The organism is Flaviflexus salsibiostraticola, assembly GCF_003952265.1.
In the GTDB taxonomy this organism is placed as follows: Bacteria; Actinomycetota; Actinomycetes; order Actinomycetales; family Actinomycetaceae; genus Flaviflexus; species Flaviflexus salsibiostraticola.
Map to the genome: position 1 here is coordinate 630324 of NZ_CP034438.1, position 57671 is coordinate 687994.

The window sequence follows — 57671 nt, forward strand, 5'->3', positions numbered from 1 at the left end:
GGCGATCACACCTTGGACGGGCGAGCAGGCCACAGCTTTCCTCGCAGCCTGCGCGGGGCACCGCTGGGAGATCGGCTACCACCTGCTGCTCACCTACGGCATGCGCCGCGGCGAGGTACTCGGGCTGCGCTGGAGCGACATCGACTTCGAAGGCGACATCATCCACGTCCGGCAGCAACTGCAGCGCATCCACGGCCTGCTGCAAACCGGGCCGGTCAAGACCAGCGCCGGCAAGCGCGACCTGCCGCTCCTGCCGAGCATTCGCGAGATGCTTCTGCAACTCCGCGAGATGCAGGCGCCCGGAGCCGACGATCTCGTCCTACTCAGCTCGACGGGCACACCAGTCGATCCGAAGAACTTCGTGCGCACCTTCCACGAGATCCGCGACCGGGCAGGCCTGCCACGTATCACCGTGCACCATACGCGCCATACGGCCGCGACGCTCCTGAAGAACCTCGGCGTCCCTGTACGCGACGTCCAGCTCATCCTCGGGCACTCGAACATCACGACAACGCAGGAGATCTACCAGCACGGTGACGTCACCGGCCAACGCGAAGCGCTCGAACGAGTCGCCGCAGCTCTCACGGCACCGCGCCAGACGAGTGCAGCATCGGGCAGCCTGGAGCACGCCGCATCAGGGAATTGTTGTCAGGAATGGTTGTCAAATGGCTGTCATGCCATCGAATGCGAAGAAGGGCAAGCAAAGAAAAACCGCCGATCAACGGGGGTCGATACGGCGGAATTTCTTGGAGGGCCAGGAGGGGCTCGAACCCTCGACACCCTGCTTAAGAGCCTGACTTGTCACCTTTTGGTGGACGCCCCGACCCCTGTTATTCGGAGCATCAGCGAGCAGGCAAAAGCACGAATTATTGGCTCTGTTGCTGTCAGAAACAGTTGTCAAACCGTCCTGCCGAACGTTCGCCAAAACGAGCGCATGACTCTCCAAGCACAACATCATCTCGCCCTCCGTCGCTCGTGCAACGCCGCACTCATGACCAAGCTCAGTCGGGCATCGTTCCCGCTATCGCTGTTGCCCACAACGCCTCTGCTGGGCGATCAGAAAGGGGGCAGGTAATGGATACAGCCATGCAGACGAAGAGTCGTGATGACTTCTCCATTTTACCATTTCGTGCCCTTGTGAACAGAAATTCATGCCATTCCACTGCAGAGCGCCTCGTCGCTCATCAAACACGCCTGACGCTTCCCGCCACACCGCTCATGCCCGAGAAGAAGGAGCCCCGTCCATGACGCTCTACGACGAGACCCCACCCATCCCGCACCCCGACCAACTCCACTTCGAGACCATCGACGTCAGCACCGGGCAGCCCGTCGATGACGTGCCAGTAGGCAAGCGGGCAGTGATCTACCTGCGCGTCTCCACACCGAGCCAGGTCAACACCGACTACGACCCGGAAGGTATCTCCCTCCCAGCGCAGCGCAAGGCCTGTTACCGCAAGGCCGACCAGCTCGGCATCACCATCATCGACGAGTACATCGAACCCGGCCGCTCCGCTCGGGAGATGACCAAGCGACTGGCCTTCCAGCAGATGCTCGAACGCATCCGCACCGAGCGGGACGTCGACTACGTCATCATCTACAAACTCTCCCGCATGGCGAGGAACCGCTTTGACGACGCCATCGTCGGTGCGGAACTGAAGAAGCGCGGCGTCACCCTCATCTCCGCCACCGAGTCGATCGACGAGACTCCGGTCGGGCAGCTCATGCACGGCATCCTCGCCGCGTTCAATGAGTTCCGCTCCGCCGAGGAGGGCGCCGACATCGCCTACAAGATGGGCGAGAAGGCCAAGAAGGGCGGCACGCTCGGCAAAGCACCCATCGGCTACATCAACACCATCGATCGCATCGACGGCCGCGAGATCCGCGCCGTCGCCATCGACGAGGAGCGTGCGCCCCTCGTCCGGCTGGCGTTCGAAATGTACGCCGCAGGCGAGGCAACCCTGGAAGACATCCAGAACGAACTCACCGACCGAGGCCTGCGCACCCGACCCACCCAGCGCCGCCCCGCAGGCCCCGTCTCCGTCTCGAAGATCCACCAGATGCTCCAGGACCCGTACTACGTCGGGATTGTCACGTACAAGGGCGAGGAGTACCCCGGACGGCACGAACCGCTCATCGATCGGGAGCTGTTCGACCAGGTGCAAGACCTTCTGGCCTCACGCGGCAGGGCAGGCGAGCGCCGCCGTGTCGTGCACCACTACCTCAAGGGCACCCTGTGGTGCGGCGCCTGCTGGCGACGCGACAAGTCCATCCGCCGCATGATCGTGCGCCGCACCATCTCCCGCAGCGGCGAGGAGTACCTGTACTTCTTCTGCCGCGGCACCCAGGACGGCTTCTGCGACGCCAAGTACTCCAACGTCCATCGCATCGAACGCGCCGTCGAGGAGCACTACCGCACCGTCCAGTTCAGCCCCGACTTCCTCCAGGCCATGCGCCAGACCCTCGACGACGCCCTCGCCGAGCAGGAAGCCTCACAGCGCGCACTGAAGGAGCAGCTCAAAGGGCAACTCGAGCGCCTGGACGCCCAGGAGAGCAACCTCCTGGAGCTGGCCGTCGACGACACCATCCCGAAGGAGAAGATCCGCGCCAAGCTGCGCGAGATCGGCACTGAGCGCGAACGCCTCACCGCCCAGCTCCAGGCCACCGTCGACACCCTCAAGGACGCCGTCGAGTTCATCGAGACCAACCTGCGCCTGCTCGAGGATCCCTACGAGCTGTACATGAACGCCAGCGACGAAGTCCGCCGTCGCCTCAACCAGGCCATCTTCAAGCACATCTTCATCGACCACGACGAGATCATCGATCACGACCTCGAAGACCCGTTCGGTGATCTGTTCACCGTCCAGACGATCTACCACGCCAGCACCATCGGAGCACCGCCTGGCCGCCTGCACGACCTCGCCCAGGCATCCTGGGCCAAGCACTACCAGACCACGAAGAAGAAGGGAGCCGCCCGCATGGGCGACTCCCTTACTTCGTTGACCCTGGAAGCTCCTCCAAACCCGGCCCATAGGGTCGGTGTTTGCAGTAAGCCTCACCTGGTCGGGCTGACAGGATTTGAACCTGCGACCCCTTGACCCCCAGTCAAGTGCGCTACCAAACTGCGCCACAGCCCGTTCGCTTTCGCGACTTCTCAAGATTAGCCCACGCCGACGCGGAATCTCCAATCCGACCGGCCCTCAGAAGGGTGGTCGTCGCCACTCATTCGCGGATTCGGATCGAGAGGCAGGTGACGCAGCCTTCCGTCTTCTCGAACTCCGTCATCGGGGTGGTGATGACATCGAAGCCATCGGCCTTGAGCATCGCCTCTGTCTGAGGGGCGGATGCGGACATGAGGACCGTGTCGCCACCGAGCAGGACGACCTGCGAGCCTTCGAATTCGGGGGTCCTGCGATATCCCGGGAAGTAGGACTCCGGCGGGGCGTAGGCGGGATGGGCGAGGAACGTGCCATCGGGCAGCGCCGTGATGGCGGACTTGAGGTGAAGGGCGTGCTGAACGGGGACGGGGATGATCGTCGGCTCGTATGCGGCGAGAGCCTTCCCGAGCCACTCGACCCCCTCCATATCCGACCGCGTCGACAGGCCGACCCAGACCGTGTCATCGAACTTGAGGATGTCGCCGCCCTCGAGGTAGGCCCAGTCGGCCAACCTCTTCATCTCAAAACCCAATCCCTCGAGCGTCTCGGCCACGGCCGCATGCTCAGGCTGGCGCGAGGGGTAGCGGAGCTTCGTCATGACGGCCGTGTTCCCGTAGACGAAGGCCGTGTCCTCAATGTAGACAGAGTCGGCGTAGTTCGGGGCAGGCTCGACCTCGATGACCTCGGTGTAGTCACGGAGGATCTCGCAGTAGTCCTCCCACTGAGCGAGAGCAAGAGCCGGGTCGGTCTCCTCGCGCTTGAGGTGCGTGAGCAGGCCGTTCTGGTGATTGGGAGAGGGTCGGCGCACAAGCGCCTTGAGCAGCCTCATCGTCTAGCTCCTCTTCCGTCGTTCTCGGACTCGGACTGAGATCTCGATTGGGGTTCCCGCGAAGTCGAAGGACTCGCGGAGCCGGTTCTCGATGAAGCGGCGGTAACCGTGGTCGAGGAACCCGGTCGTGAAGATGACGAACCTCGGCGGGCAGCTCGACGCCTGCGTGGCGAAGAGGATGCGGGGCTGCTTGCCGCCGCGCACGGGGTGCGGATGGGCGGCCGACAGCTCGCCGAGGAAGCTGTTGAGCTTCGCGGTGCTGATCCGGCGATGCCAGTTCTCGTACGCTGCGTTCATCGCCTTCGACAGCCGATTCGTGTGCCAGCCGGTCAGCGCCGACAGGTTGACGCGCTGCGCCCAGCTCAGCTGGACGAGCTCACGCTCGAGCTCCCGGTTGAACTCCTCCTGACGATCGACGTCGACAAGGTCCCACTTGTTCGCGATGATGACGAGGGCCCGCCCGGCATCGACGACCTGCTGGATGACGCGGACATCCTGCTCCGTCAGCGGCTCCGAGGCGTCGAGCAGAACGAGGCCGATGTCGGCCTTCTCGATCGCGCTCTGGGTGCGCAGGGAGGCGTAATAGTCCGCCCCGGTCGTCTGGTGGACGCGGCGGCGGATGCCGGCGGTGTCGATGAAGGTCCACGCCTCACCGTCGAGCTCGATCCGCTCATCGACCGGGTCACGCGTCGTCCCGGCGATCTCGTTGACGACGACGCGCTCCTCCCCCGCCAGTCGGTTGAGGAGCGAGGACTTGCCGACGTTCGGGCGGCCGACGAGGGCGACGCGGCGGGTGCCGCGGTCGATGCGGCGTCCGCCGACCTGGGACACCTCGGGAAGGACCTCCATGACGCGGTCGAGCAGATCGCCGGACGCACGGCCGTGAAGGGCGGAGACGGGATAGGGCTCACCGAGTCCGAGGGCCCACAGGTAGGCCGCATCAGCCTCCTGCATCTGCGAATCCACCTTGTTGGCGGCGAGGATGACCGGCTTACCAGAGGCTCTCAGGAGCTTGACGACCTCCTCATCGGTCGCCGTCGCGCCGACCGTGGCATCGACGACGAAGAGCACGGCATCCGCCTGCTCGATGGCGGCCTCAGCCTGCTGGGCGACCGACAGGTCGAGTCCCTCGACCTTGACCTCCCATCCACCCGTATCGACGACGATGAAGTCCCGACCGTTCCACGACGCCTCGTAGCGCACCCGGTCCCGGGTGACGCCCGGGGTGTCCTGGACGACGGCGACGCGCTTGCCGAGGATGCGGTTGATGAGCGTCGACTTGCCGACGTTGGGTCGGCCGATGATCGCGAGGACCGGCGGCAGCGGCCGTTCGGTGCGGGTGGGACCCTCCTCTCGCCATTCGAGCTCGGCGAGATCCTCCTCCGTGAGGTCGTACTGGTCGAGTGCGCTGCGAAGCGCCTCTGTCTGGTCATCGGTCATGTGACCCTCCCGGCGAGGTTCTCAATAGTCTCGACGACGTCGGAGATCGACATGGTCGAGGAGTCAATGGTGAAGACCCCATCAGCGGCCTCCAGGAACTGTGTGACGGCAGAATCCTGCCTGTCCCGTTCGGATACGATACCGCGCGTCTTCTCGATCGTCACGGCGTCGACGGTGCCGACGAGCTCTTTCGCGCGGCGGGCGAGACGCGCCTCCTCGGAGGCGGTCAGCAGGACCCGGAGGTCGGCGTCCGGCTTGACGACGGTCGTGATGTCCCGGCCCTCAGCGACGATGCCGCGGCCGTGCGAATACGAGTCGGGCTCGCCCTCGGCGGCGATGATGTCGCGCTGGAGGGCGATGAGGATGTCGCGCACGGGAAAGTAGGAGGAGACCCTCGAGACGACGCGGGAGAGCTCGGGGGTGCGGATGGCATCGGTGATGTCGTGGCCGGCGCAGAGGATGACCTGGTCGTCGGGGTCGACGGGGACCGTCAGCGGCATCTCCCGCACGGCCGCGATGACGGCATCCTCATCGGCCGGGTCGATGCGCTGGTCGAGCACCCACCAGGTCGCGGCGCGATACATCGCGCCGGTGTCGAGGTAGGCGAGGCCGTTGCGGCGGGCCACCTCCTTCGACACGGTGGACTTGCCCGAGCCGGACGGCCCGTCGATGGCGATCGTCGTCGACATCAGCTCTCCTCCATCTCAACCGAGGCGATTGTCCAGCCCCGCTCCTCGAGCCCGTCGGCGAGCGGCTTCGCCCGGGACGGGTTGACGCTGATCGCCGCGCGGCCGACGGGCTGCGCAGCCGAATGCTCGAGCGTGAGATCTTCGATGTTGACGCCGATCTCACCGGCCTCGGTGAAGAGCCGGCCGAGCTCGCCCGGCTTGTCGGGCACGAGCACGTAGACGGTCGCGTAGCGGACCGGCGCGCCGCCGTGCTTGCCGGGAATGCGGGAGACGCCGATATTGCCGTCGCTGATGACCTTCGCGACGCTCGCGACACCGGTGTAGGCGTTCTGCTCCGCCATGGTCTCGACCCCGTCGATGAGGGAGTCGAGGCGGGAGCGGACCTCTCGAAGGATGTCGGCGACGGAGCTCGGGTTGCCGGCGATGATCGTCGACCAGAGCTTCGGATCGGAGCCTGCGATGCGGGTGACGTCGCGCAGTCCCTGTCCCGCCAGGTCGAGGCTCGACGGCGGCGCATCGACGAGGGTCGCGGCGACGAGGGAGGACATGAGCTGCGGCACGTGGGAGACGCGGGCGACCGCGCTGTCGTGGGCGGCCGCGCTCATCTCGATCGGGAATCCGCCGACCTCCATGGCGATCCGCTTGACCGTCTCGACGGCGTCCGGGCGCGAGGTCTCGTGCGGGACGACAACCCAGGGCCGGCCGATGAAAAGGTCCCCATCGGCGGCGATCGCGCCGGAGCGTTCCCGTCCTGCCATGGGATGGGAGCCGACGTAGCGCTCCCTGCCGGAACCGACCTCGGCGAGAACAATGGCCTTGACGGAGGCGACGTCGGTGACGAGGGCATCCGGGAAGTCCGTGAGCGCGCGGTTGACGGTATCGGCCGCGACGTCGGGCGGTGTCGCGACGATGACGAGATCGGGGGCCGCCGACTCGTCGGTGACCTCCGTGCCCGCGCCGAGGTCCTGCGCGAGTGCGGCAGTCATCGGCGACGCATCCTCAAGCTGGATCTCGTGCCGAGGGGACAGTGCGAGACCGAGTGAGGTGCCCAGCAGCCCCGTGCCGATGATCCGAATGATCACAGGTCGACCGATTTCATGAGGGCACCGAGCTCGCTGCCCCCGACGATACGCGTGCGGCCCGGCTTGAGCCTGCCGAGGGTGATGGTGCCGAAGGAGGTCCGGACGAGCCGGACGACGGGAAGGCCCGCCGCCTCAAACATGCGGCGCACGACGCGGTTCGCGCCGGAATGCAGGGTGATCTCGACGATCGAGTTCGGCAGGCCCATCTCGATGATCTTGACCGCATCGGCCTTGACGAGGCCCTCCTCGAGGTTGACGCCGTTCTCGAGGGTGCGCTGAAGGGTGCGGTTGACCTGGCCCTCCACCGTGGCGACGTACGTCTTGGGCACCTCGTAGGACGGGTGGGTGAGACGGTGCGTGAGCTCGCCATCGTTCGAGAGAAGGATGAGGCCCTCGGTCTCCTGGTCAAGCCTGCCGACGTGGTAGAGGCGCTCGGTGCGGTCCTCGACGTACTGGGCCAGCGACGGCCTGCGCATGTCGTCCTCCATCGTCGAGACGACGCCGGCCGGCTTGTGCAGCGCAATCGTCACCTTCGACTCGTCGAACGTCACGCGCTCACCATCGACCCGGATCACCTGGCCGGGCATCACCCGGGTGCCGAGCCTCGTCACGGTCTTCCCGTCGACAGAGACGCGGCCCCGTTCAATCATCTCTTCGCAGGCGCGACGTGAACCCACGCCGGCATGCGCCATCGCCTTCTGCAGCCGCTCGCCCTGTTCGCTCATCGTCGATCCTTCTCCATCTCATCCAGCTCATCGAGCTCTGGCAGGTGCGGGGCCGTCGGCGGCAGTTCCGCAAGCGACGTCATCCCCATTTTCTCAAGAAAATATCCAGTAGTACCATACAGGACGGCGCCACTGCCCTCCTGACCGGTGGGCTCGATGAGGCCCCGGGTTGTGAGGGTCCGCACGACGCCGTCGACGTTGACGCCGCGGATCTCGGCGATCTGGGAGCGGGTGACGGGCTGGCGGTAGGCGATGACGGCGAGAGTCTCGAGCGCGGGGCCCGAGAGGCGTGATGACTGTCCCCACGTGACAAATGCCGCAACGGCGTCCGCAAGCCGGGGCGAGGAGTAGATCCGCCACCCCTCCCCCGCCTCACGCAGCTCGAAACCGCGCCGTGTGCCCGTCTCGCCGCGATAGTCGGCCGCGAGCGCCCGCAGCTGACGATCAATCAGTGACTCGGGCACGCCGAGCACCTGGGACAGGTGCCGCGTGGAGACCGGCTCGGTCACGACCATGAGGATCGCCTCGAGGACCTCCCGCAGCTCTCCACTGGAGACCTCCCCCGCCTCGAGGGGCGTGTCCTCGGAGGCGCCCGGGCGCCTCGCGTCGAGCTCGGCCTGGTCGAGGTTCACGCTGTCCATAGGACCTCCAGTTCTGACAGTGCCGCGTCCTGGCGGATGTCGACAGACCTCTGTCTCAGCAGCTCGAGCACGGCGAGGAATCGGGCGACAACGGCGGCCGCGCTCGGAGCATCGTCGCAGAGCTCTCTGAAGGTGACGGCCCCCCGGCCGGCGAGCCGGACCCTGAGGACCTCGACCTGGGAGTCGACGGAGACGAGCGGGGCATGGAGATGGTCGAGGCGGATCTCGGGGGTCGACGTGTCGCGCTCGAGGGCGCGGCGCGCCAGGACCGCGAGCCCCTCCGGAGTGATCCGAAGGTCGATCTCGGGCATGAGGGCCGCGAACTCCTGCTCGAGCGGCACGTCGCGGGGCACCGCGAGGGAATTCTCCGCGAGCGTGCGGGTGATGAGGACCGCGAGGTCTTTGTAGGCCTTGTACTGGAGGAGTTTCGCGAAGAGAAGATCGCGGGCCTCGAGCAGCTCAAGATCCTCGTCGTCGTCCTGCTCGCTCGGCAGGAGCCGGGCGGCCTTGAGTGCGAGGAGTGTCGAGGCGATGAGGAGGAACTCGCTCGCCTGCGAGAGGTCCATCTCCGCCCGCGCCCGGGCGTGGGCGAGGAACTCGTCGGTCACCTCGGCGAGTGCGACGTCGGTGATGTCGAGACGCCGCTTGGCGATGAGGGAGAGAAGAACGTCGAAGGGGCCGGAGAAGATGTCGAGGCTGACGTCGAATCCGAGGGTCCCCTCGGTCTCGAAGAGAGTCTCCTGTCTACGCACTGTGGCCGCGGGCGATGACTTCACGGGCGAGCCGGCGGTAGGCGTGCGCGCCGGGGTGGGAGGGGGCGTACGACGTGATCGGCTCCGCCGCGATCGTCGCATCCGGGAACTTGACCGTGCGGGCGATCTTTGTGTTGAACACCTTGTCGCCGAAGCCCTCTTCGACCGAGGCGATGACCTCGCGAGAGTGGAGGGTCCGCATGTCGACCATCGTGAGCAGCACACCGTCGAGGCGCAGCTTCGGGTTAAGGCGCTCGGTGACGCGTTCGATCTGTTCGACGAGGAGCGCGACGCCCCTCATGGCGAAGTATTCGGCCTCGAGGGGGATGAGGACGCCGTGGGCGGCCGTGAGCGCGTTGACGGTCAGCAGGCCGAGTGAGGGCTGGCAGTCGATGATGATGACGTCGTAGTCGTCCATGACGGGGCGCAGCACCCGGGCGAGCGTCTGCTCCCTGCCGACCTCCGTGACGAGCTGGATCTCCGCGGCCGACAGATCAATGTTCGCGGGTACGAGGTCGAGGCCGTCGACCGAGGTCTCGTGGATGATCTCGTCGATGTTCGGCTTGGCGGCGAGCAGTTCCGTGTAGATCGTGCGGTCGAGGCCGCGTGCGTTGATGCCGAGGCCGGCGGAGGCCGCCCCCTGCGGGTCGAAGTCGACGAGGAGGACCCGACGGCCATACTCAGCGAGCGCAGCCGCGAGATTGATGGACGTCGTCGTCTTGCCGACGCCGCCCTTCTGGTTGCACATGGCGATGATGCGGGCCGGCCCGTGCCCGTCCAAATCCGGCGGGTACGGGAAGTCGTCGCCGGTCGGGTCGCTGATGAGCGGAGGCTGCTTGGGGTTCTCGGTCACCCCTCAACAATAGCGAATCAATCCCTGCTCCGTGCGCGAGGGTGTGAGATCGCGTATGTCTCGCGCAGAGTCTCGATGGTGACGGCCGTGTAGATCTGTGTGGTCGTCACGGAGGCGTGTCCGAGCAGCTCCTGGACGACACGGATGTCGGCGCCGCCCGACAGCAGATGCGTCGCGTAGGAGTGGCGGAGCGTGTGCGGGGAGATGTGCTCCTCGATGCCGGCACGGGCGGCGGCGTCCTGGATGACGGCCCACGCCGACTGGCGCGACAGGGGCCGGCCGAGAAGATTGAGGAAGAGACGGGGGGTGCCCCGGCCCTTCTGGCCGAGCGCGGGGCGCGCCCGCACGAGGTAGGCGCTCACCGCCTCGACCGCGTAGGAACCGAGGGGCACGATCCGCTCCTTATTGCCCTTGCCGAACAGACGGACCGAGCCGCCCTCTGTGTCGACGTCGTCGACGTCGAGGCTGAGCGCCTCGGTGATGCGGGCGCCGGTGCCATAGAGGAGCTCGATGAGAGCGGCGTCCCGCGGACCGACCGGCGGGTCCTGTGCGCCTGCCGCCTCGATGAGTGCCGTCACCTGCTCGATCGTGATCGGCTTGGGCAGGCGCCTGTCCTGCTTTGGGAGGGTGAGGTCGCGGGCGGGACTGCTCTGCGTCCAACCCTCCGACGTGCAGAAGCGATGGAAGGAGCGGACGGCCGTCAGCGTCCGGGCGATCGAGGAGCGGGAGAGCCCCTCATCCGCCAAGAATTCGGAGAAACCCGCAGCATCGGCGGCGTCGATGTCGTCGAGGGCATCGATGCCGAGGGTCGACAGGTAGGTGAGGTAGCGCTCGAGATCGCGCGAGTAGGCGCTCACCGTGTTGCGGGAGAGCGAGCGCTCGACGGCGATCCAATCGAGGTAGCCCGAGATCGCCCGCTGGACCCTCACACGAGGAAGGGGTCGATCGCGATCGCGAGGAAGACGATCGCCAGGTAGTAGATCGAGCCGTGGAACACCTTCATCGCCTTCGGCCGGCCCAGCTCGGGCTGCCTCGTGTGGCGGTAGAGATCAATGCACGACCAGAGGAACCAGGCTCCCGAGGCGATCGCAGCGATCGAGTACAGCAGTCCCATTGAGGCGATGGGGATGAGCGCGAGCGTGGTGAGGACTGTGAGTCCGCCGTAGAGGACGATGCGGCGGCTGACTGTCACATCGTCGGCGACGGCGCCGAGCATGGGCACGCCCGCCCTGCGGTAGTCCTTCGCGAACTTCATCGACAGCGGCCAGTAGTGCGGCGGGGTCCAGAAGAAGATGATGAGGAAGAGAATGGCGGCCGGCCAGTCGAGTGTGCCCGTCTGTGCGGCCCACGCGATGAGGACCGGCATACAGCCCGCCGCGCCGCCCCAGATGATGTTCTGGTCCGTGCGGCGCTTGAGGATCATCGTATAGAGGACGACGTAGAGGAGGATCGCGACGGCGGCGAGCGCCCCGGCGAGCCAGTTCGTGAAGATCACGAAGCCGACGATCGAGAGGATGCCGATGGCGGTCGCGAAGATCGTGGCGCTGCGCGGCGAGATCTCGCCGGTGACGAGCGGACGCTGCTTCGTGCGGTTCATGACCGCGTCGATGTCCCGATCGAGCACCATGTTGTAGGCGTTGGCCGACCCGGCGGCGAGGTAGCCGAAGAGGACGCAGGAGACGAGGACCTGCCAACTCGGCCATCCGCCCGCTGCGAGGATGACGGTGGGGATCGTCGTCGTCAGCAGAAGCTCGATGATCCTCGGCTTCGTCAGGGCGACATACGCGGCGATCGTCGAGCGCCTCCCGCGATGGGGATGGAGGGGCTGCGGAGTCGTCTCCTCCGATGCCGTTGCTGTCTCCAGGCTGGACGTCGACCGCTGACTCACTCAGACCACCTTTTCGCGAACACTGGTGGCCCACTCTATCGCATGGGCGCCGCTTTCGGCCATATCAAGGAATGCGAGACCACGCCGGGACCTTCGACCCGTCTGCGGATCGTGAGGCCTGCCCCATTCGCCGAAATTTTCGAGATAGAAAGAAGGGCCCAGGCCGGGGCAGTCTAGACTGGAGTCAATCGCCCAACACGATCGCATCACTAGGAGTCATAGTGGATTCTCATACCTTTACCTGGACCGACCTCGATCAGCGAGCAGTCGATACTACGCGAGCCCTTGCTGCCGATGCGGTCCAGAAGGCCGGCAACGGCCACCCGGGCACCGCCATCTCCCTGGCCCCCGCCGCCTACGTCCTGTTCAACAAGGTCATGCGCCACGATCCCGCCGAGCCCCGCTGGGTCGGCCGCGACCGCTTCATCATGTCGGCCGGTCACTCCTCCCTCACGCATTACAACCAGCTCTTCCTGACCGGCTACGGGCTCGAGGTTGAGGACATCGCGGCCCTGCGCTCCTGGGACTCGAAGACCCCCGGCCACCCCGAATACGGCCACACGGACGGCATCGAGATCACGACCGGCCCGCTCGGCCAGGGCCTCGCGTCCTCCGTCGGCTTCGCCTACGCCACCCGCCGCGAGCACGGCCTCTTCGACCCGGAGACCGCTCTCGGCGAGTCGCCGTTCGACCACTTCGTCTACGTCATCGCCGGCGACGGCGACCTGCAGGAGGGCGTCACCTCTGAGGCCTCGTCGCTCGCGGGCACCCAGCGCCTGGGCAACCTCATCGTCATCTGGGACGACAACCGCATCTCGATCGAGGACGACACAAACATCGCCTTCAACGAGGACGTCCTCGCCCGCTACGCCGCGTACGGCTGGCACACCCAGCACGTCGACTGGACCAACGGCGGCGACTACAAGGAGGACCCCGAGGCCCTCTACAACGCAATCCTCGAGGCTCAGAAGGTCACCGACAAGCCGTCGATGATCCGCCTCTCGACGATCATCGCCTGGCCCTCCCCGACCGCGCAGGGCACCGGCGCAGCACACGGCTCCGCACTCGGCGCCGACGAGATCAAGGGCCTCAAGGAGGCCATCGGCTTCGACGTCGACAAGGACTTCCAGGTCGATGATGAGGTTCTCGCCTACACGCGTGAGAACGCCAAGACGCGTGCCGCCGAGGCCCGCCAGTCCTGGCAGCAGCGCTTCGACGCGTGGCGCGAGACCGCCGGCGAGCGCGGCGAGCTGTTCGACCGTCTCGTCAAGGGCGAGCTGCCCGCGGGCTGGGAGGACTCCCTGCCGGTGTTCGGCTCGGACAAGGCTCTCGCCACCCGCGCAGCATCGGGCGCCGTGCTCAACGCACTGGCCCCCGTCCTTCCCGAGCTGTGGGGCGGCTCCGCCGACCTCGCCGGCTCGAACAACACGACGATGAAGGGCGAGGCCTCGTTCCTGCCCGAGGACCGTCAGTCCGAGATGTTCCCCGGCAACATCTTCGGCCGCACCCTCCACTTCGGCATCCGTGAGCACGCGATGGGAGCGATCCTCAACGGCATCGCCCTCCAGGGCATGACCCGCCCCTACGGCGGTACGTTCCTCGTCTTCTCCGACTACATGCGCCCCTCGGTCCGTCTCGCGGCCCTCATGGGAGCCCCGTCGACCTTCGTCTGGTCGCACGACTCCATCGGCGTCGGCGAGGACGGCCCCACGCACCAGCCGATCGAGCACCTGTGGGCGCTCCGTGCGATCCCGGGTCTCGACGTCGTCCGCCCCGCGGACGCCAACGAGACGGCCTACGCGTGGCGCGGCATCATCGAGCGCAACGATCGTCCGGCCGGCCTCATCCTGTCCCGCCAGGGTCTGCCCGTCTACGACCGTGAGAAGTTCGGTTCAGCAGAGGGTGTCCTCAAGGGCGCCTACGTCCTGTCCGAGTCGCCGACGGGTTCCGTCGACGTCGTCCTCATCGCCACCGGCTCCGAGGTCCAGCTCGCCGTCAAGGCACAGGAGACCCTCGCGGCCGATGGTGTCGGTGCGCGCGTCGTCTCGATGCCCTCGCTCGAGTGGTTCAACGAGCAGGACGCGGAGTACCGCAACTCGGTCATCCCGACCGACGTCAAGGCTCGCGTCTCGGTCGAGGCGGGCTCCACCTTCGGCTGGGCCGGCATCGTCGGCGACCACGGCCGCAGCGTCGGCATCGACCACTACGGTGCGTCGGCCGATGGCGCGCTCCTGTTCGAGAAGTTCAACATCACGGCCGAGGCCGTTGTCGAGGCCGCGCGCGAGTCGCTGGCCTCTCTCTGAGGAGGAACGATGACCAACCTGAAGAAGCTCTCCGACGAGGGCGTCTCGATCTGGCTCGATGACCTGTCGAGGTCACGGCTGACGACCGGGAACCTCCAGTCGCTCATCGAAGAGAAGAGCGTCGTCGGCGTGACGACGAACCCGTCCATCTTCCAGGCCGCGATCTCCGCCGGCGACGGCTACGAGGAGCAGCTCGCCTCATTCGCGGGCGGCTCGGCGGAGAAGGCTGTCGAAGCGATGACGACGGACGACGTCCGCGCCGCCTGCGATCTGTTCGCCGAGATCTACTCGGCGACGGGCGGCGAGGACGGCCGGGTATCGATCGAGGTCGACCCGCGTCTCGCGCGGGAGACGGACGCGACGGTCGAACAGGCGAAGAGCCTGTGGGAGATCGTCGATCGTCCGAACGCCCTCATCAAGATCCCGGCGACACCGGAGGGCCTGCCGGCGATCACGCAGACGATCGCCGCCGGCATCTCCGTCAACGTCACGCTCATCTTCTCGCTCGATCGCTACCGTGCGGTCGCCGAGGCCTACATCGATGGACTTGAGCAGGCCGCTGAAGCGGGCATCGACCTCAGCACCATCCACTCGGTCGCCTCCGTCTTCATCTCGCGCATCGACGCGGAGGTCGACAAGAGGCTCGAGGAGGTCGGCGGCGATGCCCTCGACCTGCGCGGCAAGGTGGCACTCGCCAACGCTCGCCTCATGTTCGAGGCGTACGAGGAGATCTTCTCCTCGCCCCGCTTCACGCACCTCGCGGAGCAGGGCGCGAACAGGCAGCGTCCCCTGTGGGCGTCGACGGGAACGAAGAACCCCGACTACTCCCCCACCCTCTACGTCGACGAGCTCGTGACCCGCGGCGTCGTCAACACCATGCCGGAGGCGACGCTCAACGCCGCCTTCGACGGTTCCGTCCTCCGGGGCGATACGGTCCGCGGCGGTTATGACGAGGCCCGAACGGTCCTCGCTGACCTCGCCCGGGCCGGCATCAGCCTGGCCGATGTGACCGATAAGCTCGAAGAGGAGGGCGTCGCCAAGTTCGAAGAGTCCTGGAACTCGCTTCTCGAGACCGTTAAGGACAAACTGGACTCGTGACCAATCCACTTCGGCACGCCGAAGATCGCCGACTGCCGAAGATCGCGGGGCCCTCGGGCCTCGTGCTCTTCGGCATCACCGGTGATCTCTCGCAGCGCAAAGTCCTGCCCGCACTCTATGACCTCGCCTCACACGGGCTCCTGCCTCCCTCGTTCGCGATCACCGCGGTGGCGAGGAAGCTGCGGGAGCCGTTGGCCGACATCGTCGAACGGGCGGTGCGCGACAACGCGCAGACGCCATTCAACGAGCGGGTCTTCGCCCAGTTCATCTCCGGCCTTGAGGCCGTTGAAGGGCAGTACGACGACCCGGACACGTTCAAGCGCCTCGCAGAGCGCCTGAGGTACCTCGACAGCCATCACGGCACGGGCGGCAACCACGCCTTCTACCTGGCGGTGCCCCCGGACCTCTTCGAGACGGTGCTGACCCAGCTCGGCAGCGCGGGACTGGCAGACACGGCGGAGGGGTGGCGACGGGTCGTCATCGAGAAGCCGTTCGGGCACAACCTCGAGTCGTCGAGGGAGCTCAACGATCTTGTGACGAAGGTCTTCGATCCGAAGGATGTCTTCCGGATCGACCATTACCTCGGCAAGGAGACTGTCCAGAACCTCATGAGCCTGCGGTTCTCGAACGAGCTGTACGAGCCGCTGTGGAACTCCGACCACATCGACCACGTCCAGATCACGATGGCCGAGAACATCGGCATCGGCAGCCGCGCCGGCTACTACGACGGTGTCGGGTCCGCGAAGGACGTCATCCAGAACCACCTCCTTCAGCTCCTTGCGCTGACGGCGATGGAGGAGCCGGTCACCTTCAGCCCGGACGACCTGCGCCAGGAGAAGGAGAAGGTCCTCGCGGCCCTCGACTTCTTCGGTCCGATCGAGGAATCGGCCGTGCGGGCGCAGTACGCGGAGGGCTGGCAGGGCGGCAGGTTCGTCAAGGCCTACCTCGACGAGGACAACATCGACCCCGATTCGAAGACGGATACGTACGCCGCGCTGCGACTCGCCGTCCGGACGCGCCGCTGGAACGGGGTCCCGTTCTATGTCCGCACCGGCAAGCGCCTCGCACGCCGCGTCACCGAGATCGCGATCGTGTTCAAGAAGCCCAGCTTCCTCCCCTTTGAGCCGAGGGTCACCTCTGGCCAGGAGAACAACACGCTCGTCATCAGGATCCAGCCGGATGAAGGGGTGACCTTCAGGTTCGGGGTCAAGATCCCGGGCCAGACATTCAAGGTCCGCGACGTGACGATGGACTTCTCATACGGTCACGCCTTCACCGAATACACGCCTGAGGCCTACGAGCGCCTCATCCTCGACGTCCTGCTCGGCGAGCCTCCGCTGTTCCCTCAGCAGAAAGAGGTTGAGGAGTCGTGGAAGATCCTCGACAGGGCCTTCGCCCACTGGGACACGCTCGACACAATCGACACCTACGCGCCCGGGTCGTGGGGCCCGGCATCGTCCGATGCGATGCTGGCCCGCGACGGCCGCACCTGGAGGAGGGCCTAGATGATCCTGCATCTGTCATCGACCACGTCTGCCGATGTCGCAGCCGAGCTCGATTCCCTTCGGGATAAGTCCGGGTCCGTTGCGCTCGGCAAGGTCCTCACCCTCATCGTCGTCGCCCGCAACAACGAGTCGATCGAGGCCGCGCTCGATGCGGCGGATGGCGCCTCGCTCTCCCACCCCTGCCGCATCATCGCCTACCTGCCCGACCGCCAGCCGGACGCACACGAGGCGACCCTGTCGGCTGAGCTCCGGGTAGGCGGCGAGGCAGGCGTCTCCGAGGTCATCATCCTCCGCCCCGAGGGCGGGGCCGGTATCGAGCCGGCCTCCCTGCTCCTTCCCCTCCTCCTGCCCGACACCCCGGTCGTCGTGTGGTGGAGCGAGGATGCGCCGGCGAACCCGGCGAAGGACCCGATCGGGCAGCTGGCCCAGCGGCGGATCTCGAACTCGATCGCCAACACGAACCCCGTTCCGGTGCTCAAGGAGCTGGCGAAGAACTACACGCCCGGCGACACGGACATGAGCTGGGCGGGGTGCACGCTGTGGCGCGGCTACCTGGCAGCCATGCTCGACGAGCCGCCCTACGAGCCGGTCGAGGCCGTCGCCGTCCAGGGCTCACTCGAGCACGCGTCAACCTACCTCATCTCCGCATGGCTTGCCCTGCGCCTCGACGTGCCGGTCTCCATCAGCAACTCCGAGGGCTATGGGCTTGAGAAGGTGACGATGAAGAGAGCCTCCGGCGATCTCATCCTGCACCGCAGGGTCGGCGAGACGACGGCCCTCCTCCAGCGGCCCGGCCGCCAGGATCAGCGGGTCAATCTTGAGACTCGCACCCAGGAGCATCGCCTCATCGAGGAGCTCCAGCGTCTCGACCCCGACGTCGCCTACGGCCACGTCCTCGAGGCAGTCGGCAGCGGCGTCATCGACGGCTGCTGACCAGACGTTCGGCGGCGGATGGGAGTGTTCCTGTCCGCCGCCGATCTGTATCTGACCGCTCAGTCGACAGAGGCGCTCAGGCGCATGGAGGTTCAGGGGACCCAGGAGTCCCCGTGGGCCACGTCGACGGACTCGAGGTGTCGGCGCCCTGTCTCTGCGGCGGACCGGGTGGTGGACCGCTCCTCCCCCGCTCCGATGCGCCGCCGGGCTGCTATGGGCACGGGGCGAGGCGGCATGAAAAAGCTCCTCCCGGGCGGGGCCCGGGAGGAGCTGAAGGCTTGCGCCGTCTACGCGAACTTGACGATGAGTCCGTAGAGGATGACGCAGACACCCCATGTCACTGCAATGCCGACGGTGATGCGGTTGAGGTTCCGCTCAGCAACGCCCGACGACCGCATGGCTGTCGACATGCCGCCGCCGAACATATCGGAGACGCCGCCGCCCTTGCCCTTGTGGAGCAGGATGGAGAGTACAAGCAGGAGTGATGAGATCACCAGCAGAATGGTGACGATCAATTTGATGATGTCCACGATGTCCTTTCGGTCCGTCGTCCAGTCTAGAGGAGCGGGTCGGTCTCGACCTAACCCTTGAAGCGGACAATCTTCGCGAACTCGTCAGCCTTGAGAGCCGCGCCACCGACGAGCGCGCCGTCGACGTCCTTCTCTGCCATGATGTCCGCGATGTTGTCCGACTTGACCGACCCGCCGTAGAGGATGCGGACGGCGTCCGCAGTCTCCTGGTCGTACAGCTCGGCGATCTTCTCACGGATCGCTCCGCAGACCTCCTGAGCGTCGGCGGGCGTGGCGACCTCGCCGGTGCCGATGGCCCAGACGGGCTCATAGGCGATGACGAGATTCTCGACGTTCTCAGCCTTGATGTCCTTGAGCGCACCCTCGACCTGGGCGAGCGTGTACGCGACCTGGTCACCGGCCTTACGGATATCGAGACCCTCACCGACGCAGACGATGGGCGTGAGGCCCGCCGCGATCGCCTTGACGGTCTTCGCGTTGACGAGCTCATCGGACTCGTCGTGGTACTCGCGACGCTCCGAGTGGCCGAGCACGACGTACGTGCAGCCGAGCGCGGTCAGCATCGACGCCGAGATCTCGCCCGTGTAGGCGCCGCCATCGTGGGCGGACATGTCCTGAGCGCCGTAGCCGATCTCGAGCTTGTCGGCGTCGACGACGGTCTGGACGGTGCGCAGGTCCGTGAACGGCGGGCAGACGACAACCTCGACGTCTGCGTAGTCGTGCTTCATATCTTTCAGTGTCCAGGCGAGCTTCTGAACGAGCTGATTCGCCTCAAGGTGATTGAGGTTCATCTTCCAGTTGCCTGCCATGAGCGGCGTGCGTGCCATGATCAACCCTCCAGGATCGAGATGCCCGGCAGGATCTTGCCCTCGAGGAACTCGAGGGAAGCGCCACCGCCGGTGGAAATGTGGGAGAAGGTCGCCTCATCGAATCCGAGAGTGCGAACTGCGGCTGCGGAGTCTCCGCCGCCGACGATGGTGTAGCCCGACGCGTCGGACATGGCCTGGGCGACGGCTTTCGTGCCGCCCGAGAAGGCCTCGAACTCGAAGACGCCCATGGGGCCGTTCCAGACGATCGTCTTCGCATCGGCGATCTTCGAGGCATAGAGCTCGGCCGACTTCGGGCCGATGTCGAGGCCCATCTGATCATCCGGGATGGAGTCCGCGTCGACGGCGGTCGCGGGTGCGTCCGCCTTGAACTCGGGAGCGACGACAACGTCGACGGGCAGGACGATCTCGACACCGCGCTCTTCGGCGGTCTTGAGGTAGCCCTTGACGGTCTCGACCTGATCCTCCTCGAGGAGGGAGGAGCCGACACCGTGGCCCTGCGCCTCGAGGAACGTGAACGCCATGCCGCCGCCGATGAGGAGGCGGTCGGCCTTCTCGAGGAGGTTCTTGATGACACCGAGCTTGTCGGACACCTTCGAGCCACCGAGGATGACGACGTAGGGGCGCTCGGGGTTGTCGGTTGCCTTCGAGAGGCTGTCGATCTCCTTGAAGACGAGCTCGCCGGCTGCCGAGGGCAGCTTCTGGGCGATGTCGTAGACGGAGGCCTGCTTGCGGTGGACGACGCCGAAGCCGTCCGAGACAAACAGGTCGGCGAGGCTGGCGTATTCGTCCGCGAGGGCGGCGCGCTCAGCATCGTCCTTCGAGGTCTCGCGAGCATCGAAGCGCACGTTCTCGACGAGGGCGATCTGGCCGTCCTTCAGTTCGGAGGCGACCTTCTTCGCGCTCTCGCCGACGGTGTCCTCAGCAAGGACGACGTCGTGGCCGACGAGCTCACCGAGACGCTTGGCGACGGGGGCGAGGGAGTACTTCGGATCCGGCTCGCCCTTCGGGCGGCCGAGGTGGGCCATGACGAGGACCTTCGCGCCGGCCTCGGCGAGCCGGGTCAGGGTCGGCAGTGCAGCGCGGATGCGGCCATCATCAGTGATGGTGTCCCCGTCGAGCGGCACGTTGAAATCGGAGCGGACAAGGACAACCTTGCCGCGGACATCCCCAAGGGAGTCAAGAGTCTTCATGTTCTTCCTTCCAAGAAAGACGCCCGCGCCCCGAGTGTGGGTGCGCGGGCGTCAGTTCTTCACTACCTGATGATCAGAGCTTCTCGCCGATGAGGACGGTGAGGTCGACGACGCGGTTGGCGTAGCCCCACTCGTTGTCGTACCAGGAGACAACCTTGACCTGATCGCCGATGACCTTGGTGAGGCCCGAGTCGAAGATCGAGGAGGCCGGGTCGCCGGCGATGTCCTGCGAGACGATCGGATCCTCGGTGTAGACGAGGATGCCCTTGAGGTCCTCATCCTGCGAGCGACGCTTGACCGCAGCGTTGACGGCCTCGACAGAGACCTCCTTCTCTGCGGTGAAGGTGAGGTCGGTGGCGGAGCCGGTCGGGACCGGGACGCGGAGGGCGTAGCCGTCGAACTTGCCCTTGAGCTCGGGGAGCACGAGAGCGACAGCCTGGGCTGCACCCGTCGAGGTCGGGATGATGTTCATCGCTGCTGCGCGGGCGCGGCGGAGGTCCTTGTGGGGGCCATCCTGCAGGTTCTGGTCAGCGGTGTAGGCGTGGACCGTGGTCATGAGGCCGCGGACGATGCCGAACTCTTCGTGGAGAACCTTCGCGAGCGGCGCGAGGCAGTTCGTCGTGCACGACGCGTTCGAGACGATGTTGTGGTTCTGGGGGTCGTAATCCTTCTCGTTGACACCCATGACGAACGTGGCATCCACGTTCTTGCCGGGGGCCGAGAGGATGACCTTCTTGGCGCCTGCCTCGATGTGGGCCTTGGCGGCGTTGCCGTCGGTGAAGCGACCGGTCGACTCGATGACGATGTCGACGTTCAGCTCGCCCCACGGAAGCTTGGCGGGGTCGCGCTCCTCGAGAGCCTTGAAGGTCATGGTGCCGACGGTGATGGTGTCACCGGAGGCGGAGACGTCCTGCTTGAGAACGCCGAGGATCGAGTCGTACTTGAGCAGGTGTGCAAGCGTGTCGTTGTCGGTCAGGTCATTGACGGCCACGATCTCGATATCAGCACCCGTCTCGAGCACTGCGCGTGTGAAGTTGCGGCCGATGCGGCCAAATCCATTGATACCAACGCGAATAGTCACTCTATTCCTCCTCATGCGCCACTGCTCAGCGCACATATTTTGATATAGGTGTGGGGAAGCAAACCGCTTCGTCCTTCACGGTCGACGTAGGTCGGCCGATCCAGGTTTCAGTATACAAGCCTTGGGGTGTTTCCATACGGGACAGAGGGAATTGGTGAACTATTTCTCCCCCGGCGAAGGTCGCCTGCGGCGCCGTTCGTTCACCGCATCCAAAGTCGACGGAATGCCCAGTTCTGCCGCCCTCTTATCGGCCATCGTATTGAGCCTGCGGAGCCGTCCCGCGACGGCATCCTTCGTCGCAACGGGGCTCATCCTCTCCCCGAGAAGATTCAGGGAATCCTCAGGATATTGAATGCGGAACTCGCCCGCCTCCCTCAGGTTGTCCGGAAGATCGTCGCCGAGGATCTCGAAGGCGCGCCTGACACGGATGACGGCGACAACGGCGGCGTCGGCGCTGCGGCGCATGTTCGCGTCGTCGAAGTTCGCCAGTCTGTTGGCCGTGCCGGTCACCTCTCGCTCAGTGCGCAGCTCCTCCCAGCGGATGACGGCGTCATTCGCCCCCATGCGGGTGAGCATGGCGGCGATCGCATCCCCTTCGCGAATATCGACCCGATGCGCGCCCCTCGATTCGCGGGCGCGGTAGGGGATACCGAGTCGACGGGCGAGCCCGCCGAGTGCGTAGGCGGACTCGAGGCCCGGGCAGATCACCTCGAGGGCGGCGTTCCGGCCCGGCTCGAGGAGCGCGCCGCGGGCGAGGAAGGCGCCGCGCCACGCCGCGGCGGCGTCGGCCTTTGACCCGCCGATGATCGAGGGCGGCAGGCCGCGCACCGGGCGCCCGTAGGTGTCGATGAGACCGATGCGGCGGGAGATCCGCTCGCCGTCCCGACCGATCCGGACCACGTAATGATGTGCCCCGCGAGCCCCGCTGGAGACGGTGTGGAGCTCCGGATCGACGCGGAAGGTGCGGTTGACGAGGTCACGGAGACGACGGGCGGTCCCGGCATGGCCGAGCTCGGCCTGGAGCGTGACTCGGCCAGAGTTGATGTGGATCCCGCCGGCGAAGCGAAAAACGGTCGCGATCTCGGCGACGGCTGCAGACGCCATGCTGGCTTCGACTCCAACCAGCTCATCTTTCACACTTGCGGTGAGGGCAGACATTCCTCTGGTCAATCCTTTGCTTGAGGGATAGGTGCCCAGGAGGGCTCAGCCATCTTACCGCTTCTGCTGACTGCGCGACTGGCCAACGTCGTGCATCGTCCCCTCGAACGCGTCGCGCAGTGCCGCCGCGAATCGCAGGGGGTCATGGACAGCCGGATTATCCGCCGTATGGATCTGGCGCAGAATCAGGCCGGCATCAATGGCCGAGACGGCCTCGTCGAGCGATCCGAGATCGTCGATCGCGGTCGGATCCGCGATGACGACGTTCGGCGCGAGCCCCTCCGAGTGTGCGAGAAAACTCCGAATGTGGTCCGCATGCTCCATGTCCGACGTCTCCGTGTCAGAGGTGAGATTGAGCGCGAGAAGGATCTTCGCAGGGCTCGCCGCCAGGGCCTGTCGGATATCGGGGAGCATGAGGTGCGGGATGACGGATGTGTACCAGGAACCGGGGCCGAACACCGCCCAATCCGCGTTCGCGATCGCGTCGAGGACGGCAGGATGCGCTGTCGCGTCCTGCGGTATGAGTCGCAGGCTCTCAAGCCTGCCGGGCGCGACCGCGACCTTCGACTGTCCGCGGACGATCTTCTTGTGCCCCGACTCGTCGAACTCCGCCTCGATGTCCATCGGCTGGTCACTCATCGGGAGCACTCGGCCGTGAACGCCGAGCAGACGACCGACGAAGTCAAGCCCCTCCGCATTGTCACCAAGGAGGCTCCACACGGACGCGATGAGGAGATTGCCGGTCGCATGATTGTTGAGGGGGCCGTCGGTGGCGTAGCGGTGCTGGAGGACGTCGCGCCACATCTGGCCCCACTCCCCGTCGTCGCACAGCGCCGACAGCGCCATCCGCAGGTCGCCGGGCGGGAGGATGCCGAGCTCGGACCGGAGGCGGCCCGAAGAGCCGCCATCATCGGCGACCGTGACGACGGCGGTGAGATTGCCGGTCACGTGACGGAGGGCGGACAGGGTGGCATAGAGGCCGTGGCCACCACCGAAGGCGACAACGTGGGGCCCGCGGGAGCCGGTCGGCAGCATCGTCACTCCCGTCCGAGATCGCGGTGGACGGTGACGGCGCGCGAGCCGCGCCTGCGCAGACCCTCGGCGATCCGCTCGGAGAGCGCGACGCTGCGGTGCTTCCCGCCCGTACATCCGACCGCAATCGTCACTGTCGGCTTGAGCTCGCGCTCATACCCCTCGAGAACGGAGGCGATGAGGTCGACGTACCTATCGACGAATTCGGTGACCCCATCCTGGGCCAGGACGTATTCCTGGACGGGGGCATCGTGCCCTGTCAGATTGCGCAGCTCGCCGATCCAGTAGGGATTGGAGATGAAGCGGACATCGACGACATGGTCGGCATCGAGCGGAAGCCCGTACTTGAAGCCGAAGGACATGACCGTCACCCGGGTGGCGAGCTCGCCCTCGGCGGCGACGAGGGTGCGCACCTGGCGCGCGAGGTCGTGGACCGACATGTCGGACGTGTCGATGATCGTGTCCGCGCGCCCGCGCAGCGCGGTGAGCATTTTTCGCTCCTCATGGACGGCATCGAGCAGCCTGCCCTCCTCCTGCAGCGGGTGGGGCCGGCGGACCGATTCGTAGCGCTGGACAAGGACGTCATCATCGGCGTCGAGGAAGATGATGCGGTGGTCCACACCTGAGGTCTTGAGATCATCGAGCACGGTCAGCAGCTCGGCAAAGAACTCCCGACCGCGCACGTCCGCGACGACGGCGACCCGGCGGGCCCCGCCGACGGGCGACATGAGGCCGGTGAGCGCCTTGAGGAGGCGGGGAGGCAGATTATCGACAACGTACCAGTCGAGATCCTCGAGCACGGCGGCCGTGCGGCTCTTGCCGGCTCCTGACATTCCCGTGATGACGACGAGCTCAGGGGCCTGCGGCTCGGGGGCCACGGCCTGCGCCTCCGCTCCGGGAACCCATGCGGGGAACGAATCCGTCTGGTCGATGTCTCTCATGTGCCTATCGTGCCAGGTTTGGTCGCGCTTCGGCACGCTCACGGCGCCTGATCTGCCCCGTCCTCGCCGCTCGGGTGGAAGTGGTCGTGGATCCTGGCGGCGAAGGCAGGGCCGATGCCGGGGGCTGTCGCCAGCTCCTCGACAGTTGCCGACCGGATCTTCGCCACCGTGCCGAAGCGCTCGAGCAGCGCAGTCTGCTTGGCCGGACCCAGCCCCGGGACGGCGTCGAGCTGGGAGCGCGTCATCGCCTTCGACCGGCGTTTGCGGTGGTGGGAGATCGCGAATCGGTGCGATTCGTCGCGCAGGTGCTGGAGCAGATGGAGGGAGGCGGAGCTGCGGGGGAAGATGACCGGGAAGTCATCCCCGGGCACCCAGACCTCCTCAAGCCGCTTCGCGAGCCCGACCACGGCGACATCGACGCCGAGCTCGTCGACAACACTCTGCGCCGCGTTGACCTGCGGGAGTCCACCGTCGACGACGATGAGGTGCGGGCGGTACGCGAATCTCTTGACCCGGCCCGTGTCTGGATCGATCGCGCCGGATGTCGCGTCCTCATCGACATCGCGCGATCCCTCGACGACCCGGGCAAGGCGCCTGCGCAGCACCTCGTCCATCGCCGCCGTGTCGTCGCGGGCGCCGTCGCCGTTCTCGCCGCGGATGATGAAGTGGCGGTAGTCAGACTTGCGGGGCATGCCGTCCTCGAAGACGACCATCGAGGCGACCTGATGGGTGCCCTGCGTGTGGGAGACATCGAAGCATTCGATGCGGAGGGGGGCCGTCTCCATGCCGAGAACGTCTCGGAGATCCTCGAGCGCTTTCGCGCGCTGCGTGAGGTCACCGGAGCGCTTAATCTTGGCGCGGGCAAGCGCCTGCCGCGCGTTTTCGTGGACGGTCTCGGCGAGCCTGCGCTTGTCGCCGCGCTGGGCCACGTGGAGGTTGATGCGGGCCCCGCGCCGCTCCTCCAGCCACGACTGGAGAGCATCCCCATCATCGGGCATGACCGGAACGATGATCTCGCGCGGGATCGCCGTCGTCGGCGTATGTGTGCGGTCATCGACGGACCGGGCCTGGCCCTCGGGGAGGTCCCGAGAGCCCCGCAGGAGCCTGTTCTCTCCCTGCTCGCCGTAGACCTGCAGGAGCAGGGCGGTCATGAGCCCCGCATCATCGAGATTCTCCACCCGCTCCGTCACCCACCCGCGCTGGCCGCGGATACGCCCGCCCCGCACATGGAAGACCTGGACCGACGCCTCAAGCTCATCGGCCACGAGGCCGAAGACATCGACGTCCGTCCGATCGGGGAGGACGACCGCGTTCTGTTCGACGACGCGCTTGAGGGCCTCGACGTCGTCCCGCAGCCGTGCCGCGCGCTCGAAGTCGAGCCCGGAGGCCGCCTCCCTCATCTCCTTCTCACGGGCACGGATGTGCCGGCCGGTGTCGCCGTCGAGGAAGCCGCACAGCTCGAGCGCGAGATCTCGGTGGTCCTCGGCGCTGATCCGCCCCACGCAGGGGGCTGAACACTTATCGATGTAGCCGAGCAGGCACGGCCTGCCGGACCGCTCCGCCTGCCGGAACACGCCCGGCGAGCAGGTCCGCACGGGGAAGGTGTGGAGGAGCGAATCGAGCGTGTGGCGGATCGCCCAGACCTGCGTGTACGGGCCGAAGTAGCGGTTGCCGCGCCGGTGGGCGTTCCTCGTGATCATCGCCCGCGGGTGCTTCTCCGACATCGTGACAGCCAGATACGGGTACGACTTGTCGTCGCGGTACATGACGTTGAACCGCGGGTCGAACTCCTTGATCCACTGGTACTCGAGCGTGAGTGCCTCGACCTCGGTATTGAGCACGACCCATTCGACCCGCCCCGCCGAGGTCACCATCTGGGCGGTGCGCGGGTGCAGCAGGGCAACGTCCTGGAAGTAGGAGACGAGGCGCTGGCGCAGGTTCTTCGCCTTGCCGACGTAGATGACCCGGTCATCCTCGTCGATGAAGCGATAGACACCCGGATCGGTTGGGATGTCAGATGTCTTGGGACGGTATGTGGAGGGGTCTGCCATCGTCTACCTCAGGAGCGGGGCGAGGAACTGGCCAGTGTAGGACTGGGACACCTTCGCGACGTCCTCGGGAGTTCCTGCGGCAATGACCTCTCCTCCCCCCGCCCCGCCCTCCGGGCCCATGTCGATGACCCAGTCCGCCGACTTAATGACATCGAGGTTGTGCTCGATGACGATGACCGTGTTCCCCTTGTCGACCAGTCCATTGAGGACCTTGAGGAGCTTGGAGACGTCCTCGAAGTGGAGGCCGGTCGTCGGCTCGTCGAGCACGTACACGGATCGGCCATTCGAGCGTCGCTGGAGCTCGGAGGCCAGCTTCACGCGCTGGGCCTCGCCGCCCGACAGGGTCGTCGCCGACTGGCCGAGGCGAACATAGCCGAGGCCGACCGACTCGAGGGTCGACAGGTGGCGGGTGATGCCGGTGACGGGACCGAAGAACTCGTGGGCCTCCGAGATCGTCATCTCAAGAACATCCGAGACCGACTTGCCCTTGTACTTCACCTCGAGGGTGTCCCGGTTGTACCGCTTGCCGTCGCATACCTCGCAGGGGACGTAGACGTCGGGCAGGAAGCTCATCTCGATCTTGATCGTGCCATCGCCCTTGCACGACTCGCACCGGCCGCCCTTGACATTGAAGGAGAAGCGGCCCGGGCCGTAGCCGCGGATCTTCGACTCCGGCACCTCGGCGAACAGCTTCCGCACCCGGTCCCACACCCCCGTGTAGGTGGCGGGGTTCGAGCGGGGCGTCCGGCCGATCGGCGACTGGTCGACGTGGATGACCTTGTCGAGATCCTCAAGACCGGTGACGGAGGTATGCCGCCCGGGTACGATGCGGGCACGATTGAGCTGGTTGGCCAGCGAGTTGTAGAGGATCGAGTTGACGAGGGTGGACTTGCCGGACCCCGAGACGCCGGTGACCGCGACGAAGCAGGCCCGCGGGAACTCGACCGTCACGTCCTTGAGGTTGTTCTCCCGCCCTCCGGTCACGACGATCCTCTTCTCCGGATCGATGGGGCGCCTCGTCTTCGGAAGCGGGATGCTGCGCCTGCCGGCGAGGTAGGCGCCCGTCACCGACTTCTCCTCGGCGAGCAGACCCTCGTAGTCGCCCGCGTAGACGATCTCGCCCCCGTGCTCACCGGCGCCCGGGCCGATGTCGACGATGTAGTCCGCGGCCCTGATCGTGTCCTCGTCGTGCTCGACGACGATGAGCGTGTTTCCAAGATCGCGCAGCTTCGTCAGTGTCTCGATGAGGCGCGCGTTATCCCTCTGGTGGAGTCCGATCGACGGCTCGTCGAGGACATAGAGGACGCCGACGAGGGCGGCGCCGATCTGGGTTGCGAGCCGGATTCGCTGCGCCTCACCGCCCGAGAGGCCCGCGGCCCCGCGCGCCAGGGTGAGGTAGGTGAGGCCGACGTCGATGAGGAAACCGAGCCGGAACTGCGTCTCCTTGAGCACCGCATCCGCCACCGCCCGCTGCTTGGCGTCGAGCTCGAGCCGGCCGAGGAACTCGGAGACCTCGAGGATCGACATGTTGGCGAGCTCCGAGATGGACAGACCGCCGACGGTGACGGCGAGGACCTCCGGCTTGAGCCGAGCACCCCGGCAGACCGGGCACGGGATCTCCCGCATGTAGGCCTCGTAGCGGCCCTTCGACCACTCCGACTCCGTCTCCTCACGCTTCCTCTTGACGAAGTCGAGAACACCCTCGAACCCTGTCGAATAGGTGCGCTCGCGGCCCCAGCGATTGCGGTACTTGACCTCGACCTTGTAATCGCGGCCGTAGAGGAGGATGTCGCGCACCTCCTGCGAGAGCTCGCCCCACGGGGAGTCGATCGAGAACCCGACCTCCTTGCCGAGTGCGGTCAGCTGCCGCGTGAAATAGGCCTTGTTGCCCGCCCAGGGCAGGATCGCGCCATCGCGGAGGGAGAGTGACTCATCCGGGACGACGAGCTCGGGGTCGACCTCGAGCTTGGCCCCGATGCCGGAGCATTCGGGGCAGGCGCCGTAGGGCGCGTTGAACGAGAACGTGCGGGGCTCGATCTCCTCGAGGGCCAGGACATGATCGTTCGGGCAGGCGCGCTTCTCGGAGTACCGCCGGTACCGTTCCCTCTCCCCCTCTTCGACGTCCATCCGCTCGACGACCACGAGGCCATCGGTCAGGCGCAGGGCCGTCTCGACCGAGTCGGAGAGGCGCCGTGTCGAATCCTTCCGGACGAGCCGGTCGACGACGATGTCGATGTCATGACGGAGCTTCTTGTCGAGCGTCGGCGGGCTGTCGAGCCGGATGAGCTCGCCGTCGACCTTCGCGCGGGAGAAACCCTGCTGCTGGAGGTCGGCGAAGAGCTGGCTGTACTCCCCCTTGCGGCCGCGGACGATGGGCGCAAGGATCTGGAAGCGGGTGCCCTCGGGCAGCTCCATGATGCGGTTGACGATCTGCTCGGCCGACTGGGAGCTCACCTCCTCCCCGCATTCCGGACAGTGCTGGATCCCGGCTCGGGCATAGAGCAGTCGCAGATAGTCGTAGACCTCGGTGATGGTGCCGACCGTAGAGCGAGGGTTGCGACTCGTCGACTTCTGGTCGATCGACACAGCGGGCGATAGGCCACCGATGTAGTCGACGGCAGGCTTGTCCATCTGCCCGAGGAACTGCCGGGCATAGGACGACAGCGACTCGACGTACCGGCGCTGACCCTCGGCGAAGATCGTGTCGAAGGCAAGCGAGGACTTGCCCGATCCGGAGAGTCCCGTGAAGACGATGAGACGATCTCGCGGCAGATCCAGGTCAACGTTGCGGAGGTTGTGCTCTCGTGCGCCTTGGACGACAATTTGTTCGGTCACGCCGAACAGTGTACCCGCCGAACAGGACGATCGAACAAGTGTACTGATCGAGGTTCGCTCCCGGCTTCAATCGTCCTTTGACCCGGCGGAGCGCTACCCTGGTGGCATGAGTACGACATATCACACAGGCCCGGATCAGCCGCCCGTCACCATCGCCCTCGGGGATGTGACGATCACGAAGATGTCGGTCGGGTCCATGGACAACAACGTCTACCTCATCGAGAACCGCCGGGGCGACGCTGTCATCGTCGATGCCGCCGCCGAACCGGATCGGATCGTCGAGCTCGCGGCGGGCAGGACCGTCCGCGCCATCATCACGACCCACGAGCACGCGGACCACATCGAGGCCCTCGAGACGGTCTCTCACGTGTTCCCGACCGCGAAGATCGCGGCGACTGCCGCAACCGCCGATGCCCTCCCCGTCGAGGTCGACGTGACCATCGAGAACGGCGCCATCCACGCCTTCGGCGATCTCGAACTCGAGTTCATCACCCTCCGCGGACACACACCCGAGGGCTGCGCGGTCGTCGTCGGCACTCACATCCTCACCGGCGATTCCCTCTTCCCCGGCGGAATCGGCAAGACGCCCTCCGATCAGGCATTCTTCCTCCTCTTCAACGACGTCCGGGACCGCATCTTCGAACGGTTCGATGACTCGACGGCCATCCACCCCGGCCATGGAGATTCCACCACTGTGGGCGAGCAGCGCCCGCACCTCAGCGAATGGGAAGGACGGCGCTGGTGATCTTCGCAGCCCTCTACACATACGATCCGGCCCGGACCGACATCTCCGATCGTCGGCCTTCGCACCGCGCCTACCTCAAATCGCTCAACGAGGGTGGGTCGCTCCTTGCAAGCGGCCCCCGCGGGGGCGGCGCCCTCCTCATCCTCTCCGCAGACGATGAGGCGGCGGCGCGCGCCCTCATCGACGCGGACCCGTTCGTCACCTCCGGCATCGTCACCGACATCGACCTTGAGGAGTGGACCGTCGTCTACGGCCCGTGGTCGTGAAGAAGCTCGATCCGTTCCTCGTCGCGATCATCGCGGCGCTCGTCGTCGGCCTCATCTGGCCTGCCCCGGACGGCCTGCGCTCCGGAATCTCGACGGCGGGAGACGTCCTCGTCGCCCTCCTCTTCCTCCTCTACGGGCTTCGCCTGCGCACGACCGAGGTCCTGTCGGGCCTGACGAACTGGAAGGTCCAGGGCCTCATCTTCGCCTCGACCTACATCGTCTTCCCGCTCGTCGGGCTCGCCATCCACCCGCTGCTCGTGCCGGTGGTCGGCGACGGATTCGCGACCGGTTTCCTCTATCTCGCCTTCCTTCCCTCGACGATCCAGTCATCGGTGACCTTCACATCGATCGCCGGGGGTGATACCGGTGCGGCTGTCTGCGCGGCGACCTTCTCGAACGTCATCGGTATGTTCCTCACGCCCCTCTATGTCCTCGTGTTCATGAACATCGCAGGAGCCTCAGCCGGGTCGCTGACGAATGTTCTCACCCAGCTGCTCCTGCCCTTCATCATCGGTCAGCTGCTGCAGCCGAAGCTCGGCGACCGAATCCGACGACACCCGCGGTCGCTGCGGGTCTACGACCAGGGCACGGTCGTCGTCATCGTCCTCGCCGCCGTCCTCGACTCGACGGCCGCGAACACGTGGGATGGGGTGTCGGCCTGGCAGATCATCGGACTCATCGCTATCTCCTCCGCCCTGCTCGCCTTCATCCTCTCGTTCACGTGGTACGTGTCCGGCTGGGCGAAGATCACGCGCGCCGGCCGCATCGCGGTCCTCATGTGCGGCTCGAAGAAGTCCCTCGCGACCGGTCTGCCCATGGCGCAGGCGATCTTCCCCGCCGCGGTCATCGGCCCCATTGCCGTCCCCGTCATCGTGTTCCACCAGATCCAGCTGCTCGTCTGCGCGGTCATCGCCTCCCGCATGGGACGCCTCCCGGAAGATGCGTGGTCACGGCCGTAGCACCGGCTATCGTGTCACCATGAAGCCCTTCCTGCTGATCGCCACCCGCGCCGAGGACAAGGCCGCGGACGACGAGTTCGACCAGATCCTCCGATTCGGGCGCCTCACCGCGTCCGATGTGCGCCGGGTCCGCCTCGAGCAGGCTCCCATGCCCGCGCTCGATCTCGACGACTACTCGGGGATCATCGTGGGCGGCAGCCCCTTCACGGGGTCCGAGCCGGAGGAGACGAAGTCGCCCACCCAGGTTCGGGTCGAGGCCGAGATCGCCACCCTCCTCGATGAGGTCGTCGACCGTGACTTCCCGTTCCTCGGCGCCTGCTACGGGGTCGGCACCCTCGGCCGGCACCAGGGCGCGGTCATCGACTTCACGTACGGCGAGCCCGTCGGCGGCACCACCATCCATGTGACCGACGCCGGCAGGGACGATCCTCTGCTCGCCGATATGCCCGAGCGCTTCTCCGCGTTCGTCGGGCACAAGGAGGCCGTCCGGTCCCTACCCGACCATGCGGTCCTGCTCGCGGAGTCGGCCGCATGCCCTGTCCAGATGTTCCGGATTAGGGAGAACCTCTACGGCACGCAGTTCCATCCAGAGCTCGATGCCGAGGGTATCGCCACCCGCATCCGCATATACAGGAATGCCGGCTACTTCGAACCCGAAGAAGCCGACACCCTGGTTGAGGCCGCGTATCAGTGGGACGTGAGCGATGCGAACAGAATCATCGCCAACTTCACCGCGCGCTACGCGCGCTCAGAATCCCCGTCGTCGCTCCGGCGCGCCCCGGGCTCTGAGTAGGCCTCGAACCCCTCGCCCGCTGCCGCGTCGTGGTCGCGGTGGCCCTCGTCGCCCGTCTCGTCGGTGATCCGCTCACCGGTATTGGACTCGAGGTTCGCCTTCGTCCGCCGCTTGTTACCCCAGAGGGAGGCGATGACGGTGACGGTGATGACACCGAGGATGACGCCGAGTGAGACGCTGATCGGCGGCTCGGGAATGGCGAGCAGCAGGTCGTAGCCGTGGAAGGCGTGGATGATCAGCTTGAAGGAGATGAAGCCGAGGATGACGGCGAGGCCGTAGTGCAGGTAGATGAGCTTCTCGAGCAGTCCATCGACAAGGAAGAACAGCTGGCGGAGGCCGAGGAGCGCGAAGGCGTTGGCCGAGAAGACGATGAACGGCTCGCGTGTGAGGCCGAAGATCGCGGGGATCGAGTCGAGCGCGAAGACGAGGTCAACCGTGCCGATGGAGACGATGCAGAGGAAGAGCGGCGTGAGCCAGGTCTTGCCCTCGCGGCGAACGACGAGGCGCTGGCCGACGAAGCCTTCGGTGACGCGGAAGCGCTTCTCCGTCCATCGGACGATCGCGTTCGGCTTGTACTCCTCGATCTCCTTCTTCTTCTCGTTTGGATCCTCGACACCCTCGCGAACCTGCGCGATCGCGGTGTAGAGGAGGAAAAGACCGAAGATGAAGAACACCCAGACGAACCGCTGGATGAGGGCATCGCCGAGCAGGATGAAGATGAGTCGCATGACGAGTGCCATGACGATGCCATACAGCAGAACCTTCTGCTGATAGAGGCGCGGCACCTTGAAGGAGGCGATGACGATGATGAAGACGAAGATGTTGTCAACCGACAGGGCCTTCTCGACTGCGTAGCCGCCGAAGTATTCACCCGCGAAGGTCGATCCGTGGCGCCAGAACATGACCGCGCCGAAGATGAGCGCAATGGCGACGTAGAAGCTCGACCAGATTGCCGCTTCCTTGATCGTCGGCTCGTGGGCCTTGCGGACGTGTCCGAACAGGTCGATGAGGATGAGGACGATGACGACCGCGCCGAGAGCGAACCACTCCCACGTATGGACGACCATCTGTTCGGCCGTGGACGCCGCCATCGGCAGGGGGACATGGGGCAGCTGGTGTGCCAGCAAAACTTACCTCCGGTTTGTTGATCCGAAGGTCTCTTCCCACCGTTTCCGGTCGCGAACCGAGTGCCGTGGCACCGTGATGGCGGCTCGCTGTTGTGCGGGAATACTCCCCTTCGCTAGCTTCACCGGCAACTATAGGGGAGAAAAGTCCCAGTTCCCAGCCGCAGGGGAAGCTGTCGGTTATGACGTTGACGACTGCCCTACCCCGTTGCCGACTCCATCTGGCGCAGCTCCTTCTTGAGATCTCTGATCTCGTCTCGCAGACGCGCTGCCAGTTCGAAACGCAGATCCTCTGCCGCCTGCCGCATCTGCTCGTCGAGTTCAGCGATGAGAGAACGCAGATCTCCGGTCGCCTTCGTCGCCATACTCTCCCGTGTCTCAGACGCGGGCGCCGGCCGGCGGTAGCCGCCCTCGAGCAGTGCCGCTGTGTCGATCTCCTCGCGGACGAGCATGTCCGTCACGTCGGCGATCTTCTTGCGCAGCGGCTGCGGATCGATGCCATGGGCCTCGTTGTAGGCGACCTGCTTCTCCCGCCGGCGATTCGTCTCGTCGATTGCCTCCCGCATGTTCGGCGTGATGGTATCCGCATACATGTGGACCTGGCCGGAGACATTGCGGGCCGCTCGGCCGATCGTCTGGATGAGGGACGTGGTCGATCGGAGGAAGCCCTGCTTGTCGGCGTCGAGGATGGCGACGAGCGACACCTCGGGCAGGTCCAGCCCCTCGCGAAGCAGGTTGATGCCGACGAGAACATCGAACACGCCCATGCGAAGCTCACGCAGGAGCTCGACCCTGCGGAGAGTATCGACGTCCGAGTGGAGATATTCGACGCGGACACCCCGCTCGGCAAGGTAGTCGGTGAGGTCCTCGGCCATCTTCTTCGTCAGGGTCGTCACGAGCACGCGCTCGTCGCGGGCAGTGCGGGCCTTGACCTCGCCGAGAAGGTCATCGATCTGGCCTTCGGTCGGCTTGACGACCACCTCAGGGTCGACGAGGCCTGTCGGTCGAATGATCTGCTCGACGACCCCGTCGGACTGCTCGAGCTCGTACTTGCCGGGCGTCGCGGACAGGTAGACGGTCTGCCCGATCCGCTCGAGGAACTCATCCCACTTGAGGGGCCTGTTGTCCATCGCCGAGGGCAGGCGGAAGCCGTGCTCGACGAGCGTGCGCTTGCGCGACATGTCGCCCTCGTACATGGCGCCGATCTGGGGAACGGTCACATGGGACTCGTCGATGACGAGGACGAAGTCGGAGGGGAAGTAGTCGAGCAGCGTGTTGGGGGCGGTGCCGGGGCCACGGCCGTCGATGTGGCGGGAGTAGTTCTCGATACCCGCGCAGGCACCGACGTTCCGCATCATCTCGAGGTCGTACGTCGTCCTCATCGAGAGCCTCTGCGCCTCGAGCAGCTTTCCCTGGCGTTCGAGCTCGGCGACGCGGACATCGAGCTCCTCCTCGATCGACTTGATCGCCCTCTCCATCCGCGCCGGGCCAGCCACATAGTGGGAGGCAGGGAACAGATGAGCGTGGTCGGTCTGGCGGATGACGGTGCCGGTCAGGGGGTGGAGGAAGGACAGCTCATCGATCTCATCGCCGAACATCTCGATCCGGATCGCGAGCTCCTCGTACACCGGGATGATCTCGATCGTGTCGCCCCGCACGCGGAACGTGCCGCGGGTGAAGGCGATATCGTTCCGGGTGTACTGCATGCCGACAAATCTGCGCAGCAGCTCGTCCCGGTCGATCTCCTGACCGACCTCGAGGCGAACCATTCGATCAACATACTCCTGGGGAGTGCCGAGGCCGTAGATGCACGAGACGGAGGCGACGACGACCGTGTCCCTCCGGGTGAGGAGCGAGTTCGTCGCGGAGTGGCGCAGCCGCTCCACCTCGTCGTTGATCGACGAGTCCTTCTCGATGAAGGTATCGGTCTGAGGCACGTAGGCCTCGGGCTGATAGTAGTCGTAGTACGACACGAAGTATTCGACCGCGTTGTTGGGCAGGAGTTCGCGGAACTCGGATGCCATCTGTGCGGCCAGCGTCTTGTTCGGCTCGAGGATGAGGGTGGGGCGCTGGATCTGCTCGATCAGCCACGCGGTCGTTGCCGACTTGCCGGTGCCGGTCGCGCCGAGCAGGACGATGTCCTTCTCGCCATTGTTGATCCGCTCCGTCAGCTCCGCGATCGCCGTCGGCTGGTCGCCCGACGGCGTGTAATCGGAGACAACTTCGAACGGCGCCTCAGCGCGTACCAGGTCAGTCACGGGTCGCATGCTCATAGGCTAGCGCGACCCGGAGGCAGTCTCCTAGGGTGTCTCCTCGAAGCGGACTTCGACGTAGGCCTCGGCATCGGGACGGACCCACGCATCGCCGTGTGGGATGCAGCAGACGTGCCGCAGGTTGCCCTCGGGCGTCCCCGCCGGGACGATGACATCCATCCCCTTGACGCGGGCGTCGACTCCCGTGTGTGCGAGCTTCCCTGTCAACCGCTCGGCGTGCATGATGTGCCTGCCCCGCGCCGTGGGAAGCGTCTCGGTGCGGACATTCTCATGGAATGCCTTGACGCGGTCGATGACCGCGGCGATCTGCTCATCGAGCTGGGCGAGTGAGCCGCTGTTGTCGATGACAGCATCGGCGAACGGGATACGCTCCTCGTCCGTGAACTGGGTGCTGATGCGCGCCCGCGCATCGTCGACCGTCATGCCACGATGCTCGACCAGGCGGTGCACCCTCGTGTCATCCGGCGTCGTGATGACGATGAGGAACTGCGGGACGTAGCCCCGGCCGGTCTCGATCAGCAGAGGGGACTCCTCGACAACGATGGCGTCGGGATCCTCGGCGACGTACTCCTGGAACAGGGCCCGCACGCCCTCGTGGACGAGAGGGTGGACGATGCTGTTGAGCTCGCCCAGACGCTCGGCGTCCTTGAAGACGATCGCGGACAGCGCCTCACGGTCGATCGACCCGTCGCGCATCGCCTCCGGGAACCGCTCCTCGATCGCGGGCACGGCCGCTCCCCCGGGCCCGGTCACCGCACGCGATATCGCATCCGCATCCATCACCTTCATTCCCGCTTCTGCGAGGCGGGGGGCGACGATGGACTTGCCCGAGGCGATGCCGCCGGTCAAACCGACATAGAGCATTCGATGATCCTTCCGATCAGGTCAACACCCTGTCCGAGGCCAAGATGCTCGGCGGGCGGAATGTGGAGGAAACAGGAGTTCCTCTGGTGACGATACAGGGAATACGACAGGGCGTTGCACACGTACGCGCCCGCACTGAGCGAGACGCCGATACCCGCAGCCTCGGCCACCGCACCGACGTCCCATCCCGTGGTGACGGAGTCCGGTCCGTCTGGATCAATGGGCTCACCGCGGGCGATGTGCCCGTCGATATCGGCGATGCTCGACTCCCGCCAGTTGGTCGCCTGCTTCTCCAGCATGGGGGCGCGCCGAGAACCGGCCACGCCAATGGACAGGACCAGGTCCGCGTCGGCCAGGAGCCTGCCCACGTTCGCCACAGCAGAGTACGACACGGGCAGGATCTCGACATGGGCGCCGAGCGCCCGTCCCGCCTCGGTTGCCAGGAGCTCGCTCGGGTTACTCTCGTGGGCCACGCTCTCGGGCGGGCCGAAGGGACCGAATCCGGTGAGGACAATCATGCACGTGCTTTCATCTCAACTTCGTTGACGATATCCCGTGCCGGGGAGAGACGACGCCGTGTCGTCTCATCGCGGACAGGGACGCAGAGAGGGGACCGCCGTGGCGGTCCCCTCTCATCGATCTATCCGATCAGTGGCCGGTCAGCTTCTCGCGGAGGGCGGCAAGCGCCTCATCCGATGCGAGGGTGCCGGTCGACTCCGAGCCGGACGAGTAGGTTGCAGGAGCCTGCTCACGCGGTGCCGGGGCGGCCTCGACGGCCTCCTCTTCGACCTGCGCGGCGTTGGAGACCTGCTCCTTGTGGGCGAGCCACAGGGCGTAGGCCTGGTTGTACTCGGCCTCCCACGCCTCGCGCTCCTTCTCGTAGCCCTCGAGCCATTCGCCGGACTCGGCGTCGTAGCCCTCGGGGTACTTGTAGTTGCCCTCTTCGTCGTACTCGGAGGCCATGCCGTAGAGCGACGCGTCGAAGTCCTCGGACTCCGGGTCGACGCCCTCGTTGGCCTGCTTGAGCGACAGGGAGATGCGGCGGCGCTCAAGATCGATGTCGATGACCTTGACGAACAGCTCGTCGCCAACCTTCGCGATCTGCTCGGGCTGCTCGATGTGGCGCTGGGCGAGCTCGGAGATGTGGACGAGGCCCTCGATGCCGTCCTCGACGCGGACGAACGCACCGAACGGAACGAGCTTGGTGACCTTGCCGGGCACGACCTGGCCGATGGCGTGGGTACGTGCGAAGACCTGCCACGGGTCCTCCTGCGTCGCCTTGAGCGACAGGGAGACACGCTCGCGGTCCATGTCGACCTCGAGGACCTCGACGGTCACCTCCTGGCCGACCTCGACAACCTCGTTCGGGTGGTCGATGTGCTTCCACGACAGTTCGGAGACGTGGACGAGGCCGTCGACGCCACCGAGGTCCACGAAGGCGCCGAAGTTCACGATGGAGGAGACTACGCCCTCGCGAATCTGGCCCTTCTGGAGGGTGTTGAGGAAGTGGCTGCGGGTCTCGGACTGCGTCTGCTCGAGGAAGGAGCGGCGCGAGAGGACCACATTGTTGCGGTTCTTGTCGAGCTCGATGATCTTCGCCTCGATGTCGCGGCCGATGTACGGCTGGAGGTCGCGAACCCTGCGCATCTCAACCAGCGATGCGGGCAGGAAGCCGCGCAGGCCGATGTCGACGATGAGGCCGCCCTTGACGACCTCGATGACACTGCCGGACACAACGCCGTCCGTGTTCTTGATCTCCTCGATCTTGGCCCATGCGCGCTCCTGCTGGGCGCGGCGCTTCGAGAGGAGGAGGCGGCCTTCCTTGTCTTCCTTCTGGAGGACGTAGGCCTCAACGCGATCACCGACGGCGACAACCTCATCGGGGTTGATGTCGTGCTTGATCGACAGTTCCTTCGAGGGGATGACACCCTCGGTCTTGTATCCAATGTCGAGAAGGACCTCGTCGTGGTCCACCTTGACAATGGTGCCCTCGACAATGTCCCCGTCGTTGAAATACTTGATGGTCTCGTCAACAGCGGCGAGGAGTTCTTCCCTCGAGCCGATATCGTTGACTGCGACCTGCGGGGAGGTCGGCTGCTCGGGCGTAGATGTTGTCATTGAGTTGTAGTCTCCGATGGGACAGTAGAATCGAATGGATAGGTTGAGTGGATGTCCGATGGACGTCCAAGAGTCCACACTAACGCCTCTCCACCGCGGATGCCAGGCAATAAGGCCGGGAAATTCTGTTCATGTGACACGCACGACCATGCGCGGCGTGGGAGGTTTCTCGCGAGCCGATCGCGGTGATCATGCCTTCATGGGACACTTCCGCTATGGAGCCACACGTCCGGCCCGCTTCGGCCGTTCCCGACCCCGCCCTCATCGCCCGATCCTGGTGGGACCGCAACGCTGAGGAGTATCTCAGCGAACATCCCTCACTCGGTGACATCCGTTTCCAATGGGGCCCTGAGGGTTGGACGGAGGAGGAGCTGCAGCTCCTGCCAGACCGCCCCGGCCGCATACTCGAGATCGGCGCAGGTGCCGCCCAATGCTCCCGCTGGCTGGCTGCGGCAGGCCACTCCCCCGTCGCGAGCGATGTCTCGTCCGGCATGCTCAAGGCCGCCGCCCTCCTCAACGAACGGACGGGCGTCCATTTTCCCCTGGTTCAGGCAGACGTCACCGCCCTGCCCTTCGCCGATGCGTCATTCGACACCGTCTTCACCGCTTTCGGCGCCCTCAGCTTCCTCCCCGACCTGTCGCCGCCGTTCGCCGAGATCCTCCGCGTCCTCGCCCCGGGCGGATGGTGGATCTACTCCGTCACCCACCCGTTCTCCTGGGTCTTCCCGGATTCGCCGCATGCTGCGGACCTCACTGTCATCCGCCCCTACGGGACGGGCGACGCCTATGTCGAGGAGGATCGGGGCAGGGCGGACTACGCCGAGTTCCCCCACACGATCGCCGACCATATCAACGGACTCACCGGTGCCGGGTTCCGCATCGAGAGCGTGCTCGAGCCCGGGTGGAAGGCCGGTAATGAGGAGACGTGGGGTGCCTGGGGGCCCGACCGGGGAGCCATGCTCCCCGGCACCCTCATCGTCAGTGCGCAGCGGCCCGCCAGCTAGGACCGACACCGACGCCGACAGAGAGCGGGACCGATAGGTCGACGGCTGATTCCATCTGCTGGGTCACGACCCGGCGCACCTTCTCCTCCTCGCCGGAGGCGATCTCGAGCACGAGCTCATCGTGGACCTGGAGGAGCACTCGTGAGGCGAGGCCTTCGACGGTCAGGGCGCGGTCCACCCCGAGCATCGCGATCTTGATGATGTCGGCGGCCGACCCCTGAATCGGTGCATTGAGGGCCATCCGCTCCGCCGCCTCCCGACGCTGACGATTGTCGGAGGTGAGATCGGGCAGGTATCGCCGGCGCCCGAGGATCGTCGACGTGTAGCCGTCCCTCCTGGCCTGCGCGACGACGGATTCGAGGTAGTTGCGCACCGCGCCGAACCGTTCGAAGTAGTCATTCATGAGCTGCTGGGCCTCTGAGCGCTCAATCCTCAGCTGGCGGGACAGACCGAAGGCCGACAGGCCGTAGGCGAGGCCGTAGCTCATCGCCTTGATCTTGTTCCTCTGCGCAGGGCTGACCTCAGTCGGATCGATTCCATAGACACGGCCGGCGACATAGGAATGGAGATCCTCACCATCGATGAAGGCTTGGATTAGAGCGGCGTCACCGGATTGATGGGCCATGAGCCGCATCTCGATCTGCGAGTAGTCGACCGTCATGATCGACTCGTAGCCGTCGCCCGGCACGAAGGCCTCTCGGATCCGCTGGCCCTCCTCGGTGCGGGCGTGGATGTTCTGCAGGTTCGGCTCCGTCGACGAGAGCCGTCCGGTCGCGGCCACCGTCTGCTGGAAGCTCGTGTGGATGCGGCCGTCATCGAGGACCGACTTCGACAGGCCCTCAACGGACTGCTTGAGCTTGATGGCGTCCCTGTGCTCGAGGAGCTGGCCGAGGAACTCCCTGCCGGCGGCCGCGCGATCGTCCTCCCGGAGAGCAAGCTGCGTGAACAGGTCGGTCAGGGCCTCGGCGTTGGTCGTGTACCCGGATTTGGTCTTCCGGGTCGGCGGGAGGCCGAGCTCGTCGAAGAGGACCACCTGCAGCTGCTTCGGGCTCGAAAGATTGACCTCGTGGCCGATGGCGGCATAGGCGGACTCGGCGGCCCGAGTCACCCGCGAGTCGAACTCCTTGTGCAGGTCATCGAACACCGCCGTATCGGCGGCGATGCCGACGTGCTCCATCCGGGCCAGCACGGTCATGAGCGGACGCTCGATGCCGTGGAGAAGCTCGGTGGAGCCCCGCGCATCCACCTCCCGCTCGAGGACGTCGGCGAGCGGCAGAAGCGCCCACGCGCGTGCGGCTGGACCGTCGACGGCGCCCCCGCCGAGGGACAGGCCGAGGTCGAGCTCGTCGGCCGCCATGTCCGGCAGCACCATGCCGACGTGCCGGACGATGAGGTCATTGAGGTCGTAGCTGCGCTGGTCGGGATGGAGGATGTAGGCGGCGAGCTCCGTATCGACGCCGACGCCAGCCAGCTCCGCATCGAACGATCCCTTGATGGCGTGCCAGGCCGCCTTCGCCTCGTGGACGACCTTGATCGCCTCGCTGTCCTCACACCAGGTGGTGAACGCGCGGACATCCTCCTCCGACAGGTCGACCCTGTCGGCGACGAGGGCGTCGCCCGATGACGAGGCGACGGCGATCATCTCGATGTCGCCGCGCCTCGGCTGGCCTCGGCCAACGAGGAAGAGCCCGAGCCGTTCGCTCGCGTGCGCCGCCAGCCACGCCGCGAGATCACCGGGTGCGGCCGTGACCGCCTCAAGCCCGGCCAGGCTCTCCGACGCCATCTCGGAGTCGCCCTCGGCGAGCGGCAGCTCGGCTAGGACCCGCCCGCGGAGCGACGTGAAGTCGAGGGTGTCGAAGAGCTGGTGGACAGCCTCGCGATCCACTCCCCTCGGCTTCAGCTCATCGAAGTCGACCTCGAGCGGCATGTCACGCAGCAGCTCGTTGAGCCTCCTGTTGAGCTTGACCTGCTCGAGGTTCTCCCGGAGCGAATCGCCGACCTTGCCGCCGATCTCGTCCGCATGCTCGATGATCCCCTCGAGCCCGCCGTAGGTGTCGATCCACTTCTGGGCCGTCTTCGCTCCGACGCCCGGAACCCCGGGCAGGTTATCCGCCTTCTCCCCGACAAGGGCCGCCAGATCCGAGTAGAGCTCGGGCGGAACACCGGTGCGCTCCTTGACGACATCCGGGGTCATCTCCAGCATCTGCGACCGCGGCATCGGATAGAGAACCGTCACCGCGTCGCTCACGAGCTGATAGACGTCCTTGTCGCCCGAGGAGACGACAACCTTCATGCCCGCCTTCTCGCCGCGGTCGGCGAGAGTGGCGATGATGTCATCCGCCTCGAACTGATCCTTCGTGATCCACTCGATCCCCAGGGCGTCGAGGACCTCCTGGATGAGGGGGATCTGGCCCTCGAACTCCTCCGGCGTGTCGGCGCGCCCGCCCTTGTACGCCGCATACTCCTTCGTGCGGAACGTGCCGCCCGACAGGTCGAACGCGACCGCGACGTGGGTCGGCTTCACATCGGCGTAGAGCTTGAGCAGCGTATTGATGAACCCGTGGATGCCGTTGGTGTACTGGCCCTGGTCCGTGCGGAAGGAATCCTTGGGCAGAGCGAAGAAGCTTCGGAACGCGAGCGAATGGCCGTCGAGAAGAAGGAGTCGTTGATTCACCACTCCAGGGTACGTCCCGGCCCCGCCATTTTCAGCCGTCGGCTACTGTGGGGCGCATGGAGAATCACCTGGAACTCGGCATGGGAGCCCTCGCGGAGCGCATCGGCCTGCAGATCACACACGTCGGCGAGGACACAATGGAGGGGACGCTGCCCGTTGAGGGCAACACCCAGCCGTACGGCCTGCTACATGGCGGGATGAACGGCGTCCTCGTCGAGCACCTCGCCTCGGGAGTCGCCATGATGAACTGCCCGCCCGGTCTCGTCCCCGTCGGCACCGACCTCCACGTGTCGCACGTGAGTCCGGCGACGTCCGACACGGTGCGCGGTGTCGGCACCGTCGTGTCGAAGTCGCCGGGCACGATCTGGGTCAAGGTCGACGTCTACTCCGGGGACCGCCTGACGGCGTTCGGCTCGCTGACCGTCCGGTTCGTCAAGCCCCGGATCTGATCAGCTGCCGACCTGGTCGATGACCGCGTCGGCCACCTCGCGCATGGTGAGCCTGCGGTCCATCGAGGTCTTCTGGATCCAGCGGAACGCCTCGGGCTCGGTCAGTCCCATCTTCGACATGAGGAGACCCTTGGCGCGGTCGACCTGCTTGCGCGTCTCGAACTGCTCCGTGAGGCCCGCGACCTCGCTCTCGAGGGAGACGATCTCATGGAAGCGGGAGACGGCGATCTCGATGGCGGGGATGAGGTCGGCCGGGGTGAAGGGCTTGACCACATATGCCATCGCGCCCGTGTCTCGCGCCCGGTCAACCAGCTCGCGCTGGGAGAAGGCGGTGAGCATGACGACTGCGCACGTGCGGTTCGCGAGGATCTGCTCGGCCGCGGTGATCCCGTCCATGCCGGGCATCTTGATGTCCATGACGACGACATCGGGCTCGAGCTCCTGGGCCTTCTCGATCGCGGTCTCGCCGTCGCCGGCCTCGCCGACAACCTCGATGCCGGCATCCGTCAGGGTCTCGACGATATCGAGGCGGATGAGCGCCTCGTCCTCAACGACCAGGGCGCGATACGTGCGCTCCTCGCCGTCGTCGGCAACTTCGTCGACGAGGAACTCCAAGTTCTCCGCTCGACTGTCTTCACTCTTTACCATCGTGGCCTCCTTTGGCATGAGACGGCTCAAGGCACGGTACTGCTGGCATTATCTCCTCCAGATTAGCCGCCGACGCCGCCATTCCTCATATCCTTGGGCGGTGTTGCACAGACTTCCATGGAAGTTCCTATGCTCTGTTCGGAATTTTCCCGACATTGTGCCAAGAAATGCCGGTTCACCAGCGCTGTGACATCGCTAACCATCGTCGGACTGCGTGCCGAACGCGGAGCGACAGAGCCCCGGATCGCAGTGTGAGCTGCGATCCGGGGCCGTGCTGTACTCCGGGCGGGACTCGAACCCGCATGCCTCTCGGCGCCGCATTTTGAGTGCGGTGTGTCTACCGATTCCACCACCGGAGCGGGGGCCCGCAGGCGGGCCGAGAGGGTGCTACTCCTCTTCGATGACGAGGGGACGGTCCGGGATCGTCTCCCCGATCTTGTGGACGCGGATCGTGTTCGTCGAGCCGACGGTGCCGGGGGGCATGCCGGAGACGATGACAACGCGCTCGTCGATCTCGGCCATGTTCCGCTGGCGGAGGATGTAGTCGACCTGGTTGACCATGTCGTCGGTGTGCTCGACCTCGGGGACGATGACCGCCTCGACGCCCCAGGACAGCGCGAGGGCGTTCCGGGTCGACTCGAACGGGGTGAAGACGAGGTTGGGGATCGGCGAGCGGAGTCGAGAGATCCTGCGCGCGGTCAGGCCCGACGTCGTGAACGTCACCGCGAAGCGGCAGTCAAGCGCCTCGGCGATGTCGAGAGCGGCGCGGGTGATGACGCCGTTGCGGCTGCCGCGCAGACCGTGCAGCGGCGCGATCTTGTCGAGGCCGTGCTGCTCGGTGTAGGTGATGATGCTGTCCATGACCTCGACGCACTCGATCGGGTACTGGCCGACCGAGGTCTCGCCCGAGAGCATGACGGCATCCGCGCCATCAAGGATGGCGTTCGCGCAGTCAGAGGTCTCGGCGCGGGTAGGACGCGGGTTCGTGATCATCGACTCGAGCACCTGGGTGGCGACGATGACCGGCTTGGACTTGCGGCGGGCGAGGTCGATCGCGGCCTTCTGGACGGTCGGGACCTGCTCGAGCGGCAGCTCAACGCCGAGGTCGCCGCGGGCGACCATGATGCCGTCGAAGACGTTGACGATCTCCTCGAGGTTCTCGACAGCCTGCGGCTTCTCGATCTTGGCGATGACGGGGACCTTGCGGCCGACCCGGTCCATGACCTCGTAGACGTCGTTGATGTCGTCGGCGGAGCGGACGAAGGAGAGCGCGATGAGATCCGCGCCGAGGTTGAGGGCCCACTCGAGGTCGATCTTGTCCTTCTCGGACAGGGCGGGGACAGAGACGGCGACACCGGGAAGGTTGACGCCCTTGTGGTTGGAGACGGGGCCGCCGACGACGACCTCGGTGACGACGCGGGGGCCGTTCACCTCCTTGACGGTGACAAGGATCTTGCCATCATCGATGAGAATGTCGTCGCCCGGCTTGCAGTCACCGGGGAGACCCTTGAACGTGGTCGACACCATTTCCTTATCGCCGAGGATGTCCTCGGTCGTGATGGTGAAGATGTCGCCCTTGCGCAGGACGACCGAGCCGTCGGCGAAGTTGCCGAGACGAATCTTGGGGCCCTGGAGGTCGACGAGCACAGCGACTGCCTTGCCTGTCTCCTCCGCGGCGGCGCGGACGTTCACGTAGGTCAGTTCATGATCTTCATGGGTGCCGTGGGAGGCGTTGATGCGGGCGACGTTCATGCCAGCATCGACCAGCTCGCGGGTTTTTTCCCGGCTGGACGTAGCAGGACCTATAGTGCAGACAATTTTGGCTCTTCGCATGGGGTCCACATTACCGAAGAACCATCGTTCATTGCTGTGCGGAGGTGATTAATCGCGACACACGCCCGGTGACCAGCGTCGTCGCCTCCGGCGCACGATCGTCCGTCCAGGATGGAGAGCACCCCGCGCACGTTCGTGCGCGGGGTGAAGCGATGAGGTTTCGGAGATCAGTCAGCCGTCGGCGATCCGCCGGCCTCTTCGGCGCTCCCCTCGGTCGTCTCCGACCGCTGGTTCACCCTCTCCGGCTGCGACGGCGTCTCGCCGTCGATGTAGATGTCATCCGAATAATCCTCGCGGCGAACAACGCTCGTGCGCCAGAGGAAGAGCGCGGTGGCGATGACGAACATGATGACCGCCGTCCACACGTTGAGCCGCAGTCCGAGGACGATCTGCGCCTCGTCGATGCGCAGGTTCTCAACCCATAGCCGACCGGCTGTATAGATCATGACGTAGAGCCAGAATGCCTGACCCCCGCGCAGCCTGAACCTGCGCTCGAGGGCGACGAGGAGGACCGCGCCGGCCAGGCACCACAGCGCTTCGTAGAGGAACGTGGGATGGAAGGTTGTGCCCGGCGGATATCCGCCGACAATGTTCTCCGGGTCGATCTCAAGCGCCCACGGCAAGTCCGTGGGTCGGCCGTACAGCTCCTGGTTGAAGTAGTTGCCGAGCCTGCCGATCGCCTGGGCGATGAGAAGACCGGGTGCGAGGGCATCGGCGAACGGCGCCAGGCGCAGGCCCCGCCGGCGCAGGCCGATCCAGGCGCCGACGGCGCCGAGCGAGATGGCGCCCCAGATGCCGAGGCCGCCCTCCCACACCCGAATGATCTTCGTCAGGTCGCCGTTCTCCCCGAAATAGGGTCCCGGGGTCGTGATGACGTGGTAGATGCGAGCACCGACAATGCCGAAGATGATCATCCACACGGCGATGTCGAGCGAGACATCCTCGGGACCGCCCTTGGCGCGGTAGCGGCGCTCGAGGAGCCACCAGGCGACGAGGATCCCGATGATGATCGCGATTGCGTAGGCGCGGAGAGGCAGCGGACCGATCATCCACACGCCCTGATCCGGAGACGGTATCGACATCGCCAGCATGGGTCACCCCTCCCCGTGAGCGCCGGCGGCGATGTCCGACGCCAAGGCGCGCAGCCTGGCCAGCGACGGGTCATCCCGCAGGGCCTCGATGAGGGCGGAGCCGACGATGACGCCATCCGCGTACTCGGCGATCTCCGCGGCCTGCTCCCCCGTCGAGACGCCGAGCCCGACGCAGACGCGCTCAGCGCCGTGCGCACGAGTGTCGGCGACCAGTTCGCGCGCACGATTGTCGACGGAGCTGCGCGCTCCGGTCACACCCATCGTCGACGCGGCGTAGACGAATCCACGGCAGCTGTCGGCGACGAGCTTGAGCCGCTCGGGTCGGGATGACGGGGCGACGAGGAAGATCTTGTCGAGGTCGTACCTGTCGGCCGCCTCGATCCACGGGTCCGCCTCGTCGGGGATGAGGTCCGGGGTGATGAGCCCAGCTCCACCGGCATTCTTGAAGTCGCGGGCGAAGGCGTCGAAGCCGTAGCGGAAGATCGGGTTGATGTAGGTCATGACCTCGACGGCCGCACCCGTCGCCGCGACCTGTTCGACGATGCCGAAGAGGTCCTTCATCTTGAAGCCCTTCGACAGGGCCTCGTGGGTCGCGGCCTGGATGAGCGATCCGTCCATGCCCGGGTCGGAGTATGGGAAGCCGAGCTCGATGATGTCGGCCCCGGATTCGACGACGGCGATCGCGGCGTCCGCGCTCGCCTGCACGTCCGGGTAGCCGGCGGGGAGATAGGCGATGAACGCGGCCCCACCCTTGGCCTTGGCGGCGTCGATCTTCTCAGCAGCACCCATCAGAACACCTCTCGCGTTGCAGAGCCGTCCAGCCCGAACCAGGCGGCGGCCGTTTCGACATCCTTATCGCCCCGTCCGGACAGGTTGACGAGGATCGTCGCGTCCGGGTTCGCAGTGCCGATCTTCATGGCGCCGGCAAGCGCGTGGGCCGACTCGATGGCGGGGATGATGCCCTCTGTTCGGGACAGAAGTGCAAAAGCCTCCATGGCCTCCGCATCCGTCACCGGGCGGTACTCGACCCGGCCGATGGCGGACAGGTGAGCATGCTCGGGGCCAACCCCCGGGTAATCAAGACCTGCGGAGATCGAATGGGATTCGAGTGTCTGACCGTCCTCGTCCTGCAGGAGATAGGTCTTCGCACCATGCAGGATGCCGACATCGCCGACGCTGATCGGGGCGGCGTGCCTGCCCGATTCGATGCCCTCGCCCCCAGCCTCGAGGCCGACGAGCCTGACATCCTCATCGTCGAGGAACGCGGTGAACATGCCGATGGCATTGGAGCCTCCACCAACGCAGGCGAGAACCCAGTCGGGCAGACTGCCCGTCAGGGCGAGGACCTGTTCGCGGGCCTCGTCGCCGATGATCCTCTGAAGGTCGCGGACGAGGGCCGGGAAGGGGTGGGGACCCGCCGCGGTGCCGAAGATGTAGTTCGTCGTATCGACGGTGGCGACCCATTCGCGGAACGCCTCGTTGATCGCGTCCTTGAGAGTGTTCGAGCCCTGGTTGACGGAGACGACCTCCGCGCCCAGCAGCCTCATCCGCGCCACATTGAGCGCCTGCCGGCGGATATCCGCCGCACCCATGTAGATCGTGCACTCAAGCCCGAGAAGCGCCGCGGCGGTTGCGGTGGCGACACCGTGCTGTCCCGCGCCCGTCTCCGCGATGACTCGGGTCTTTCCGAGGCTGCGTGTCAGCAGAGCCTGACCGAGAACGTTGTTGATCTTGTGGGAGCCGGTGTGGTTGAGATCCTCGCGCTTGAGGATGACGCGCGCGCCGCCGCAGTGCTGCGAGAAGCGCGGCACCTCCGTGATGATCGACGGCCTGCCGGTGTAGGTCCGGTTGAGCTCGGCCAGCTCTTCCTTGAACGCGGGATCGATCTTGAGCTTCTCCCAGCCATCGCTGAGGTCGTCGAGCGCCGCAATGAGAGCCTCGGGGATGTAGCGTCCACCAAACTCTCCGAAGTAGGGGCCGGTCAGGTTCATGCTTCACTCACAATCTTGATCATCTGCGCAACCGCCTCCCGCGGCTTCCCGGACTTGACGAGGGCCTCTCCCGTGAGCACGGCGTCGGCCCCGGCCCGCCAGTAGGCGAGCACGTCCTCGGGTCCCGCCACACCGGACTCCGCCACCTTGACGACGGGATCGGGAATGAGGCCGACGAGACGCTCGAAGACCGACATGTCGACATCGAGAGTCTTGAGATTGCGCGCGTTGATGCCGATGATCTGCGCACCGGACGCGACGGCGCGCCTCGTCTCCTCCTCGTCATGCACCTCGACGAGCGCCCTCATCCCCAGCGAGTGGGTGACGGCGAGCAGTCTCGCGAGCTCGGCATCGGTCAGGGCGGCGACGATGAGCAGAACGAGGTCGGCGCCGTGGGCACGTGCCTCGTAGATCTGGTACTCGGTGACGACGAAGTCCTTCCGGAGGACCGGAACAGCCACCTTCTCCCGTACACGGTCAAGGTCGGCGAGCGACCCGCCGAACCGTCGCTTCTCGGTGAGGACCGAGATCGCGGCCGCACCGCCCGCCTGGTACTCGATCGCAAGGGCACCCGGTTCGGGGATCTCGGCGAGCGCCCCCTTCGAGGGGCTCGATCGCTTGACCTCCGAGATGATGGAGATGCCCGGGCCGACGAGTGCGGCGAGAGCGTCGAGAGCGGGTGCCTGCATCTTCGCATGCTCCATCATCTGCTCGAGCGGCACGGCCGCCTCGCGCTCAGCGAGATCTTCGCGCACGCCGACGATGATGTCGTCAAGTACTGTCATGACTGCCTTTCACTTAAAAAAGGGGGCGCCGAGGCGCCCCGTCAGTGCCTCGGTTCACTCGTGGTACCAGGCTCCGCCCTTGGCGGTATGTGTGAGTCTGTTCGGCTGCCCTCTGCCCGCGGCCTTGAGACCGAGGCTGACGGCCGTGACGACGGCGATGAGGCCCACGCCGATCCACGCGACGATCGCGGAGAAGACGAGGCCGAGGCCGATGACGAAGGCGGCGACGCAGATGCCGATCGCCCATGTCCACCCAGCAACAGTACGGCCATGGTTGTCAAAGGGCCTCGCCTCGGGGAGGCGGTACTTTTCGAGTTCGGGGGTAGACAATGGTGCTCCTTCGTCGTTTTCCTGGGGACAGCTTAACGCGGTTCGCCGGAGATGTCCCCTTCCGACTCCCCCGGTGAGACGAGCGACTGCGCAATCTGCACTGCACGAATCGCCGCCGCGGCCTTGTTCCGCGTCTCGATGTCCTCTGTCTCAGGGACAGAGTCGGCGACGATACCCGCGCCCGACTGGACGGACGCCGTGCCGCCCTCGATGATCGCGGTGCGGATCGCGATCGCGAGGTCGGCATTGCCCGCGAAGTCGAAGTAGCCGGCCACGCCTCCGTAGATGCCGCGGCGGGTGGGCTCGAGCTCATCGATGATCTCGATCGCCCGCGCCTTCGGCGCGCCGGACAGCGTACCCGCCGGGAAGGCGGCCGCGAGTGCCTCGACCGCGCTCACACTATCGCGCAGCTCGCCCGTCACCGTCGAGGTGATGTGCATGATGTGGGAGAAGCGGGCGATGTCCATGAAGGCGCCGACCTCGACCGTGCCGGGCTTGGAGACCTTCGCGAGATCGTTGCGGGCGAGGTCGACGAGCATGACATGCTCGGAGATCTCCTTCGGATCCTTGAGCAGCTCCTCGGCGAGCTCGCGATCCTCGGCGGGTGTCGCTCCCCTGGGCCGCGATCCGGCGATCGGGAAGGTTGTCACCGTGCCATCGCGCACGGCGACGAGGGTCTCCGGGCTGGAGCCGACCACATGGAAGCTGCCCTCCCCATCCTGCAGGTTGAAGCAGTACATGTAGGGCGAGGGGTTGATGGATCGCAGGACGAGATAGACGTCGATCGGATCTCCGTCGAAATCGATGTCGGCGCGCTGGGAGAGGACGACCTGGAAGACATCGCCGTCGCTGATGTGCCGCTGGGCGGTGCGCACAGCGTCCTGGAACTGCTCGGACGTCACTCGCATGCGGGGCGTCGAGCTGGGCTCGCCGCTCATCGCGAGCGCGAGGGCGGGCTGCGGGGCGCAGATTGCCTCAATCATCTCCTGGACCTTGGCGCGGGCCCGGTCGTAGGCCGCCTCAGCCCCCTCGGGGAGACCGTTTCGGTTGACAGCGTTGGCAATGAGCCAGACGACGCCGCGACGATGGTCGATCGCGACGAGCTCTTCTGTCAGACACATGGCGACGTCGGGGGTGGAGTGTTCGGCGGGGGCCGACCTGCCGAGGGTGGGCTCCCAGTCGTACAGGAGATCCCAGCCGAGGACTCCGACGAGTCCGCCGGTCAGCGGCGGCATGCCGGGGAGAGGTTCGGAGGCGAGGGTGTCGAGCGCGCTCCGGAGGAGCTCGGTCGCCGAGCCCTCTCGCTGGAGGCCTGCGGGCACCTCGCCCGTCCACGTCGCCGTGCCCCCGCGAGCGGTGAGTGTGGCGGAGGAGGAGACGCCGACGAAGGACCAGTTCGACCAGTAGTTCTGCTCGGCGGATTCGAGGATGAACGATCCGGGTCTGCCCGCCGCGAGGCGTCGGTAGATGCTCGTGGGAGACGTGTCGTCGATGAGAAGCTTGGCCGCGACAGGGACGACACGTCTGGTCTGCGCGAGCGTGAGGAACTGGTCGCGGGTGGGGAAGATGTCGCCCCACGCCGCGGCCTCGGGATCGATTCCGGCGCGTGCCGCATCAGTCGCCATCGGTCACCACCTCGAGTTGGCGTCCATCGAAGCACGAGCGGGTGCCGGTGTGGCAGGCCGCACCGACCTGCTCGACCTGGATGAGAAGAGTGTCCTCATCGCAGTCCACCTCGATGCCGCGCACGTACTGACGGTGTCCGGACGTGTCGCCCTTGCGCCAGTACTCCTGGCGGGAGCGGGACCAGAACCAGACGCGTCCGGTGGTCTGTGTGCGGTGGAGCGCCTCGCTGTCCATCCACCCCATCATGAGGACTCTGCCCCCGTCCTGGTCCTGGATGACGGCGGGGATGAGGCCCTGCTCGTTGAACTTCATCGGACTGTGATCCCCGCTTCCCGAAGGCCGTCTTTGACCTGCCCGATCGTCAGTGTTCCGAAGTGGAAGACGGATGCGGCCAGGACGGCGTCGACGCCGACGCGTGCGACGTTGATGAAATCCTCGACGGTCCCGGCTCCGCCGGAGGCGATGAGGGGGACGCTGCAGATCTCCCGCGCGGCCGCTGTCATCTCGAGGTCGAAGCCCTTCGTCGTGCCATCGTGATCCATTGAGTTGAGAAGGATCTCTCCCACTCCCCGCTCGACGCCCTCCCTGATCCAGGCCAGTGCATCGACGCCCGCGGAGCGGCGTCCGCCATGGGTCGTGACTTCATAGCCCGAGGCTGCGTGCGGCTCGGCCGACCTGCGTGCATCAACCGACAGGACGAGGACCTGGCTGCCGAATTCTGAGGCGATCTCCGTGAGGAGTTCGGGGCGGCTGAGCGCCGCGGTGTTGACGGAGATCTTGTCGGCGCCGGCACCGAGGAGACGCGCGACGTCCTCGACGCTGCGGACCCCACCGCCGACGGTGAGGGGGATGAAGACCTGCTCAGCGGTCCGCGTCACGACGTCGATCATCGTGCCGCGATCCTCAACGGACGCGGACACGTCGAGGAACGTGAGCTCATCGGCGCCTTCGGCGCCGTAGCGGCTGGCGAGCTCGACGGGATCGCCCGCGTCGGCGAGATTCTCGAAATGGACTCCCTTGACCACGCGCCCGCCCGAGACGTCGAGGCAGGGGATGACCCGCAGCGCAACACCCATGTTCACTCCTTCTGTTTGGACAAGGCTAGGCTATACGCGTGAAGAGGACACTCGCCAACCGCATCGCGGACCTCGCCCCCCGGCCTGCGATCGTGACGATCGACGGGCTCTCGGGCGCCGGTAAGACGTTCCTCGGTGAGGCCCTCGTCCGAGAGCTCGCGGCAGGCGGCCTGCACAGTCTCCTCCTCGAAGTGGAGCTGTGGGCCCACGGATGGTCCGACCTCACGGGCGCGGTCGATCGCGTCCGCCGGGTTGTCGCCGACCTTCAGGAGGGCTCGGCGACGACACGAACATGGAACTGGTGGACGGAATCCGAGGAGCCGCCGATCGTCCTCCATCCCCGGCCCGTCATCATCGTCGTCGGGTGCGGGGCGGGCCAGATCCCCTCGCACCTGTCGATCTGGATCGACGCCGACGAGGAGCTGCGAGCGAGTCGGGTCTCCGCTCGCGATCCCTACGACTGGTCGGAGCACTGGGATGAGTGGGCGCGTCAGGAGCAGCGTCTCCTGACGCAGTGGGACGCGCGGGCGCAGGCCGACGTCAGGCTGACGGCGTCCCCGTCGGGTGATCTCACGGCGTCCTGCGAGAAGTCCCTCGGCGAGTGAGGGGCGCCCTCGGCGCCCACACGCTCATCTCAGCCAGGCGGCGTCCGGGCTGCGCAGCTCGCCCCGGCCGGCAAGTGCCGATGCGGCGGATAGGAGGCCGGTGATCGTCGTCGCGTTGTGGATCGAGCCCTCGTGGACGAGGCGCACCGCCTCATCGAGCGGGATCCATGCGTGCTCCATGTCGGCCTCCTCCTCCGTCCGCTCATACACGAGATCCGAGTGGCGCACGTCGCGGGCGAGGTAGACCCGCAGGCTCTCCGAAAGGCAGCCGGGCGATGAGAAGAGATCGACGAGCACGTGCCACGTGTCGGCATCGAGCCCTGCCTCCTCGGCGAGCTCCCGCTTCGCCGCCTCGAGGGGGTCCTCGCCGCCCTTGTCGAGCAGGCCAGCCGGGATCTCCCAGAGGACGGCACCGACCGGGTGGCGGTACTGGGAGACAAGGAGGACTTCCGGGGTCTCCCGCATGCGGACCGGGACGATCGCGACGGCACCGGGATGGGCGATGTACTCGCGCCTGATCGACGACTCCTGCCCGTCGAGGGTGATGTCGTCTGAGACGAAGGAGAACACTCTGCCCTCGTAGATCGTCTCACTGTGGTGCAGCGTGTGTCCGGCATGCTTGCGGTCGATCATGGTGCCTCCTCGATCATCCGGCCCGTTCTGGCCTCACCGAACTCTACCGTCAGGCCGCAGACAGCGGCTCAGGCGGGTGATGGCGTGGACTGGAGGCCGGCCCGCTGCCGGTTGGCCGTCAGCAGCTCATACCGGCGAGTCCAGAGCTGGGCGATCTCAGGGTACTGAAGCTGTTCGGCGATGCGGCCGCGAGCGGCGTCGGTGAGGCTCTGCGCGTAGTCGGGTTCAGCGAGGATGCGTCGGACCGCGCCGACCATTCCCGCCACGTCGTCCAGCCCGAACAGTGCCCCGGCGCCGTCGAGCAGCTCGGGGATCCCGCCGGTGCGGGTCGCGACGACGGGCACCGACGCGGCCATGGCCTCCTGGACCGCGAGCGGCCGCGCCTCCCATACGGACGGCAGCGCGAACACGTCGGCCGCAGCGAGCCAGCGATCGACATCTTCGCGCTCGCCGGCGAGGACGAGGGGCGCCCTCGATGAGATTGCGCCGAGACGAAGCTGATCGTCGATCGACATGTCGCCGCGTCCAACGAGGACCCACGTGATCTCATCGCGCATGGCCGTGGCGGCCTCGAGTGTCGCGAGGACGTTCTTGCGTGGGATGAGAGACGAGACGGTCAGCACCATCGGCCTCGTCGGGTCGATATCCTGCCCGGGACTCGCCGCCTGCGGCAGCGTCGCGAACAGCTCCTCCCGCAGGCCCACACGTTCGGTCGGCGATGGTCGCTCGGTCCGGAGCAGCTCGGGGATCCGTGGGCTCGGCACGTGTGACAGCCAGGTCTGCTTCGCACCGGCCTTCTTCACGAGGTCGATGAGGTCCGTCGATGTTGCTGTCACCGCATCGGCGATCCGCACGCCGAAGGATTCGGCCGGTTGAGTCCGCAGTCCGCCCAACTCCGGTCGCGCGTGCCAGGTGACGACGAAGGCCGGGCGGTGGCGCTCGGTGAGCAGCGTGGCCGCCAAGAGACCTCCGCTCCGGCCGTGCGCGTGGACGACATCGGAGTTGCGCACGAGGCGCTTGAGCAGGCGGAGCTGTGTGCCGGACCGCCGAGGCGGGATCTCGATCGTCTCGCCGAGATCGTGGTTCTCGATGACGGCGGAATCGGCGGCGACGAGGACATCGTGCCCCGCCAGTCGAAGGTGGGCCGCGAACCGCGACACATGGTTCGCCATGGCGCCGTCACCCGACAGCACGATCTGGACGATGTTCACGGCTGATCCTTAGTCATGAGTGGACCACGCACTGACCCGCCACGTTGACGGGTCGGCACGATAGGCCACGGCTGCGGGCACGGCGGCCGCCACGACTGCCCCCACAGCCCCTCCCCCGATCGCCGGGAGAATGCCCTCACCCAAGCCTAAGACAAAATCGCAGGCCAGACGCCCAAAAAACGCCGACACCGACGCAGTCACGGTGACGATGGCGAGTGTCCTCACGAGTCCCTCCGTGACCTGGGGTCCCACGTGCGTTCGAACGGCTGCGATGCCCGCGATTCCTGCCACGCTCATACCGCCCGCCACCGCGGTGGCGATGACGTAGAGGGTCGCCTCCCGGCCGCCCGCCAAGGGCACCGCCACGAGCACGCCGAGACCGACTGTGCCCCAGCCGACGAAGCTCACCCGCAGCGCCCATCCCGGGCAGTCCACCGCGTAGAGCACACGAGAGGTGTGGTAGAGCAGGGAGAAGCCCACAATGCCGAGGGCGAGGATGGAGACGACCTCATCGAGCTCCGGCATGTCATACACGACGGTGAACAGTGCCTGCGCCGCGGGCGCGACGGCGATGAGGGCACACGCACCGATCGCGGAGACGGTGACGATGAGACGGAGCGAGCCGCCGACGATACCCGGCAGTCCCACGCGCCCCGGGACGGCGGCACGCTTCGAGATCCGTGGGAAGAGGGCCGTGGCGATGGGGACGGCGAGGATCGCGTAGGGAAGGAAGTAGAGCGCCAGCGCGTATCTGAAGATCGGATACGTGCCCTCGCCGCCCACATTGTTCGCCACGACCATAACGAGGACGATCGCGGCCTGCTGGGCGACAAGGCCACCGAATCCAGCCGATGCCATGGACAGCGCACGCCGTCCAACCCCGTCCGGGAATCGGAATGTGGGCCGAAGCGTGACCACACGAAGGACGGGGATCAGCTGTGGAAGGGAGAACGCGATCACTCCCGCCGTCGTGCCCCAGCCGAGCCACATGAGCGCCGCTGTCGGCACCTCAGCCGGATCAGCCTCACCGGCGCCGCCGCTCACCCAGAAGAGGGCGAAGGCGCCGATGACGACAACAGAGGACAGCATCGGCGCCAGGGCAGGAAGGACGAAGCGGTGATGCGCCTGGAGGATCCCGCTGAAGACGACGGACATGCCATAGAGCGGCACTTGGGCGGCAAAGATCCGCAGCAGCACAGCCGCTGTCTCGATGACCGTCTCGTCCCGGCTCGCCAGCAGCGCCGCCGCGATCGGCTCAGCCAGGAGGGCGACGAGGGCGGCAATGGGAACGCCGGTCGCGAGCACCCACGTGAGCAGCGCACTCGCCGTCCGATCTGCCTCCTCCCTGTCGCCGCGGGCGATGCAGCGAGACAGGAGCGGAACGACGACACCGGCCAGGGCACCCCCTGCCGCCACTTCGAACAGGACATTCGGAACATTATTGGCGGTCGAATACGCATCGGCCAGCGGCGTCGCTCCGAGCACCCAGGACTCTGCGACCGTGCGGCCGAACCCGACGATGCGGGAGAGCAGGGTGAGAATGGCGATGACGCCGGCTGCTCCCGCAGCCGACGCCATGAGCGATCTCGTCGACATCTACCGGCCCCAGTTGTCGATGGCCGCCAGGGCAGGGGTGCGGTCGATGATCCGGGAGAAGGAGACACGCTCGGAGGCGAGCACGAGCCCAACCGCGGCGCCGGCTCCGGCCGTGCGGACGAGGCGGGAGGGATGCGATGCGAGCGCGGCGCCGAGAACGGCGCCGAGCGCATTCGCACCGAGATCCCCCAGCATGGTCCGCCGAGCGAGGTCGTCGCGCACCGTGCCGGCGACTGCTCCGAGAAGCGCGGCGGCGAGCTCGCTCGATCCGGAGGCGAGAAGGGCGGAGCCGAAGGCGGTCGCCTTGTGGGCTCGGCCGGGCCGCAGATCGAGCAGGTTGATGAGATTGGCGGTGGCGGCAATACCGACCGCCCGCACCGCGACGTCGACGGGGTCCCGCGTGAGAAGTACAGAGGACACCCCTGCGCCTGCACCGATGATCGCGATCTTGAGGACACCGGTCGAGACCCTCCCGCGCGCGAGCAGACCGAGGTGCCCCTGAAGGCCCTTCGCGGTGGGCAGGCGGGATTCACCGTGGTCGTCGATGAAGCCGGCGGCCGCCCCCGCACACCCCGCAACCAGCGCGGCGCCGCGAATGGGAGCCGGCGCGAAGGCAGCGCCAACGAGCGCGCCCGCGGCCGCCGCCAGGCCCCCGGTCAGGCTGACAGTCTCGCCCCTGTGGTTCGTTCGCTCCCATCGGCCACACCGCGGAAGGGGAAGGCGCGTAACGAGCAGGCCGGCAGCACCTGCCAGAGCTGTCACGGGGCTGCCGTCTGGTCGGCCTCGGTGCCCTCAGCACCGCCGTCTGTCGGAACGTCGGGCGTGTCCTCACCATCGGTCGGAACCGCGACGGTGAGCGGGGCGGGCGTGCCCAGAACTCTGTCGGCGGCGGGGCGGATCCCCCAGCTGATAGTGCTGCCGGTCAGTTCTTGGGTGAGGGCGAGTGGGATGTTGATGAGCGACGTCGTGTCGTCAGGTGTGTCGACCGTCGACATCGAGGGACCATCCGTCCGTACAGCCTCGAGCAGCGTTCCCTCGCCTCCGTCGGCTGTGAAGACCATGGGAGTGCGCAGGGAGCCGAGCACCTCGATCGTGTTGAGGCGCGCCGTATCGTCGATCGCCTCCGACTCGTCGGGGATCTCCTCCTCCGCGGGGCCAATGACGAGCATGGCGGTCGCGGGCCCCGTCAGTGTGTCCTTGACCTCGATGAGGGCATTGTCCTCTGACCGGTACAGCTCGGCGAGCGTGGCCGCGGCCGTGTCCCCCGCGTCGCTCGTCACGATGTAGTCGAGTCCGCGGGCAAGTGTACCGAGGGGGCTGTCGGCCGGTTCGACGTAGCTTCCGAGCTGGCCTGCGAGCGCATTGCGATAGGAGGCGCGTTCGGCGGAGAAGAGGTTCTCGGTGAGGACGATCGTTCCGGTGACGGTCGCGCCCGC

53 protein-coding genes and 2 tRNA genes (2 of these 55 cut by a window edge) are annotated in these 57671 nt (G+C 66.3%); 13 read left to right on the plus strand and 42 right to left on the minus strand.

Annotation, left to right across the window (positions count from 1 at the left end):
- Positions 1-1075: the 3' portion of a tyrosine-type recombinase/integrase gene (locus tag EJO69_RS02980; RefSeq protein ID WP_164519850.1), read on the plus strand. The gene continues 479 nt to the left of window position 1, outside the view; only the last 1075 of its 1554 coding nucleotides appear in the window; the start codon falls outside the window, past its left edge; its stop codon occupies positions 1073-1075.
- Positions 1076-1244: 169 nt separating this feature from the next.
- On the plus strand, positions 1245-3095 hold the full coding sequence (locus EJO69_RS02985; protein WP_164519851.1) for a recombinase family protein: 1851 nt from the start codon (positions 1245-1247) through the stop codon (positions 3093-3095).
- Here EJO69_RS02985 and EJO69_RS02990 read toward each other — a convergent pair.
- The 11 genes from EJO69_RS02990 to EJO69_RS03040 form a co-directional block, all read right to left on the minus strand.
- Positions 3058-3134 (minus strand) — tRNA-Pro (locus EJO69_RS02990). The genes EJO69_RS02985 and EJO69_RS02990 overlap by 38 nt on opposite strands.
- 85 nt (positions 3135-3219) lie before the next feature.
- The gene (locus tag EJO69_RS02995) at positions 3220-3984 is read right to left on the minus strand and encodes a dimethylarginine dimethylaminohydrolase family protein (RefSeq protein ID WP_126039050.1); all 765 of its coding nucleotides are present in this window, start codon (positions 3982-3984) and stop codon (positions 3220-3222) included.
- 3 nt (positions 3985-3987) lie between these two features.
- Positions 3988-5424 carry a ribosome biogenesis GTPase Der gene (gene der, locus EJO69_RS03000; protein ID WP_126039053.1) on the minus strand — a complete coding sequence of 479 codons (1437 nt, stop codon included), beginning with the start codon at positions 5422-5424 and terminating at the stop codon, positions 3988-3990.
- Positions 5421-6113 (minus strand): (d)CMP kinase, encoded by a 693-nt coding sequence (cmk, locus tag EJO69_RS03005; protein WP_126039056.1) that lies wholly within the window; start codon positions 6111-6113, stop codon positions 5421-5423. Before cmk ends, der begins: the two co-directional genes overlap by 4 nt.
- Positions 6113-7195 carry a prephenate dehydrogenase gene (locus EJO69_RS03010; RefSeq protein WP_245993734.1) on the minus strand — a complete coding sequence of 361 codons (1083 nt, stop codon included), beginning with the start codon at positions 7193-7195 and terminating at the stop codon, positions 6113-6115. The genes cmk and EJO69_RS03010 overlap by 1 nt, the downstream gene beginning before the upstream one ends.
- Positions 7192-7920 (minus strand): pseudouridine synthase, encoded by a 729-nt coding sequence (locus EJO69_RS03015; protein WP_126039061.1) that lies wholly within the window; start codon positions 7918-7920, stop codon positions 7192-7194. The genes EJO69_RS03010 and EJO69_RS03015 overlap by 4 nt, the downstream gene beginning before the upstream one ends.
- Complete coding sequence (gene scpB, locus EJO69_RS03020) at positions 7917-8561, minus strand: SMC-Scp complex subunit ScpB (RefSeq protein WP_126039063.1); 645 nt, start codon at positions 8559-8561, stop codon at positions 7917-7919. Before scpB ends, EJO69_RS03015 begins: the two co-directional genes overlap by 4 nt.
- Positions 8549-9313 (minus strand): segregation and condensation protein A, encoded by a 765-nt coding sequence (locus EJO69_RS03025; RefSeq protein WP_164519852.1) that lies wholly within the window; start codon positions 9311-9313, stop codon positions 8549-8551. The genes scpB and EJO69_RS03025 overlap by 13 nt, the downstream gene beginning before the upstream one ends.
- Positions 9306-10166 carry a ParA family protein gene (locus EJO69_RS03030; protein WP_425454735.1) on the minus strand — a complete coding sequence of 287 codons (861 nt, stop codon included), beginning with the start codon at positions 10164-10166 and terminating at the stop codon, positions 9306-9308. The genes EJO69_RS03025 and EJO69_RS03030 overlap by 8 nt, the downstream gene beginning before the upstream one ends.
- 17 nt (positions 10167-10183) lie before the next feature.
- On the minus strand, positions 10184-11095 hold the full coding sequence (gene xerD / locus EJO69_RS03035) for a site-specific tyrosine recombinase XerD (protein WP_245993736.1): 912 nt from the start codon (positions 11093-11095) through the stop codon (positions 10184-10186).
- Positions 11092-12054 (minus strand): heme o synthase, encoded by a 963-nt coding sequence (locus EJO69_RS03040; RefSeq protein WP_126039069.1) that lies wholly within the window; start codon positions 12052-12054, stop codon positions 11092-11094. Before EJO69_RS03040 ends, xerD begins: the two co-directional genes overlap by 4 nt.
- Before the next feature lie 221 nt (positions 12055-12275).
- Between EJO69_RS03040 and tkt the strand changes: the two genes are divergently transcribed.
- The 4 genes from tkt to EJO69_RS03060 are packed head-to-tail and all read left to right on the plus strand — an operon-like array spanning position 12276 to position 17893.
- Entirely contained in the window at positions 12276-14357 is a 2082-nt protein-coding gene (tkt, locus tag EJO69_RS03045) for a transketolase (RefSeq protein ID WP_245993737.1), read from the plus strand.
- 9 nt (positions 14358-14366) lie between these two features.
- The gene (tal, locus tag EJO69_RS03050) at positions 14367-15455 is read left to right on the plus strand and encodes a transaldolase (protein WP_126039074.1); all 1089 of its coding nucleotides are present in this window, start codon (positions 14367-14369) and stop codon (positions 15453-15455) included.
- A complete protein-coding gene (gene zwf, locus EJO69_RS03055) occupies positions 15452-16960 on the plus strand; it encodes a glucose-6-phosphate dehydrogenase (protein WP_126039076.1) in 1509 nt (502 codons plus the stop codon). Before tal ends, zwf begins: the two co-directional genes overlap by 4 nt.
- The gene (locus EJO69_RS03060) at positions 16961-17893 is read left to right on the plus strand and encodes a glucose-6-phosphate dehydrogenase assembly protein OpcA (RefSeq protein ID WP_126039079.1); all 933 of its coding nucleotides are present in this window, start codon (positions 16961-16963) and stop codon (positions 17891-17893) included. It abuts the gene before it with no gap.
- Between the two features lie 287 nt (positions 17894-18180).
- Here EJO69_RS03060 and secG read toward each other — a convergent pair whose 3' ends face one another.
- From secG to uvrA, 9 genes are all read right to left on the minus strand, one after another.
- On the minus strand, positions 18181-18423 hold the full coding sequence (gene secG / locus EJO69_RS03065) for a preprotein translocase subunit SecG (protein ID WP_126039082.1): 243 nt from the start codon (positions 18421-18423) through the stop codon (positions 18181-18183).
- A 50-nt stretch (positions 18424-18473) separates the two neighbouring features.
- Positions 18474-19250 (minus strand): triose-phosphate isomerase, encoded by a 777-nt coding sequence (gene tpiA, locus EJO69_RS03070; protein WP_211331481.1) that lies wholly within the window; start codon positions 19248-19250, stop codon positions 18474-18476.
- A gap of 2 nt (positions 19251-19252) precedes the next feature.
- Entirely contained in the window at positions 19253-20443 is a 1191-nt protein-coding gene (locus EJO69_RS03075) for a phosphoglycerate kinase (RefSeq protein WP_126039085.1), read from the minus strand.
- 73 nt (positions 20444-20516) lie between these two features.
- Positions 20517-21524, minus strand: coding sequence for a type I glyceraldehyde-3-phosphate dehydrogenase (gap, locus tag EJO69_RS03080; protein ID WP_126039088.1), 1008 nt, complete (start codon positions 21522-21524; stop codon positions 20517-20519).
- A gap of 159 nt (positions 21525-21683) precedes the next feature.
- Positions 21684-22682, minus strand: coding sequence for a DNA-binding protein WhiA (gene whiA / locus EJO69_RS03085; protein WP_126039091.1), 999 nt, complete (start codon positions 22680-22682; stop codon positions 21684-21686).
- 54 nt (positions 22683-22736) lie between these two features.
- Complete coding sequence (locus EJO69_RS03090; protein WP_126039094.1) at positions 22737-23717, minus strand: gluconeogenesis factor YvcK family protein; 981 nt, start codon at positions 23715-23717, stop codon at positions 22737-22739.
- A gap of 2 nt (positions 23718-23719) precedes the next feature.
- On the minus strand, positions 23720-24655 hold the full coding sequence (gene rapZ, locus EJO69_RS03095; RefSeq protein WP_126039096.1) for an RNase adapter RapZ: 936 nt from the start codon (positions 24653-24655) through the stop codon (positions 23720-23722).
- Positions 24656-24693: 38 nt separating this feature from the next.
- A complete protein-coding gene (uvrC, locus tag EJO69_RS03100; protein ID WP_126039098.1) occupies positions 24694-26706 on the minus strand; it encodes an excinuclease ABC subunit UvrC in 2013 nt (670 codons plus the stop codon).
- A 3-nt stretch (positions 26707-26709) separates the two neighbouring features.
- On the minus strand, positions 26710-29541 hold the full coding sequence (gene uvrA / locus EJO69_RS03105; RefSeq protein WP_126039101.1) for an excinuclease ABC subunit UvrA: 2832 nt from the start codon (positions 29539-29541) through the stop codon (positions 26710-26712).
- A gap of 106 nt (positions 29542-29647) precedes the next feature.
- Between uvrA and EJO69_RS03110 the strand changes: the two genes are divergently transcribed.
- Genes EJO69_RS03110 through EJO69_RS03125 form a run of 4 tightly spaced genes read left to right on the plus strand, consistent with a single transcriptional unit; the run spans position 29648 to position 32304 of the window.
- On the plus strand, positions 29648-30286 hold the full coding sequence (locus EJO69_RS03110) for an MBL fold metallo-hydrolase (protein WP_126039104.1): 639 nt from the start codon (positions 29648-29650) through the stop codon (positions 30284-30286).
- The gene (locus EJO69_RS03115) at positions 30283-30552 is read left to right on the plus strand and encodes a YciI family protein (protein WP_245993738.1); all 270 of its coding nucleotides are present in this window, start codon (positions 30283-30285) and stop codon (positions 30550-30552) included. The genes EJO69_RS03110 and EJO69_RS03115 overlap by 4 nt, the downstream gene beginning before the upstream one ends.
- Positions 30549-31511, plus strand: a complete 963-nt coding sequence (locus EJO69_RS03120) for a bile acid:sodium symporter family protein (RefSeq protein WP_245993739.1) — start codon at positions 30549-30551, stop codon at positions 31509-31511. Before EJO69_RS03115 ends, EJO69_RS03120 begins: the two co-directional genes overlap by 4 nt.
- A gap of 19 nt (positions 31512-31530) precedes the next feature.
- Complete coding sequence (locus EJO69_RS03125) at positions 31531-32304, plus strand: glutamine amidotransferase (protein ID WP_126039110.1); 774 nt, start codon at positions 31531-31533, stop codon at positions 32302-32304.
- Here the strand turns inward: EJO69_RS03125 and EJO69_RS03130 are convergent.
- The 5 genes from EJO69_RS03130 to rpsA all read right to left on the minus strand — a co-directional run bounded on the left by EJO69_RS03130 (position 32250) and on the right by rpsA (position 38683).
- The gene (locus EJO69_RS03130) at positions 32250-33371 is read right to left on the minus strand and encodes a TerC family protein (RefSeq protein ID WP_126042300.1); all 1122 of its coding nucleotides are present in this window, start codon (positions 33369-33371) and stop codon (positions 32250-32252) included. The genes EJO69_RS03125 and EJO69_RS03130 overlap by 55 nt on opposite strands.
- 257 nt (positions 33372-33628) lie before the next feature.
- Complete coding sequence (gene uvrB, locus EJO69_RS03135; RefSeq protein WP_245993741.1) at positions 33629-35695, minus strand: excinuclease ABC subunit UvrB; 2067 nt, start codon at positions 35693-35695, stop codon at positions 33629-33631.
- A gap of 33 nt (positions 35696-35728) precedes the next feature.
- Positions 35729-36565 carry a dephospho-CoA kinase gene (gene coaE / locus EJO69_RS03140; protein WP_126039116.1) on the minus strand — a complete coding sequence of 279 codons (837 nt, stop codon included), beginning with the start codon at positions 36563-36565 and terminating at the stop codon, positions 35729-35731.
- The gene (locus tag EJO69_RS03145) at positions 36547-37083 is read right to left on the minus strand and encodes a pyroglutamyl-peptidase I (RefSeq protein ID WP_126039118.1); all 537 of its coding nucleotides are present in this window, start codon (positions 37081-37083) and stop codon (positions 36547-36549) included. Before EJO69_RS03145 ends, coaE begins: the two co-directional genes overlap by 19 nt.
- A gap of 130 nt (positions 37084-37213) precedes the next feature.
- Positions 37214-38683: a 30S ribosomal protein S1 gene (gene rpsA, locus EJO69_RS03150; RefSeq protein WP_126039121.1), complete on the minus strand. Its 1470-nt coding sequence runs from the start codon at positions 38681-38683 to the stop codon at positions 37214-37216.
- Between the two features lie 215 nt (positions 38684-38898).
- On the opposite strand from rpsA, the gene EJO69_RS03155 reads away from it, so the two are divergent.
- Positions 38899-39687: a class I SAM-dependent methyltransferase gene (locus EJO69_RS03155; protein ID WP_126039125.1), complete on the plus strand. Its 789-nt coding sequence runs from the start codon at positions 38899-38901 to the stop codon at positions 39685-39687.
- Here EJO69_RS03155 and polA read toward each other — a convergent pair.
- A complete protein-coding gene (gene polA, locus EJO69_RS03160) occupies positions 39662-42364 on the minus strand; it encodes a DNA polymerase I (protein ID WP_126039128.1) in 2703 nt (900 codons plus the stop codon). The genes EJO69_RS03155 and polA overlap by 26 nt on opposite strands.
- Positions 42365-42417: 53 nt before the next feature.
- Between polA and EJO69_RS03165 the strand changes: the two genes are divergently transcribed.
- Positions 42418-42810 carry a PaaI family thioesterase gene (locus EJO69_RS03165; protein ID WP_126039131.1) on the plus strand — a complete coding sequence of 131 codons (393 nt, stop codon included), beginning with the start codon at positions 42418-42420 and terminating at the stop codon, positions 42808-42810.
- Here the strand turns inward: EJO69_RS03165 and EJO69_RS03170 are convergent, their stop codons facing one another.
- From EJO69_RS03170 to hisF, 11 genes are all read right to left on the minus strand, one after another.
- Complete coding sequence (locus tag EJO69_RS03170; RefSeq protein ID WP_170163118.1) at positions 42811-43458, minus strand: ANTAR domain-containing response regulator; 648 nt, start codon at positions 43456-43458, stop codon at positions 42811-42813. It lies immediately after the preceding gene.
- Positions 43459-43735: 277 nt separating this feature from the next.
- Positions 43736-43817: transfer RNA gene (locus EJO69_RS03175), tRNA-Leu, on the minus strand.
- 28 nt (positions 43818-43845) lie between these two features.
- Positions 43846-45291: a pyruvate kinase gene (pyk, locus tag EJO69_RS03180; protein ID WP_126039136.1), complete on the minus strand. Its 1446-nt coding sequence runs from the start codon at positions 45289-45291 to the stop codon at positions 43846-43848.
- A 167-nt stretch (positions 45292-45458) separates the two neighbouring features.
- Positions 45459-46382, minus strand: coding sequence for a prolipoprotein diacylglyceryl transferase (lgt, locus tag EJO69_RS03185; RefSeq protein ID WP_126039139.1), 924 nt, complete (start codon positions 46380-46382; stop codon positions 45459-45461).
- A 3-nt stretch (positions 46383-46385) separates the two neighbouring features.
- Entirely contained in the window at positions 46386-47171 is a 786-nt protein-coding gene (gene trpA / locus EJO69_RS03190; RefSeq protein WP_126039142.1) for a tryptophan synthase subunit alpha, read from the minus strand.
- The gene (gene trpB / locus EJO69_RS03195) at positions 47171-48373 is read right to left on the minus strand and encodes a tryptophan synthase subunit beta (protein ID WP_126039145.1); all 1203 of its coding nucleotides are present in this window, start codon (positions 48371-48373) and stop codon (positions 47171-47173) included. Before trpB ends, trpA begins: the two co-directional genes overlap by 1 nt.
- Positions 48370-49158, minus strand: coding sequence for an indole-3-glycerol phosphate synthase TrpC (gene trpC / locus EJO69_RS03200; RefSeq protein ID WP_126039148.1), 789 nt, complete (start codon positions 49156-49158; stop codon positions 48370-48372). Before trpC ends, trpB begins: the two co-directional genes overlap by 4 nt.
- A gap of 54 nt (positions 49159-49212) precedes the next feature.
- Positions 49213-49488 (minus strand): hypothetical protein, encoded by a 276-nt coding sequence (locus EJO69_RS03205; RefSeq protein ID WP_126039151.1) that lies wholly within the window; start codon positions 49486-49488, stop codon positions 49213-49215.
- Between the two features lie 32 nt (positions 49489-49520).
- Positions 49521-51113: a chorismate-binding protein gene (locus tag EJO69_RS03210; protein WP_126039154.1), complete on the minus strand. Its 1593-nt coding sequence runs from the start codon at positions 51111-51113 to the stop codon at positions 49521-49523.
- Positions 51103-51426, minus strand: a complete 324-nt coding sequence (gene hisI / locus EJO69_RS03215) for a phosphoribosyl-AMP cyclohydrolase (RefSeq protein WP_126039157.1) — start codon at positions 51424-51426, stop codon at positions 51103-51105. Before hisI ends, EJO69_RS03210 begins: the two co-directional genes overlap by 11 nt.
- The gene (hisF, locus tag EJO69_RS03220; protein WP_126039160.1) at positions 51423-52190 is read right to left on the minus strand and encodes an imidazole glycerol phosphate synthase subunit HisF; all 768 of its coding nucleotides are present in this window, start codon (positions 52188-52190) and stop codon (positions 51423-51425) included. Before hisF ends, hisI begins: the two co-directional genes overlap by 4 nt.
- A 38-nt stretch (positions 52191-52228) precedes the next feature.
- Between hisF and EJO69_RS03225 the strand changes: the two genes are divergently transcribed.
- Entirely contained in the window at positions 52229-52795 is a 567-nt protein-coding gene (locus tag EJO69_RS03225) for a nucleoside/nucleotide kinase family protein (protein ID WP_126039163.1), read from the plus strand.
- A 24-nt stretch (positions 52796-52819) separates the two neighbouring features.
- Here the strand turns inward: EJO69_RS03225 and EJO69_RS03230 are convergent, their stop codons facing one another.
- From EJO69_RS03230 to EJO69_RS03250, 5 genes are all read right to left on the minus strand, one after another.
- Positions 52820-53428: an NUDIX domain-containing protein gene (locus EJO69_RS03230; RefSeq protein WP_126039166.1), complete on the minus strand. Its 609-nt coding sequence runs from the start codon at positions 53426-53428 to the stop codon at positions 52820-52822.
- 68 nt (positions 53429-53496) lie between these two features.
- Positions 53497-54639: a glycosyltransferase family 4 protein gene (locus EJO69_RS03235; RefSeq protein WP_126039168.1), complete on the minus strand. Its 1143-nt coding sequence runs from the start codon at positions 54637-54639 to the stop codon at positions 53497-53499.
- 9 nt (positions 54640-54648) lie between these two features.
- Positions 54649-56235 carry a murein biosynthesis integral membrane protein MurJ gene (gene murJ, locus EJO69_RS03240; protein ID WP_126039171.1) on the minus strand — a complete coding sequence of 529 codons (1587 nt, stop codon included), beginning with the start codon at positions 56233-56235 and terminating at the stop codon, positions 54649-54651.
- Positions 56236-56997 (minus strand): hypothetical protein, encoded by a 762-nt coding sequence (locus EJO69_RS03245; RefSeq protein WP_126039174.1) that lies wholly within the window; start codon positions 56995-56997, stop codon positions 56236-56238. It abuts the gene before it with no gap.
- On the minus strand, positions 56994-57671 hold the 3' portion of the coding sequence (locus tag EJO69_RS03250; RefSeq protein WP_126039177.1) for a copper transporter. The gene runs 324 nt beyond the window's last position; 678 of the gene's 1002 nt are visible here — the last part of the coding sequence; its start codon lies off the right edge, out of view — the gene reads right to left on this strand; its stop codon occupies positions 56994-56996. Before EJO69_RS03250 ends, EJO69_RS03245 begins: the two co-directional genes overlap by 4 nt.

What these genes read in the sequence shown, in the direction of transcription:
- EJO69_RS02985 (WP_164519851.1), top strand. Translation starts at nt 1,245, where the DNA reads ATGACGCTCTACGACGAGACCCCACCCATCCCGCACCCCGACCAACTC.
- EJO69_RS02995 (WP_126039050.1), bottom strand. Translation starts at nt 3,984, where the DNA reads ATGAGGCTGCTCAAGGCGCTTGTGCGCCGACCCTCTCCCAATCACCAG.
- der (WP_126039053.1), bottom strand. Translation starts at nt 5,424, where the DNA reads ATGACCGATGACCAGACAGAGGCGCTTCGCAGCGCACTCGACCAGTAC.
- cmk (WP_126039056.1), bottom strand. Translation starts at nt 6,113, where the DNA reads ATGTCGACGACGATCGCCATCGACGGGCCGTCCGGCTCGGGCAAGTCC.
- EJO69_RS03015 (WP_126039061.1), bottom strand. Translation starts at nt 7,920, where the DNA reads ATGAGCGAACAGGGCGAGCGGCTGCAGAAGGCGATGGCGCATGCCGGC.
- scpB (WP_126039063.1), bottom strand. Translation starts at nt 8,561, where the DNA reads ATGGACAGCGTGAACCTCGACCAGGCCGAGCTCGACGCGAGGCGCCCG.
- tal (WP_126039074.1), top strand. Translation starts at nt 14,367, where the DNA reads ATGACCAACCTGAAGAAGCTCTCCGACGAGGGCGTCTCGATCTGGCTC.
- EJO69_RS03060 (WP_126039079.1), top strand. Translation starts at nt 16,961, where the DNA reads ATGATCCTGCATCTGTCATCGACCACGTCTGCCGATGTCGCAGCCGAG.
- tpiA (WP_211331481.1), bottom strand. Translation starts at nt 19,250, where the DNA reads ATGGCACGCACGCCGCTCATGGCAGGCAACTGGAAGATGAACCTCAAT.
- EJO69_RS03075 (WP_126039085.1), bottom strand. Translation starts at nt 20,443, where the DNA reads ATGAAGACTCTTGACTCCCTTGGGGATGTCCGCGGCAAGGTTGTCCTT.
- whiA (WP_126039091.1), bottom strand. Translation starts at nt 22,682, where the DNA reads ATGTCTGCCCTCACCGCAAGTGTGAAAGATGAGCTGGTTGGAGTCGAA.
- EJO69_RS03090 (WP_126039094.1), bottom strand. Translation starts at nt 23,717, where the DNA reads ATGCTGCCGACCGGCTCCCGCGGGCCCCACGTTGTCGCCTTCGGTGGT.
- rapZ (WP_126039096.1), bottom strand. Translation starts at nt 24,655, where the DNA reads ATGAGAGACATCGACCAGACGGATTCGTTCCCCGCATGGGTTCCCGGA.
- uvrC (WP_126039098.1), bottom strand. Translation starts at nt 26,706, where the DNA reads ATGGCAGACCCCTCCACATACCGTCCCAAGACATCTGACATCCCAACC.
- EJO69_RS03110 (WP_126039104.1), top strand. Translation starts at nt 29,648, where the DNA reads ATGAGTACGACATATCACACAGGCCCGGATCAGCCGCCCGTCACCATC.
- EJO69_RS03125 (WP_126039110.1), top strand. Translation starts at nt 31,531, where the DNA reads ATGAAGCCCTTCCTGCTGATCGCCACCCGCGCCGAGGACAAGGCCGCG.
- EJO69_RS03130 (WP_126042300.1), bottom strand. Translation starts at nt 33,371, where the DNA reads ATGGTCGTCCATACGTGGGAGTGGTTCGCTCTCGGCGCGGTCGTCATC.
- uvrB (WP_245993741.1), bottom strand. Translation starts at nt 35,695, where the DNA reads ATGCGACCCGTGACTGACCTGGTACGCGCTGAGGCGCCGTTCGAAGTT.
- coaE (WP_126039116.1), bottom strand. Translation starts at nt 36,565, where the DNA reads ATGCTCTATGTCGGTTTGACCGGCGGCATCGCCTCGGGCAAGTCCATC.
- EJO69_RS03145 (WP_126039118.1), bottom strand. Translation starts at nt 37,083, where the DNA reads ATGATTGTCCTCACCGGATTCGGTCCCTTCGGCCCGCCCGAGAGCGTG.
- rpsA (WP_126039121.1), bottom strand. Translation starts at nt 38,683, where the DNA reads ATGACAACATCTACGCCCGAGCAGCCGACCTCCCCGCAGGTCGCAGTC.
- EJO69_RS03155 (WP_126039125.1), top strand. Translation starts at nt 38,899, where the DNA reads ATGGAGCCACACGTCCGGCCCGCTTCGGCCGTTCCCGACCCCGCCCTC.
- EJO69_RS03165 (WP_126039131.1), top strand. Translation starts at nt 42,418, where the DNA reads ATGGAGAATCACCTGGAACTCGGCATGGGAGCCCTCGCGGAGCGCATC.
- EJO69_RS03170 (WP_170163118.1), bottom strand. Translation starts at nt 43,458, where the DNA reads ATGGTAAAGAGTGAAGACAGTCGAGCGGAGAACTTGGAGTTCCTCGTC.
- pyk (WP_126039136.1), bottom strand. Translation starts at nt 45,291, where the DNA reads ATGCGAAGAGCCAAAATTGTCTGCACTATAGGTCCTGCTACGTCCAGC.
- lgt (WP_126039139.1), bottom strand. Translation starts at nt 46,382, where the DNA reads ATGCTGGCGATGTCGATACCGTCTCCGGATCAGGGCGTGTGGATGATC.
- trpA (WP_126039142.1), bottom strand. Translation starts at nt 47,171, where the DNA reads ATGGGTGCTGCTGAGAAGATCGACGCCGCCAAGGCCAAGGGTGGGGCC.
- trpB (WP_126039145.1), bottom strand. Translation starts at nt 48,373, where the DNA reads ATGAACCTGACCGGCCCCTACTTCGGAGAGTTTGGTGGACGCTACATC.
- trpC (WP_126039148.1), bottom strand. Translation starts at nt 49,158, where the DNA reads ATGACAGTACTTGACGACATCATCGTCGGCGTGCGCGAAGATCTCGCT.
- EJO69_RS03210 (WP_126039154.1), bottom strand. Translation starts at nt 51,113, where the DNA reads ATGGCGACTGATGCGGCACGCGCCGGAATCGATCCCGAGGCCGCGGCG.
- hisI (WP_126039157.1), bottom strand. Translation starts at nt 51,426, where the DNA reads ATGAAGTTCAACGAGCAGGGCCTCATCCCCGCCGTCATCCAGGACCAG.
- hisF (WP_126039160.1), bottom strand. Translation starts at nt 52,190, where the DNA reads ATGGGTGTTGCGCTGCGGGTCATCCCCTGCCTCGACGTCTCGGGCGGG.
- EJO69_RS03230 (WP_126039166.1), bottom strand. Translation starts at nt 53,428, where the DNA reads ATGATCGACCGCAAGCATGCCGGACACACGCTGCACCACAGTGAGACG.
- murJ (WP_126039171.1), bottom strand. Translation starts at nt 56,235, where the DNA reads ATGTCGACGAGATCGCTCATGGCGTCGGCTGCGGGAGCAGCCGGCGTC.